The organism is Microbulbifer harenosus, assembly GCF_005771435.1.
Lineage (GTDB): Bacteria > Pseudomonadota > Gammaproteobacteria > Pseudomonadales > Cellvibrionaceae > Microbulbifer > Microbulbifer harenosus.
Genome location: NZ_VANI01000015.1, coordinates 115,344 through 173,014 on the forward strand (window position 1 = coordinate 115,344; position 57,671 = coordinate 173,014).

General features: G+C 58.3%; 47 protein-coding genes and 3 pseudogenes (2 of these 50 cut by a window edge). 27 read left to right on the forward strand and 23 right to left on the reverse strand.

Annotation, left to right across the window (positions count from 1 at the left end; translation table 11 throughout):
- Positions 1–92, reverse strand: the start of a protein-coding gene (locus tag FDY93_RS14500; RefSeq protein ID WP_138236473.1) for an acyl-CoA dehydrogenase family protein. 1,015 nt of this gene lie to the left of the window's left edge; the window shows 92 of its 1,107 coding nt (coding positions 1–92); it begins with the start codon at positions 90–92; the stop codon falls past the left edge of the window.
- A 15-nt stretch (positions 93–107) separates the two neighbouring features.
- A complete protein-coding gene (locus tag FDY93_RS14505; RefSeq protein ID WP_138236474.1) occupies positions 108–1,307 on the reverse strand; it encodes an acyl-CoA dehydrogenase family protein in 1,200 nt (399 codons plus the stop codon).
- Between the two features lie 681 nt (positions 1,308–1,988).
- On the opposite strand from FDY93_RS14505, the gene FDY93_RS14510 reads away from it, so the two are divergent.
- The gene (locus FDY93_RS14510; RefSeq protein ID WP_138236475.1) at positions 1,989–4,307 is read left to right on the forward strand and encodes a TonB-dependent receptor; all 2,319 of its coding nucleotides are present in this window, start codon (positions 1,989–1,991) and stop codon (positions 4,305–4,307) included.
- Between the two features lie 103 nt (positions 4,308–4,410).
- A complete protein-coding gene (locus FDY93_RS19790) occupies positions 4,411–5,388 on the forward strand; it encodes an NAD(P)H-quinone oxidoreductase (protein WP_138236476.1) in 978 nt (325 codons plus the stop codon).
- A 256-nt stretch (positions 5,389–5,644) separates the two neighbouring features.
- On the opposite strand, the pseudogene FDY93_RS14520 reads toward FDY93_RS19790, so the two are convergent.
- Together FDY93_RS14520 and xseA are read right to left on the reverse strand one after the other, a co-directional pair.
- Positions 5,645–7,615 (reverse strand): annotated as a pseudogene (locus FDY93_RS14520) (MltF family protein); the annotation flags it as partial.
- 86 nt (positions 7,616–7,701) lie between these two features.
- The gene (gene xseA / locus FDY93_RS14525; protein ID WP_138236478.1) at positions 7,702–9,045 is read right to left on the reverse strand and encodes an exodeoxyribonuclease VII large subunit; all 1,344 of its coding nucleotides are present in this window, start codon (positions 9,043–9,045) and stop codon (positions 7,702–7,704) included.
- 182 nt (positions 9,046–9,227) lie between these two features.
- On the opposite strand from xseA, the gene guaB reads away from it, so the two are divergent.
- Entirely contained in the window at positions 9,228–10,712 is a 1,485-nt protein-coding gene (gene guaB / locus FDY93_RS14530) for an IMP dehydrogenase (RefSeq protein WP_138236479.1), read from the forward strand.
- Between the two features lie 120 nt (positions 10,713–10,832).
- The gene (gene guaA / locus FDY93_RS14535) at positions 10,833–12,410 is read left to right on the forward strand and encodes a glutamine-hydrolyzing GMP synthase (protein ID WP_138236480.1); all 1,578 of its coding nucleotides are present in this window, start codon (positions 10,833–10,835) and stop codon (positions 12,408–12,410) included.
- 117 nt (positions 12,411–12,527) lie between these two features.
- Here the strand turns inward: guaA and FDY93_RS14540 are convergent, their stop codons facing one another.
- Complete coding sequence (locus FDY93_RS14540) at positions 12,528–13,499, reverse strand: alpha/beta fold hydrolase (protein ID WP_220446206.1); 972 nt, start codon at positions 13,497–13,499, stop codon at positions 12,528–12,530.
- Between the two features lie 397 nt (positions 13,500–13,896).
- On the opposite strand from FDY93_RS14540, the gene FDY93_RS14545 reads away from it, so the two are divergent.
- The 4 genes from FDY93_RS14545 (at position 13,897) to FDY93_RS14560 (ending at position 18,700) form a co-directional block, all read left to right on the forward strand.
- Entirely contained in the window at positions 13,897–14,874 is a 978-nt protein-coding gene (locus tag FDY93_RS14545; protein WP_138236482.1) for a DUF1852 domain-containing protein, read from the forward strand.
- A 29-nt stretch (positions 14,875–14,903) separates the two neighbouring features.
- A complete protein-coding gene (locus FDY93_RS14550; RefSeq protein ID WP_138236483.1) occupies positions 14,904–15,932 on the forward strand; it encodes a methionine synthase in 1,029 nt (342 codons plus the stop codon).
- 34 nt (positions 15,933–15,966) lie between these two features.
- Complete coding sequence (locus FDY93_RS14555) at positions 15,967–16,488, forward strand: flavin reductase family protein (protein ID WP_138236484.1); 522 nt, start codon at positions 15,967–15,969, stop codon at positions 16,486–16,488.
- Between the two features lie 442 nt (positions 16,489–16,930).
- On the forward strand, positions 16,931–18,700 hold the full coding sequence (locus FDY93_RS14560; RefSeq protein WP_138236485.1) for a carbohydrate-binding module family 20 domain-containing protein: 1,770 nt from the start codon (positions 16,931–16,933) through the stop codon (positions 18,698–18,700).
- Between the two features lie 98 nt (positions 18,701–18,798).
- Here the strand turns inward: FDY93_RS14560 and FDY93_RS19870 are convergent, their stop codons facing one another.
- Positions 18,799–18,924, reverse strand: coding sequence for a hypothetical protein (locus FDY93_RS19870; RefSeq protein WP_281282515.1), 126 nt, complete (start codon positions 18,922–18,924; stop codon positions 18,799–18,801).
- A gap of 64 nt (positions 18,925–18,988) precedes the next feature.
- Between FDY93_RS19870 and FDY93_RS14565 the strand changes: the two genes are divergently transcribed.
- Positions 18,989–19,621, forward strand: a complete 633-nt coding sequence (locus FDY93_RS14565; protein WP_138236486.1) for a hypothetical protein — start codon at positions 18,989–18,991, stop codon at positions 19,619–19,621.
- Positions 19,622–19,822: 201 nt separating this feature from the next.
- A complete protein-coding gene (locus FDY93_RS14570; RefSeq protein WP_171018995.1) occupies positions 19,823–20,449 on the forward strand; it encodes a TetR/AcrR family transcriptional regulator in 627 nt (208 codons plus the stop codon).
- Between the two features lie 37 nt (positions 20,450–20,486).
- Here the strand turns inward: FDY93_RS14570 and FDY93_RS19510 are convergent, their stop codons facing one another.
- Both FDY93_RS19510 and FDY93_RS14575 read right to left on the reverse strand, forming a co-directional pair.
- Positions 20,487–20,633, reverse strand: coding sequence for a hypothetical protein (locus FDY93_RS19510; protein ID WP_171018996.1), 147 nt, complete (start codon positions 20,631–20,633; stop codon positions 20,487–20,489).
- 80 nt (positions 20,634–20,713) lie between these two features.
- Entirely contained in the window at positions 20,714–22,204 is a 1,491-nt protein-coding gene (locus tag FDY93_RS14575) for a flavin-containing monooxygenase (RefSeq protein WP_220446207.1), read from the reverse strand.
- Between the two features lie 156 nt (positions 22,205–22,360).
- Between FDY93_RS14575 and FDY93_RS14580 the strand changes: the two genes are divergently transcribed.
- A complete protein-coding gene (locus tag FDY93_RS14580; protein ID WP_138236489.1) occupies positions 22,361–23,599 on the forward strand; it encodes a saccharopine dehydrogenase family protein in 1,239 nt (412 codons plus the stop codon).
- A 149-nt stretch (positions 23,600–23,748) separates the two neighbouring features.
- On the opposite strand, the gene FDY93_RS14585 is transcribed toward FDY93_RS14580, so the two are convergent.
- Positions 23,749–24,681, reverse strand: a complete 933-nt coding sequence (locus FDY93_RS14585) for an alpha/beta fold hydrolase (protein WP_138236490.1) — start codon at positions 24,679–24,681, stop codon at positions 23,749–23,751.
- Between the two features lie 114 nt (positions 24,682–24,795).
- On the opposite strand from FDY93_RS14585, the gene FDY93_RS14590 reads away from it, so the two are divergent.
- Genes FDY93_RS14590 through FDY93_RS14600 form a run of 3 tightly spaced genes read left to right on the forward strand, consistent with a single transcriptional unit; the run spans position 24,796 to position 27,168 of the window.
- Positions 24,796–25,668: a hypothetical protein gene (locus FDY93_RS14590; protein WP_138236491.1), complete on the forward strand. Its 873-nt coding sequence runs from the start codon at positions 24,796–24,798 to the stop codon at positions 25,666–25,668.
- A complete protein-coding gene (locus FDY93_RS14595) occupies positions 25,665–26,660 on the forward strand; it encodes an alpha/beta hydrolase family protein (RefSeq protein ID WP_138236492.1) in 996 nt (331 codons plus the stop codon). The genes FDY93_RS14590 and FDY93_RS14595 overlap by 4 nt, the downstream gene beginning before the upstream one ends.
- 58 nt (positions 26,661–26,718) lie before the next feature.
- On the forward strand, positions 26,719–27,168 hold the full coding sequence (locus FDY93_RS14600) for a hypothetical protein (RefSeq protein ID WP_138236493.1): 450 nt from the start codon (positions 26,719–26,721) through the stop codon (positions 27,166–27,168).
- A 531-nt stretch (positions 27,169–27,699) separates the two neighbouring features.
- On the opposite strand, the gene FDY93_RS14610 is transcribed toward FDY93_RS14600, so the two are convergent.
- Positions 27,700–29,397: a glycosyl hydrolase family 18 protein gene (locus FDY93_RS14610; RefSeq protein ID WP_138236569.1), complete on the reverse strand. Its 1,698-nt coding sequence runs from the start codon at positions 29,395–29,397 to the stop codon at positions 27,700–27,702.
- 491 nt (positions 29,398–29,888) lie between these two features.
- Between FDY93_RS14610 and earP the strand changes: the two genes are divergently transcribed.
- The 3 genes from earP to FDY93_RS14625 all read left to right on the forward strand — a co-directional run bounded on the left by earP (position 29,889) and on the right by FDY93_RS14625 (position 34,102).
- A complete protein-coding gene (gene earP, locus FDY93_RS14615; protein ID WP_138236494.1) occupies positions 29,889–31,031 on the forward strand; it encodes an elongation factor P maturation arginine rhamnosyltransferase EarP in 1,143 nt (380 codons plus the stop codon).
- Between the two features lie 34 nt (positions 31,032–31,065).
- The gene (locus FDY93_RS14620) at positions 31,066–31,641 is read left to right on the forward strand and encodes an elongation factor P (protein ID WP_138236495.1); all 576 of its coding nucleotides are present in this window, start codon (positions 31,066–31,068) and stop codon (positions 31,639–31,641) included.
- Positions 31,642–31,861: 220 nt separating this feature from the next.
- The gene (locus FDY93_RS14625) at positions 31,862–34,102 is read left to right on the forward strand and encodes an arginine/lysine/ornithine decarboxylase (protein ID WP_138236496.1); all 2,241 of its coding nucleotides are present in this window, start codon (positions 31,862–31,864) and stop codon (positions 34,100–34,102) included.
- 6 nt (positions 34,103–34,108) lie between these two features.
- On the opposite strand, the gene FDY93_RS14630 is transcribed toward FDY93_RS14625, so the two are convergent.
- A complete protein-coding gene (locus FDY93_RS14630; RefSeq protein WP_138236497.1) occupies positions 34,109–35,209 on the reverse strand; it encodes a tetratricopeptide repeat protein in 1,101 nt (366 codons plus the stop codon).
- Positions 35,202–36,725, reverse strand: coding sequence for an adenylate/guanylate cyclase domain-containing protein (locus tag FDY93_RS14635; RefSeq protein WP_138236498.1), 1,524 nt, complete (start codon positions 36,723–36,725; stop codon positions 35,202–35,204). Before FDY93_RS14635 ends, FDY93_RS14630 begins: the two co-directional genes overlap by 8 nt.
- 501 nt (positions 36,726–37,226) lie before the next feature.
- Between FDY93_RS14635 and FDY93_RS14640 the strand changes: the two genes are divergently transcribed.
- The 4 genes from FDY93_RS14640 to FDY93_RS14655 are packed head-to-tail and all read left to right on the forward strand — an operon-like array spanning position 37,227 to position 41,699.
- Positions 37,227–38,045 (forward strand): hypothetical protein, encoded by an 819-nt coding sequence (locus FDY93_RS14640; RefSeq protein WP_220446208.1) that lies wholly within the window; start codon positions 37,227–37,229, stop codon positions 38,043–38,045.
- Between the two features lie 59 nt (positions 38,046–38,104).
- Positions 38,105–39,154: a substrate-binding domain-containing protein gene (locus FDY93_RS14645; RefSeq protein WP_138236499.1), complete on the forward strand. Its 1,050-nt coding sequence runs from the start codon at positions 38,105–38,107 to the stop codon at positions 39,152–39,154.
- Positions 39,151–40,686, forward strand: coding sequence for an ABC transporter permease (locus FDY93_RS14650; RefSeq protein WP_246068593.1), 1,536 nt, complete (start codon positions 39,151–39,153; stop codon positions 40,684–40,686). The genes FDY93_RS14645 and FDY93_RS14650 overlap by 4 nt, the downstream gene beginning before the upstream one ends.
- Complete coding sequence (locus FDY93_RS14655) at positions 40,686–41,699, forward strand: ABC transporter ATP-binding protein (protein WP_138236500.1); 1,014 nt, start codon at positions 40,686–40,688, stop codon at positions 41,697–41,699. Before FDY93_RS14650 ends, FDY93_RS14655 begins: the two co-directional genes overlap by 1 nt.
- Before the next feature lie 551 nt (positions 41,700–42,250).
- Here FDY93_RS14655 and FDY93_RS14660 read toward each other — a convergent pair.
- From FDY93_RS14660 to FDY93_RS14695, 8 genes are all read right to left on the reverse strand, one after another.
- A complete protein-coding gene (locus tag FDY93_RS14660; protein WP_171018998.1) occupies positions 42,251–43,357 on the reverse strand; it encodes an OmpA family protein in 1,107 nt (368 codons plus the stop codon).
- 278 nt (positions 43,358–43,635) lie between these two features.
- Positions 43,636–44,406 carry a 23S rRNA (guanosine(2251)-2'-O)-methyltransferase RlmB gene (rlmB, locus tag FDY93_RS14665; protein ID WP_138236502.1) on the reverse strand — a complete coding sequence of 257 codons (771 nt, stop codon included), beginning with the start codon at positions 44,404–44,406 and terminating at the stop codon, positions 43,636–43,638.
- On the reverse strand, positions 44,403–45,317 hold the full coding sequence (locus tag FDY93_RS14670) for a Rossmann-like and DUF2520 domain-containing protein (protein WP_138236503.1): 915 nt from the start codon (positions 45,315–45,317) through the stop codon (positions 44,403–44,405). The genes rlmB and FDY93_RS14670 overlap by 4 nt, the downstream gene beginning before the upstream one ends.
- Positions 45,318–46,073 (reverse strand): pyridoxine 5'-phosphate synthase, encoded by a 756-nt coding sequence (locus FDY93_RS14675; RefSeq protein WP_138236504.1) that lies wholly within the window; start codon positions 46,071–46,073, stop codon positions 45,318–45,320.
- On the reverse strand, positions 46,070–46,693 hold the full coding sequence (locus FDY93_RS14680; protein WP_138236505.1) for a peptidylprolyl isomerase: 624 nt from the start codon (positions 46,691–46,693) through the stop codon (positions 46,070–46,072). Before FDY93_RS14680 ends, FDY93_RS14675 begins: the two co-directional genes overlap by 4 nt.
- A gap of 126 nt (positions 46,694–46,819) precedes the next feature.
- Entirely contained in the window at positions 46,820–47,503 is a 684-nt protein-coding gene (locus FDY93_RS14685) for a TIGR04211 family SH3 domain-containing protein (protein ID WP_138236506.1), read from the reverse strand.
- An 80-nt stretch (positions 47,504–47,583) separates the two neighbouring features.
- Positions 47,584–47,883, reverse strand: a complete 300-nt coding sequence (locus FDY93_RS14690) for a YciI family protein (protein ID WP_138236507.1) — start codon at positions 47,881–47,883, stop codon at positions 47,584–47,586.
- A 70-nt stretch (positions 47,884–47,953) separates the two neighbouring features.
- Complete coding sequence (locus FDY93_RS14695; RefSeq protein WP_421654917.1) at positions 47,954–48,721, reverse strand: VC0807 family protein; 768 nt, start codon at positions 48,719–48,721, stop codon at positions 47,954–47,956.
- A gap of 309 nt (positions 48,722–49,030) precedes the next feature.
- Here FDY93_RS14695 and FDY93_RS14700 point away from each other — a divergent pair, with 309 nt between their 5' ends.
- The 5 genes and pseudogenes from FDY93_RS14700 to rluB form a co-directional block, all read left to right on the forward strand.
- Positions 49,031–49,924 (forward strand): PHP domain-containing protein, encoded by an 894-nt coding sequence (locus FDY93_RS14700; RefSeq protein WP_138236508.1) that lies wholly within the window; start codon positions 49,031–49,033, stop codon positions 49,922–49,924.
- 158 nt (positions 49,925–50,082) lie between these two features.
- Positions 50,083–50,706, forward strand: coding sequence for an L-threonylcarbamoyladenylate synthase (locus tag FDY93_RS14705; RefSeq protein ID WP_138236509.1), 624 nt, complete (start codon positions 50,083–50,085; stop codon positions 50,704–50,706).
- Between the two features lie 216 nt (positions 50,707–50,922).
- Positions 50,923–51,732, forward strand: a pseudogene (locus FDY93_RS14710) (segregation and condensation protein A); the annotation flags it as partial.
- A 281-nt stretch (positions 51,733–52,013) separates the two neighbouring features.
- Complete coding sequence (gene scpB, locus FDY93_RS14715) at positions 52,014–52,973, forward strand: SMC-Scp complex subunit ScpB (protein WP_138236510.1); 960 nt, start codon at positions 52,014–52,016, stop codon at positions 52,971–52,973.
- A pseudogene (gene rluB, locus FDY93_RS14720) lies at positions 52,970–53,815 on the forward strand (23S rRNA pseudouridine(2605) synthase RluB); the annotation flags it as partial. The gene scpB and the pseudogene rluB, both read left to right, overlap by 4 nt.
- Before the next feature lie 487 nt (positions 53,816–54,302).
- Here rluB and FDY93_RS14725 read toward each other — a convergent pair.
- The 3 genes from FDY93_RS14725 to FDY93_RS14735 form a co-directional block, all read right to left on the reverse strand.
- Positions 54,303–55,058, reverse strand: a complete 756-nt coding sequence (locus FDY93_RS14725) for an SRPBCC family protein (protein WP_138236512.1) — start codon at positions 55,056–55,058, stop codon at positions 54,303–54,305.
- 117 nt (positions 55,059–55,175) lie between these two features.
- Complete coding sequence (locus tag FDY93_RS14730) at positions 55,176–56,546, reverse strand: ATP-binding protein (protein ID WP_138236513.1); 1,371 nt, start codon at positions 56,544–56,546, stop codon at positions 55,176–55,178.
- 10 nt (positions 56,547–56,556) lie between these two features.
- Complete coding sequence (locus FDY93_RS14735; protein WP_138236514.1) at positions 56,557–57,261, reverse strand: response regulator transcription factor; 705 nt, start codon at positions 57,259–57,261, stop codon at positions 56,557–56,559.
- Positions 57,262–57,506: 245 nt separating this feature from the next.
- Between FDY93_RS14735 and FDY93_RS14740 the strand changes: the two genes are divergently transcribed.
- A protein-coding gene (locus FDY93_RS14740) for a Spy/CpxP family protein refolding chaperone (protein WP_171018999.1) crosses the window boundary here: on the forward strand, positions 57,507–57,671 show its start. It continues 330 nt past the right edge of the window; the window shows 165 of its 495 coding nt (coding positions 1–165); the start codon lies at positions 57,507–57,509; the stop codon falls past the right edge of the window.

Consider the following 57,671-nt stretch of genomic DNA (forward strand, 5'->3'; position numbering starts at 1 on the left):
TTCTGGCGGATGTCAAACCCGTAGTCCTGGCGGATAAACCGGATTACGCTGTCGCGCAGCAGTTGTTGTTCTTCGCTGAATGAAAAGTCCATGTCCGCTTCCTCCGGTTACAGGCCCAGCACGGCCTTGCAGATGATGTTTTTCTGGATCTCGTTGCTGCCGCCGTAAATGGACGATTTGCGGTTGTTGAAATAGCGCAACCAACTGTTGATGGCGCTGTCGGATCCGACCTTGTCACCTTCAAAGTCGTCTTCCAGTTGCCACGGCACGTAGGGCAGGCCGCCGCAGGCGGCAATCTCGGCGTGCAGCTCGTCAATACTCTGGGCCAGTTCCGTACCTTTGATTTTGAGGATGGAGGATTCCGGGCCGGGCGCCTGGCCGGTGCGCACAGCGTCCAGGGTGCGCAGCTCGGTATACTCCAGCGCCAGCAACTCGATTTCGATTTCCGCGAACTTGTGCGCAAACACCGGATTCTGCATCAGGGTGCCGCTGCCATCCGGCGTGGCGCTGGCCAGTTCGCGTGCGCGCTGCAGCTGGCAGCGGGAGTGGGCGACACGGGCAATGTTGGTGCGCTCGTGGGTGAGCAATACCTTGGCGTAGGTCCAGCCGTGGCCTTCTTCGCCAATGCGGTTCTCCACCGGTACCCGCACATTGTCGAAGTGCACTTCATTCACTTCGCGATAGCCGTCCAGGGTCAGGATTGGCGACAGGCTGATACCGGGGCTGTGCATGTCGATCAACAGGAAGCTGATGGCCGTCTGGTTTTTTTCCTGCGGGCCACCGGTGCGCACCAGGCAGAAAATCCAGTCCGCATGCTGCGCGAGGGTGGTCCAGGTCTTGGTGCCGTTCACTACATAGTGATCGCCGTCGCGGTAGGCGCTGGTTTTCAGGGAGGCGAGATCTGAGCCCGCATTGGGTTCCGAATATCCCTGGCACCACCACACATTGCTGGCGAGGATGTCTGGCAGAAACCGATGCTGCTGTTCTTCGTTGCCATAGGTAAAGATGACCGGCGCCACCATCTTCATACCGAAGGGGATTACCTCCGGTGCGCCGGCCAGCGCGCACTCGGTTTCAAATATACTTTTGCGGGTGGCGTCCCAGCCGGTACCGCCATGCTCCACCGGCCAGTTCACTGCAGCCCATCCCTGTTTGTGCAGGATTTTTTGCCAGCGCACACAGTCGTCCTTGGTCAGGTGCATGCCCAGTAGTGTTTTCCTGCGGATATCTTCCGGCAGCTTCTCCCTCAGGAACTGTCTGACCTCGTCTCTGAAGTGCAGCTCTGCCTGCGTATACTCGCTGTTCACAATCCGATTACCTCCGGTTTCATACCGATTTGACAGTGACGTCAATTTAATGACTGATCGGGAAAAGAGTGCGCTGTGTGGCGCAGGCATACCACTACCGCGGGGGTAATGGTGTGCAGGAGGGCGGAGTAGGAGTATTTCCCCGAGGCCGTTGCTGCCGGTATCCTGCGGCGAATTTTTACCGGGCGGGTGCCGCATTACCGATGAGGTTATGGTACGGGCGCGGCAGGGAATCCACACTCGATACACGCTGCCGGTGCATTCGTGAAATGGATATCTGCTATTACTTCGCGCAATGTGGCGGGGTGCAGAGGCTGTTACCAATGGAATCAACGGATATCCAAATTGCTACAGCGGCTGGAGAGGGGAGAATTTAGGAAACAGATTCTCGCGGTCCCAAGAAGTGACGATAGAGTCATTTATTCTTGTGTATTTCCATGGCTGGGGTTCCATCGCTCCGGGAATAAATAGAATGAATTACTCAGAAAAATAAACTTTTGTAACGGAAAAACCTCTTGTAGTCTTTCCTCTGCCAGTGTGCCGTTTTACGGTGCGGGCGGAAAACAGCGCGGTTGCTGATCGGATCGTGATAAATGAGCGTCACGAAGTAAGCAGTACCGATCGCGGTGGTTCTGTTGCTGGAAAATACATAAAAATAACTCGGTGCAATGGAGAGAAAACATGGGAAGCCCATCTGACGCTTTCACCTCAAAATCCTTTCGTTTGACTTACGCCAGTGGTAGAGGCAGGAACCTGGTGCTGGCTTCCGCCTGCTCCGTGGCCGCCATGTCGCTGGCCTGTGGTGTGGGAACCGCCCACGCCATGGAAAATTCCATCGACACCCTGCTGGAAGAAGTGCAGGTTGTCGCGCGCAAACGCGGTGACGCGGAGCGCCTGCAGGACGTGCCGGTAGCGGCCACAGCCTATTCCGGTGACCAGCTGGAAGCGCTGCAGACCCGCGACCTGGAAAGCCTGGCATTCAAGATGCCCAATGTGCAGATGGACGATGCCGGTACCATCAAAAGCACCGCCAACTTCACCGTGCGCGGCCTTGGGGTAAACAGCTCCATCCCCTCCATCGACCCCACGGTCGGTGTGTTTGTGGATGGCATGTACATGGGGATCAACGCCGGTGTGATTCTGGATCTGTTCGATCTGGAGGGGATTGAGGTATTGCGCGGTCCGCAGGGGCTGCTGTTCGGTCGCAACGTGACCGGCGGCGCAGTGGTCGTGAAAACCGCCAAGCCCACCGAGGAGTTCACCAGCAAGGTGCGCTTCTCCACCACCGCCCAGCAGGAAACCAATCTTGCGGGCACCATTTCCGGCAAGATCAGCGACAGCGTTAACGGACGCCTGACTGCTTACTACAGCGATGACCAGGGTTGGTTCGAAAACAAGGCCACCGGCAACGACAACTTCGGTGCCTCAGAAACCTGGTTTGTACGCCCGAGCTTCACCGTCGACCTGAGCGAGACCGCAGACCTGATTGTGCGCCTGGAAAAAGGGCATGTGGATGCGGACGGTATTACCGGTATCAACCGCGGCGAAGGTGCCAAAGCGCTGGCCGCATCCGTCGGTATTACCGATTGGGACAACAGCGAAGACTCGTTCGAACTCGCCATCGACGAAGAGGGTTATGCGAAAACCGACTGGAGCCAGGCGATTGCCGAATATAACCAGGATGTGGCCTTCGGTAACGGTACCATCACCAATGTGCTGGCGTGGCGCGATTACGAAACCATTGGCGATGGCGACATCGACTCTACGCCGCTGCCGCTGTTCCACTCCAGCAGCCTGATCGAGCAGGACCAAATCAGTAATGAGCTGCGTTACGCCGGTCGCTTTGGCTCCACTTCCGTTACCTCTGGACTCTACTGGTTCAGCCAGGACCTGAAATATATGGAAGGCCGCCAGATCCTGGGGGTGCTAGCAGCTTTGGGCGCGCCCTACGACCAATTATTCCCGCAGCTGCACAACGGCGGCGGTTTGCAGGATCACGAAGCCAAGGGCGTATTTACCCAGGCGGATATCGACCTGAACGAATCCTGGGTGCTGACTTTTGGGGGGCGTTATTCGTGGGAAGAGAAAGAAGTACAGATCGCCTCCATCCAACAGAATAATGGCTGTGACCTATACGGCTGCGAAGTCTACGAGTTCAACGACAGTGAAAAGTGGAGCGCGTTTACACCGAAAGTTGGCCTGCAGTGGGTGATGAGCGATTCCGCCCAGAGCTACGCTGTGTGGACCAAGGGCTTCCGCAGTGGCGGTTACAACATGCGTAATACCGTCCCCGGTGAATCTCCGGGGCCGACCGACCAGGAGGAGCAGAACAGCTTCGAGCTGGGTGCCAAGGTGCAGTGGCTGGATGGCCGCATCAAAACCAATATGGCGCTGTTCCACAACACCATCGACGACATGCAGCGGGAAGTAAACCTGCCGAGCCAGTCCGCTGGTGTGGCGCAGCTGATCCGCAACACCGCTAATGCCACCATTCGCGGCGCCGAGTTTGAGCTGATGGCGGCGGCCACCGACAATCTGCTGCTGACCATGAATCTGGGTTACGTGGATGGCGAGTACGACGATATCTGGCTGGATATCAGCGGCGACGGTGTGGTGGATGGGGCGGATTATGCGCTGGAGATTCCGCGCCTGGCCCCCTGGACCTACGGGGTCGGAATGGTGCACGACCTGCAGCTGGGCAGCTGGGGTGCGCTCACCTCCCGTATCAACTACAACCACCGCGATGCCTCCGCCTATACCGACAACAACCTCGGCATGTTGAGCGAGGTGGAAATGGTGGACTTCAGCATCGGCATCGAACCGGACGGCGGCAACTATCGCATAGCGCTGTTTGGCAAGAACATGCTGGACGAAGTCAGCGAGGGCAACGATACCCAGCTGCCCGCAGCTCTCGGCCCCATTGTGATGGGCTCAGGCGCGAGCTTCACCCCGCTCAACCGCGGACGTATTGTGGGCATCGAGCTGAACTACGAAATCTAACCGGACACTTACCTCCTCCAGTCTTGATTGGCCCGGCTCTGCCGGGCCTTTTTTTTTGTTGTAGGATTTACGCATCGCACACAGGGAACAGAGGTTATAACCAATGCGCTATATCGACTTGCCTGAATGTGGTGGCCCGGAAATGATGCAACTTGCAGACGGCGAGATACCGGAGGCGGGTGCTGGCGAGGTACTGATCCGCGTGGCTGCCGCCGGTGTAAACCGCCCGGACCTGATCCAGCGCGCGGGCTTTTACCCGCCACCACCGGGGGCGTCACCGGTGCTCGGGCTCGAAGTGGCGGGTGAGGTAGCTGCTGTGGGCGACGGTGTGACCCGCTGGCATGTGGGTGATCGGGTATGTGCGCTCACCAATGGTGGCGGCTATGCGGAGTTTGCACTTGCTCCCGCCGCGCAGTGCCTGCCGATTCCCGATGGGCTGACCGCGGTGGAGGCCGCGGCCCTGCCAGAGACTTTTTTTACGGTGTGGAGCAATCTCATGCACCGCGCGCAGCTCAAGCCCGGAGAGGTGCTGCTGGTACACGGCGGCTCCTCCGGTATCGGTACCACCGCGATTCAGGTTGCGGCCAGCCTTGGGGTGCGGGTACTTGCCACCGCTGGCAGCGCGGACAAATGCGCGGCCTGTGAAAAGCTCGGTGCCGAGCGCGCAATCAATTATCGCGAGCAGGATTTTGTGGCGGAGGTCCTGGCGGCCACCAGTGGCCGGGGGGCAGACGTTATTCTCGATATGGTGGGCGGCGACTATGTGGATCGAAACATCCAATGCGCGGCCCGCGACGGGCGCATCGTCAATATCGCATTTCTCGCCGGTGCCAAAGTTGAGGTCAATATGCTGCCGGTGATGGTGAAGCGCCTGACCTTGACCGGCTCCACCCTGCGGCCGCAACCGCCAGAGGTAAAGGCGGCTATCGCGCGGGACCTGGAGGCGCGGGTGTGGCCGTTGATTGCGGCCGGCAAAATCCGTCCGCAGATTGCCGCAACATTCCCGCTTGCAGAGGTCGCGGCTGCGCATCGCCTGATGGCCTCAAGTAGCCATATTGGCAAGATAGTACTGACGGTCTGAATGGTGGAATCGGTGCGCTGTGGCGAGGTTGTGTGGTCTGCGGATGGTACAGCAGACGTATCAGCGCCACCTCGCCGGGCGTCAGGGCGGTATAGGCGCGGTAGAGCTTGCTGATATTGCGCACATACTGCACCGGCTCCGCGCCTCGCACAAAACCATACCGGGCGTTCTTGAAATAGCGCGGTTCCGACAACTTGAGCATGGCGACCTCAACGTTGTCGAACCAGACGTTAGGGTCCAGGTTCAGCGCTTTTGCTGTGCGCTGTGCGTCGTACAAGTGGCCGATGCCGGCGTTGTAGGCCGCAAGCGAAAACCACAGCCGGTTCTCCAGATTGACATTCCCCGGGAAGCGATTGCGAATCCAGTCCAGATATTTCACACCAGCTTTGATACCGCGTACCGGTTCGAACAGCGGCGGTGGATAGCCGACTTCTTCGGCGGTGCGGGGCATGACTTGTAGCAGACCCTGGGCACCAACGGGGGACTCTGCCTTAGGGTTAAAGCTGCTTTCCTGCCACATCTGGGCCACGATAAGGCGCCAGTCAAATTCATGTTCACTGGCAGACTGCTTCACCAGTTTGTCATACGGGGATAGGGCCTCCCCGGGGCGTAGTCTTGCCAGTATCTTTTCTGTGCCTTGTTTGTTCGGTTTGAAATAGAAGCCGACTTTCTTGGCGTACTCGCTGGATTTTTTATAGCGAGTCAGAAAGGCGTTCATTTTTTTCAGTAGCGATTCATTGCCCTTGATCACCATCCACCCCTGGGGAAGCGGGCCGCTGACCAGTGGCCCCGCCAGCAGTTCGTCGCGCAAGGAGGCGCTGACCTCCGCCGCACTGGCGTCGACAATCGTAGCATCGGCTTCTCCTTCGGCTACCATGTTGACGATGCGTTCGTAACTTACCTCGGGGGCAGCGATTTCAATCTTCACCTGAATACCGCTTTTCTGCAGGCTTTTGGCGATGTCTTCAAATATGGTAAAAGCGCGAAGTGTGAGCGTGCGCCCATTCAGATCCTGCAGGCTATGGATGGGTGGCTTGCTACTGCTACTCAGTATTTGTTCTGGCATTGCGATGTAGGGGATGCTGAAGTCCACTCCCTGTGATTTACGCTGATCGGTAATGGTGGTGGAGGCCCCGGCGAAATCGCCTCGCCCGGCCTTCAGCCAGTCGATCAGTGCTTCGTCGTGCGGCACTACGACCAGCTCCAGCTCCAGGTCGTGCTTGTCGGCAAATTTCTTTGCCAGATCGTAATCAAATCCCATTAGAACGCCTTTCCACATGAAATAACTGGTGGGGCCGTTGTAGGTGAGGAAGCGGATTACTCTGGATTTTTTAATAGTCGCCCAATCCGCTTTTCGCTCTTTGGGCACGGTTACCATTTTTCTGGTGAGAAAGTTGTTGATGCGCAACTTGAGCTCCGGTGAGTCCTTGCGCATCGCCCACACAATATCTTCTTCTTCACTGACGAAGGCGCCTGTTTTGAAATCATCGCGGTAGCTTTTCACCCCTTCGACGATATTGCTGTCGATTACCGTTACTAGATTATTACTCTGGTTCAGACTGTCGAGAATATTGTCGACGGTGTCGTCCGGCTGCAGTGCCCGCATCTCCATGCGTGCCGTGGGATTTTTTCTCTGCAGCTCTTCGGCTGTGGCTGCATAGGTACTACCTTCCATGACGGAAATAATGACGTCCCCAAGTTTGGAAGGGTTGCTGATGTCGGGGCCGTTTACTCCGCTTACCAGTTGCTGCCGGGATCTGGTAATGGTCTCTGACAACGCAAATTTCTGCTCGCGCTGTTTAGTGCGGGTGAGATTGCCGGTGAAGACATCGGCTCGCCCACTCTGAATCATCTGCAGGGCCTGTTCCGGCGAGGCCGCGGCCAGCCAGCGAGGGGTGAGCTTGAGTCTCTTGGCGAGATCTGTCGCCAGCTCGTAGTGCAGTTGGGTGACAATAGCGGCGCGGGGAAGCAGATCTCCTTCGTTCGCGGCGAGCGTGATAAAGCGGATAGTTCCCCGTTTTTTAATGGCCTTTAGATCGCCGGACTCGGTGTAGTTTTCGAAGCGGGTATCCTTTTCCACGTGGTATTCCCGCGGTGTCTTCAGGGCCCGTGCTCCGGTCTTCTCGTTATTTGGGTCTCTGTTTTCGCACCCGGCGGTGAACAGTAGGGTGATTGCGGCGACGATAATTGTGGACAGCAGAATCGAATGGGAGTGCTTTTCGACCATGGATTACTCCGCTCTCTCCGGCAGAAGCGACGGTGTAATCCTAAGGTGCCGGCGGAGCGGATGGTTGCTGGAAAAAAACGGTGGTTTTACTCAACCACCGCGGTAATTTCCCCTTCTGCGAGTTTGGCGTGGATTCTCTGCCCGGAGTAGGTGTCCTGGGCGCGTCGGAGGACCTGATTGTGGTCATCCCGGACAATGGCGTAACCGCGCTCCAGTATCGCCAGCGGGCTGACGCTGTGCAGCAACTGGCCGGTGTGCGCAATCTGCTCCTGTTTGTGTTGCAGCAGTGCCAGCGCGGATTTGCGCAGGCGCTGTGTATGCTGTTTCAGCTGGACCTGCGCACGCTCGATACGGTGGCGGGGGTGTACCTGGGCAAGCGCGCGTTCCAATTGTGCCAGGCGTTGTGCATTGCCGCTTGTGCGCAGCCGAATGGCCGCGCGCAAGCGCATTTCCAGGTGGTCCAGTTGCTGCGCACGGTTCTGCAGCTGCTCGCGCGGGTGGCGCAAGCGATTGCTCACCAGTTGCACCTGCTGGCGCAGATGGCGCAGCTGCAGTTCCATGGTGCGCGTCAGCCGCCAGCGGATCCCGTCGATCTCTTCGCTGAGCGCGGCGGCATTGGCACTGGCGATCTCAGCAGCAGCGGACGGGGTGGGTGCGCGCACGTCGGCCACGAGGTCGGCAATGGTGGTATCGGTCTCATGGCCCACCGCGGAGATGGTGGGGATGGGGCAGGCTGCCAGCGCGCGCGCGACAATCTCTTCATTGAAGGACCACAAATCTTCCAGCGAGCCACCACCGCGTCCCACAATCAACAGGTCGTGCCGCTGCAGACGGCCTGCGAGCTCAATAGCGCGTGCGATCTGCTGCGCGGAGCCCTGTCCCTGCACCTGCACCGGGATCAGTTCGATTTTTGCCGCCGGGTAGCGCCGCCCCAGCACCTGGATCATGTCCCGCACCGCGGCTCCGGTGGGGGAGGTGATGATGCCAATCGTGGCGGGCAGGTAGGGCAGGGGCTTTTTGCGTGCGAGGTCGAACAATCCCTCCGCCTGCAGCTTGGCCTTCAGCTCCTCCAGCTGGCGCATCAGGGCGCCGAATCCCGCCTCTTCGAGGTGCTCGATGATCAGCTGGAATTCCCCGCGGCCCTCATACAGGCTGACACGGGCGCGGGCGAGCACTTCGCGGCCATTAGCCGGCCGGAACCGGACCATCTGGTTGCGCCCCCGGAACATGGCGCAGCGCACCTGGGCGCGGGCATCCTTGAGGGTGAAATACCAGTGCCCGGAACTGGGCGCGGCGAAATTGGAGATCTCTCCGCTTACCCACAACAGCGGTACACTGCCCTCCAGCAGTTGCTTCACCTCCCGGTTGAGATCGCTGACCGTCAGGACGGGCCGCCCGTCGGTGGGCAGCGGGGATCGGGAAGTGGGCATAACTGGTGGGAAATCTGGCATTTCATTCTCATGGGGTGTGATCTGGGCGGCCAATATTGCAAGTAAGTCCTTTCGGGTAAAGAGTTTTGCCCATCCACGGCAAATAGTCTTTTGCTTCCGGGCGCAATGTGGCTATAATCGCGCCGATACCCATTCCCGCTCAGTTTGAGGTTTGAGTGTCCATGTCTGAATCTCTGCGCATCGCGCGCGAAGCCCTCACTTTCGACGACGTCCTGCTTGTGCCCGGTTACTCCGAGGTCACCGCCAAGGATGTTTCCCTGAAGACCAAGCTGTCTCGCAACATCACCCTGAATATTCCTCTGGTGTCCGCCGCCATGGATACCGTGACCGAATCCCGTCTGGCCATTGCGCTGGCCCAGGAAGGCGGTATCGGGATCATCCACAAGAGCATGTCCATCGAGGAACAGGCTCTGGAAGTGCGCGCGGTGAAAAAATTCGAGGCCGGGGTGGTGAAAGATCCCATCACCATCGAAGCCGACGCCACGGTCCGCGAGCTGATCGCGCTCACCACCCACCACAATATTTCCGGCGTACCGGTGATGAATAAGGGTGACCTGGTGGGTATCGTCACCAGCCGCGACGTGCGCTTTCAGACCAATCTGGACGTTTCCGTTGCCAGTATCATGACGCCGAAAGAGCGGCTCGTAACCTGCGATGAAGGTGCCGCTCCGTCTGAAGTGCGCGAGCTGCTGCACAAGCACCGCATCGAAAAGGTGCTGGTGGTGAACGACCAGTTCCACCTCAAGGGCCTGATTACCGTCAAGGATTACAACAAGGCCGAGAAGTATCCGAATTCCTGTAAAGACAGCGACGGCCGCCTGCGCGTGGGCGCCTCTGTCGGCACCAGCCCGGACACCGACGACCGCGTCGCGGCGCTGGTGGAGGCGGGCGTGGACGTGCTGGTGGTGGACACCGCCCACGGCCACAGCAAGAACGTGATTGACCGCGTGCGTCGCATCAAGGAAATGCATCCGCAGGTGGATGTGATCGGCGGCAACATCGCTACCGCGGAGGCGGCCATCGCCCTGGCGGAAGCCGGTGCGGATGCGGTCAAAGTGGGCATTGGCCCCGGCTCCATCTGTACCACCCGTATCGTTACCGGTATCGGCGTGCCCCAGGTCTCCGCCATTGCCGAAGTGGCTAAGGCGCTGGAAGGCACCGGCGTACCGCTGATTGCCGACGGCGGTATCCGCTTCTCCGGCGATATCTCCAAGGCAGTGGCCGCCGGCGCCTACGCCGTGATGATGGGTTCCATGTTTGCCGGTACCGAAGAGGCGCCGGGTGAGGTGGAGCTGTATCAGGGGCGTACCTACAAGTCCTACCGCGGCATGGGCTCCCTTGGTGCCATGTCCCGCACTCAGGGTTCTTCCGACCGCTATTTCCAGGACGCCAGCAAGGGCGCGGAAAAACTGGTACCGGAAGGCATCGAAGGTCGCGTGCCGTACAAAGGCCCGATTTCCGCCATCGTGCACCAGATGATGGGTGGCCTGCGCTCCGCCATGGGTTACACCGGCAGCGTGGATATGGAAACCATGCGCACCAAACCGCAGTTTGTGCGGGTAACCGCCGCGGGCATGGGCGAGTCCCATGTGCACGACGTGCAGATCACCAAGGAAGCGCCGAACTACCCCGTGGGTGGCCGCTGATAAGACGATTCCCAGCCGGGGCCCGGTCTCGGCCAAAAGACTAGAAGTGCACTTTCAAGTGAACCGCAAACGGACCTCTCATGGTCCGTTTGCCGTTTATAAAACCGTTACGAGTAAGCCATGAGCCAAGATATCCATTCCAGCCGAATCCTGATCCTCGACTTCGGTTCCCAGTACACCCAGCTGATCGCCCGTCGCGTGCGCGAACTGGGTGTGTTTTCCGAGATCCGTGCCTTCGACATGAGCGACGAGGAAATCCGTGAATACGCGCCCAAGGGCATCATCCTGGCCGGCGGCCCGGAATCCGTGCCGGAAGAGGGCTCCCCGCGCGCGCCGCAGGCCGTGTTCGAGCTGGGCGTACCGGTGCTGGGTATCTGTTACGGCATGCAAACCATGGCGCACCAGCTGGGCGGTGCGGTGGAAGGCAGCAACGTGCGCGAATTCGGTTACGCGCAGGTGACCGTGGAAGGGCAGTCCGCACTGTTGCACGACATAAAGGACCATCTGGACGACAGCGGCAAGGCGCTGCTGGACGTGTGGATGAGCCACGGCGACAAGGTGGTGAAAATGCCAGAGGGCTTCGCGCTGATGGCTTCCACCCCGTCCTGCCCGATCGCCGGTATGTACCACGCAGAAAAGAATTTCTTCGGTGTGCAGTTCCACCCGGAAGTGACCCACACATTACAGGGCACCCGCATTTACGAGCACTTCGTCATCGAACTGTGCGGCTGCGAAAAACTGTGGACCCCGGAGAACATCATCGAGGACTCCATCGCCAAGGTGCGCGCGCAGGTTGGCAGCTCGAAAGTACTGCTGGGCCTGTCTGGTGGTGTCGACAGCTCCGTAGTGGCGGCACTGCTGCACAAGGCCATCGGTGACCAGTTGACCTGTGTGTTCGTGGACAACGGCCTGCTGCGCAAAAACGAAGGCGACCAGGTGATGCAGATGTTCGCCGATAACATGGGCGTGCGCGTTATCCGCTCTGATGCGGAAGAGGCCTTCCTGTCCCGCCTCGCCGGCGTCGACGAGCCGGAAGCCAAGCGCAAGATCATCGGCAACACCTTTATCGAAATTTTCGACAAAGAAGCCTCCGCACTCCAGGACGTGAAATTCCTGGCTCAGGGCACCATCTACCCGGATGTGATCGAGTCCGCCGCCGCCAAAACCGGCAAGGCGCACGTGATCAAATCCCACCACAACGTAGGCGGCCTGCCGGAAGACATGGCGTTTGAACTGGTGGAGCCGCTGCGCGAACTGTTCAAGGACGAAGTGCGCAAGATCGGCCTTGAGCTGGGCCTGCCTTACGACATGGTCTACCGTCACCCCTTCCCGGGCCCGGGCCTCGGTGTGCGCATCCTCGGTGAAGTGAAAAAAGAGTACGCGGACATCCTGCGCGAAGCGGACGCGATCTTTATCGAGGAATTGCACAATGCGGACTGGTACCACAAAACCAGCCAGGCCTTCGTGGTGTTCCTGCCGGTCAAGTCCGTGGGCGTGGTGGGCGACGGCCGCCGGTACGAGTACGTGGTGGCACTGCGCGCGGTGGAGACTGTGGACTTTATGACCGCACGCTGGGCGCACCTGCCGTATGAGCTGATCGAGAAAGTGTCCAACCGCATCATCAACGAGATCGAGCACATTTCGCGGGTCACCTACGACGTTTCCAGCAAGCCGCCGGCGACGATTGAGTGGGAGTAATTGGCACTGGTTGGCATCGCAGCTGAGGCTTCTGCCTGAGCTGCTGCACAGCGACAGCAATTTACTTGGGGGCGGCAAATCCCTAGCAGCTCAGGCTCAATCCCAACAACAGTACTGTTATGCGCCGGCACCGGGAACTTGAAGGAACTCCAGCACCGCTTTCATAAATTCCGCCGGCCTCTCGATGTTGGAGAGGTGCACGGCGGGAAGCACCAATATCTGCGCGTTCGGAATCGCGGTTGCCATCGCTTCACTGTAGCTGGCCGCGGTAACGGTATCGTGCTCACCCGCAATAATCAGTGTTGGCCGATCGATTAGGGTGATAGTCCGCCGCATGTCCGTATCGCGGACAACCGCAAAGTTGCCCGCAAGCCCCTCCGGGTTCATTGCCAGCAATGTCGAACGGAATTCCTCAACCACAGGCGTGCCATTCTCAAGCATTTGTGCCGGAAACCAGTTGTGCAGAAACATATTTGCGGTCTCTTGCATGTCCTCGGCCTGCAATATCGAACTGATGGCCTCGTCCCACTGTTCCGCCGGCCCTAAATAGGGGGCTGTATTACTGAGAATCAAACGATCAATGCGTTCGGGTGCATGGATACCCAGCCACTGCCCAATAAAGCCTCCGAGCGAAAGGCCGAGGAAGTGAGCGCGTTCCACCTCAAGTTTATTCAGTAGTTCTATTACGTCCCTCCCGAGTCGGCCTATCGAATAGGCCCCCGCCGGAACATCCGACGCGCCGTGTCCGCGCGTGTCGTATCGCAGTACCCGAAAATGCTTGGTCAGCTCCGGAATCTGGCGGTCCCACATCCGCATCGTTGTGCCGATGGAGTTCGATAGCACGAGCACAGGCTTGTCATCGGGGCCATCCAGACGGTAGGCGATGCGCGTGTTATCCCCGGTGGTAATGAATGATAGGCCCGAGTCACCCGACGCCACCGACTTGCTGGCGACAGGATCGGATTGTGTGTCTGCGTGGGCAAACATGGGAAGAAAAGACGACAACAGCGCCAAGCCGGTCAGTACCTGCAGTGCTTTACCGCCGTCGTCCGCGAAGGGGGATTTGAGGCAGCGGCGCAGGTGTTGCACCGTTACTTCCCGCGAGTTCCTCTCCTGAAACTTGCCTGACGGCCGCCGGTGCACTGTGGCGTGGCGCAATCAGCGGCTCTTTGGCAACCGTTAACCAAAGCAACCCTTCATCTTCTTACTCCAGCCAACCTATTGCGGTTTGCCGTTAAGCAGCGAAACAGGGGCAACTCATCCGCATTGCAGTGTTCTGTAAAGGTGCAGACTAGATCATGAATATAACTAATGATTGGGTGAGATATATTCAATTTTATTCAACTACGACCCGGCATAGAATGCGCGCATCCCTTAGCGGTGACCGATAGAAAGGCCGCCAGGAGAAAGCCAGAAACGTTGTAAAACTCTGAAAGACAAGAAATGAATTCAGGTTTTATCGCAGGAACCAGGATACCGGATCGCAATGAGTAAAGAGTTTACATTCACCATCAAGAGCATTTGTTTCGACGAAAACTACCATCCATCGGACAACTCGCGCATCACCACCAACTTCGCCAATCTGGCTAGAGGGGAGCGCCGTCAAGACAACCTGCGCAACGCCTTGAGGATGATCGATAATCGTTTCAATACCCTGGCGCATTGGGACAACCCCAAGGCAGATCGCTATTCCGTTGAACTCGAAATCATATCTGTTGATATTGATGTTGAAGGTAATGGTGAGACCTTCCCCACGATTGAAATACTGAAAACGAATATTGTTGACCACAAGAGTAATAAGCGCATTGAAGGCATTGTGGGGAACAATTTTTCCTCATATGTGCGGGATTATGATTTCAGCGTATTACTGCTGGAGCACAACAAGAATCAGTCCCAGTTCAGCCTCCCGCAGGGCTACGGCGATCTTCACGGAAAAATATTTAAGTCTTTTCTGAACTCAAAGGCTTATCAGGATAATTTCAGCAAGCCACCTGTTATTTGTCTGAGTGTCTCAAGTAGCAAGACGTATCATCGGACCGAAAATCAGCATCCGGTGTTGGGTGTTGAGTACCAGCAAGATGAATATTCTGTGACTGATGAATATTTCGCTAAAATGGGCCTGCAGGTTCGCTATTTCATGCCTCCCAATAGCGCTGCACCTTTGGCATTTTATTTCCAAGGTGATTTGCTTGGCGATTACACGAATATTGAACTTATCAGTACCATTAGCACGATGGAAACCTTTCAAAAGATCTACCGACCTGAAATTTACAATGCAAATTCTGCAGCGGGGAAGCTCTATCAGCCGAGTTTGAAGAATCAGGATTATTCGCTGACGCAGGTTGATTACGATCGAGAAGAACGAAGCCAGTTGGCAATCAAGCAAGGGAAGTTTACGGAAGAGCAGTTCATCAAGCCATATAAAGACATTCTCGAACAATGGGCTGCGAATTACGCCGCTTGATATAGGCAATATAGATAAGATTATTTGTTATGAAGAAATTGTTTCCGACTTCAAGCGCTGGCAGCTTGCCTAAACCGTCCTGGCTTGCAGAGCCCGAGAAGCTCTGGTCGCCCTGGAAGTTGCAGGATGATCAGTTGGTTGAGGGCAAGCAGGATGCTTTGCGTTTGGCATTGCAAGAGCAACAGCAAGCCGGCATCGATATCGTCAGTGACGGCGAGCAAACACGCCAACATTTTGTTACTACGTTTATTGAGCACCTCAACGGCGTTGATTTCGAGAAGCGTGAGACAGTCAGAATTCGTGACCGTTACGATGCGAGTGTGCCCACGGTCGTTGGCGCAGTGTCTCGCCAAAAGCCGGTTTTTGTTGACGATGCCAGGTTTTTGCGTCAGCAAACCACGCAACCTATCAAGTGGGCCCTGCCAGGCCCCATGACAATGATCGATACGCTCTATGACGGTCACTATAAGAGCCGTGAAAAGCTCGCCTGGGAGTTTGCCAAGATTCTCAACCAGGAGGCCAGAGAACTGGAGGCCGCAGGTGTTGATATTATCCAGTTTGATGAGCCTGCGTTTAATGTGTTCTTTGATGAGGTAAATGACTGGGGTGTCGCCACCTTGGAGAAAGCCATTGAAGGGTTGAAGTGTGAAACCGCCGTACATATTTGCTATGGCTATGGCATCAAAGCCAATACAGATTGGAAAAAAACTCTGGGTTCAGAGTGGCGGCAATATGAAGAGGCGTTTCCAAAGCTGCAGAAATCCAATATCGATCTGATCTCACTGGAATGTCACAACTCTCGTGTTCCGATGGATCTGCTTGAACTCATTCGAGGTAAAAAGGTAATGGTTGGGGCCATTGATGTGGCAACCAATACCATTGAAACTCCTGAGGAGGTAGCCAATACGCTACGAAAAGCACTTCAGTTTGTAGATGCTGATAAGCTCTATCCTTGTACCAACTGCGGTATGGCGCCTTTATCTCGTCAGGTCGCAAGAGGCAAGCTGAATGCTCTAAGTGCAGGTGCAGAAATCGTCCGGGAAGAACTCTCGCTCTAGAATTTGAAACTGCATCTAATATTCAGGACCTACCATGTCACTTCCTAATACTGCTATCGAGACGTCCATCGAGCCAGTGCGCTTTCGTGAAGCGCTCGGGAACTATGCATCCGGTATCACGGTGATTACATCACATATTGGCGACGAGCCGATTGGCTTCACTTGCCAGTCGTTCTATAGCGTGTCGATGAGCCCGCCTCTGGTATCATTCAGCGTTATGTCCAGTTCGTACAGCTATCCGAAAATTCGCCGGGCAGGGCGGTTCGCGGTCAATATCCTGTCAGGAGAGCAGGTGGGGATTTCCAACCAGTTCGCACGGCAGGGCGCGGACAAGTGGCGGGGAGTTGAATGGCGGAAGTCGCTGCTGGGTAATCCGATTATTGACGGCAGCCTGCACTGGCTTGACTGCGAAATTCATGCCGAACACGCGGCCGGTGATCATATGATCGTGATCGGTGAAGTGAAAGCCTTAGACCTGCAAAAAACTGCTGCGGCGCAGCCACTGCTGTATTTTAAAGGGCAATATTGCAGTCTCACCGCACCTGGCGTGGTTTGAGGGTCGGCGGGAATCATGCTCTCCACGATGGCAGCCGAGACTGCCACCCGTGAGAATAGTGTCGGTTGTTATCGCCGCTACCGTCCAGAGTCCCTTTCCTTGCCAGATCGTTGAGCAAGGCTAACCCGCGTTGGCTGTAGCCACGAAGGTAGGTCCAATGACTTAGCGCCCAGGTGGCGTAGATTTTCCTCTGCCGTTCGTACCATCACGGATTTTTCATTTAGGGATTTGAGGTTTGGCATCTAAGTAAACTACGCCTCACTCTTTCACCTCTCCCCCCCTCGGAGCAGGGGGGATTCCCTTCTGCTTCCCTCTATGTAGCTTGCCCAACTGTCCCCAACGGGATATTTCCTGAGAAGTTTGTTGTTCAGGCTCGGGCCCAAAAGTTAACTGATAATAACTGGGCCTTTCACTTAAAAATCCGAATAACAAGGTGATTAGAATGAAACCCATAAAAGCGATGGTGGGATCACTGTTACTTGCGTCTTCTTGTGCCGCAGTCAGTGCCAATACACCAAGGACAGCGTTCGTTCATTTGTTCGAATGGCAGTGGGAAGATATTGCATCAGAATGCGAAAATGTGCTCGGGCCAAAAGGATTTAGCGCGGTCCAGGTTTCGCCTCCTCAGAAGTCTATCAGTGGAACCCAGTGGTGGACTCGTTACCAACCAGTGAGTTACCAGATTGAAGGCAGATCTGGAAACCGTTCGCAGTTTTCTGACATGGTAAGTCGCTGCAAGGCCGTAGGCGTCGATATCTATGTGGATGCAATTATTAACCATATGGCAGCGTGGGATAGAAATTTCCCTGAAGTTCCTTATAGTTATGAGCATTTCAACAGCTGTACTTCAGATATTGATTACGGTAATGCCTGGTCTATTCAACACTGCGACTTGGTTGGGTTGAATGACCTGAAAACCGGATCCGCCTACGTACAGCAAAAGATCGCCGACTACTTGAATGACCTCACCAGTCTCGGTGTCGCCGGCTTCCGGATTGACGCAGCAAAACATATTCCTGCGGAAGATATTAATGGAATAAAAAGCCGGCTGACAGGAAACCCGTATATTTTCCAAGAGGTAATCGGCGCTGGTGGAGAACCCGTTCAACCCGGTGATTACAGCTGGATCGGTGATGTCACTGAATTTAATTTTACCAATACAATGGGGCACTATTTTAAACTTCGTGGACCGTTGCGGGAAATTAGTAACATCGGTACATGGTCAGGTTGGCTGCCGAGCGAGGACGCTGTCGTCTTTGTTGCCAATCACGACAACCAGCGCCAAAAAACCGCAGACATTATTACCCACAAAGATGGTAACTACGCAAATAATCTGGCACACGTATTTATGCTGGGTTGGCCTTATGGCTATCCCAAAGTAATGTCAAGCTATGATTGGCACGATCATGATCAGGGGCCGCCCTCATCCGGCGCAAGCAGTTGCAGCAATGGCTGGTTATGCGAACACCGCAACCGTGAAATTGCAAACATGGTGGGATTCCGCAACCATACTGCCGCGCACTGGGGCGTCACTGACTATTGGGATAACGGCAGCAATCAGATGGCGTGGGGGCGTGGCGGACTGGGCTTTGTCGTGCTCAACATGGAGGGTTACGACCTCCGCCGTAGTTTCCAGACGGGAATGCCTGAGGGGCAGTACTGCGACATTATTCAGGGTGATTTCAACAGGATCACCGGTGAATGTAGTGGGTCAACCGTTACTGTGGATAGTAACGGTAATGCCAACTTCAGTGTCTATTACCGCAATGCTTCCGCCATTCATGTGGGAGCGCGCGTTGGCGAACCCTGCATCGACGATTGCAACACCTCAAGCAGTAGCTCATCGGGTGGTGGTTCCAGTAGCAGTTCTTCCGGTAGTAGTTCCAGTAGTGGTTCCGGTGGTAGTTCCGGCGGGAGTCGCATCGATACTCACTTTACCTGCTACAACGGTTACTCCTACTGGGGGCAGAGCGTATACGTGGTCGGAAACGTAGACGAGCTTGGCAGTTGGGACCCCGCCAGGGCACAAAAGCTCAATCCAGATGGCTATCCTACCTGGAATGGGCTGATCAATTTACCATCCAATCAGCCTATTGAGTGGAAATGCCTGAAACGGGAGGAGCAAAATCCCAATGGCGGTATCGAATGGCAAAATGGTTCCAATAACTTCTTCAGATCGGGAGATAACACTTCTCCACGGTCAGGTTTTTGATATCCGCTGACTTTGGAATTTGGGGCTGCGAATTTCACTCTAGTAGAACTAAACTAGAGAGTAATTGGAGTTTGCAGTTCCCCTCTCACTTTACTCTCTCAAAACACCTGCAGCGGCCCGGAATCAGTGCCGACGTAGGGCTCACGGTCGCGATTTTCCCCGCTCTGGAAATGGGTATCCTCGGTGGGAACACGGGAGAGCGGCATACAATACTGAAAATTCATTAGGGATAACCCGCCATTTTTGGTATTTTTTCGCTTTCGCACAAACGCATAAGAAGGGATTTCCATGAAAGGCTTGCAGAAGGCGACCTTGTGGCTGGTATTCGGTTTGATGTTGGGCTGCGTGGTAAGTGGATGTGGTCACGGCGACCGAAATTCAGAAGATATTGTCGATGAAGAAACGGTCGAACAGGATTTTTCCGATGACGAAGAGTTCGTGGATGAAGAGGTTCCAGAGCCGCACCTTGGTGACAACGCCTGTGATCTTGTGAGTCTGGCCGAGGTTTCGACGGTTTTTGGCGGTGAGCCCGCGCGCATCACAGATCGCGTTGACGTCGGTCAAGCAGGGTGGCAGCTGTCTGACGCCACAAGTTGTATCTGGCGGGAATCGCCCGGCGGTGTCATGTCTATCTCGCTACCCGTGTACTATGAATATCCCCGCCCACTTTTTGAGGGTGTGTTTGCCGAGGCCCTGAAAAACGCCGAGGCCATCCCGGGAATTGGAGAAGAGGCTCACCTGACTGTAGATAGCGATTCGCAGATCAACCTGTTTATTTACGATGAGCCAATGTTGCTCATTGTCAAATACGGCGATGACACGAACCTGCCCGCAGCGCGTGTTCGCGATGAATTGATCGCACTTGGCGCAGCGGCTTTCCAGCGCGCAGCGCTGTCTGCCCAGCCTGTGACTTCGCCCTGAGGCATTATTTGTGTGCCTGATTTCCCATGGGCGGCGATCTGCTCCGCGGGCCATAAGATCTGTTGAGCACTGTCCGGTACCGTAGCGCCGCTCAGGCACGAGAGAGAGTAAAAGCTTGATAAGTGGCTTTGGGGACTTGTGCTACAATCGCGCCGGTGAAAACCACGGTATGCATTGCAGCGCATCCTAGGGAGATTTACGGTGGGCAAAACCTCGCGACAAGCAGAGACAATCGATTATTACCAGCCGGAGAAGGGGCGAGCGCTGAATACCTTCAACAGGATTCTGGAAATTTCCCTGGACGTCATCACAAGGGAAGGGGTTGAGGCGCTGAATACCAATCGTATCGCACTCGACTGCGGTATTAATATCTCGACCCTTTACCACTATTTTCCCAATAAGGATTCGATACTTCACGCCCTGTATACACGGTGGTTCGAGCAATTGAGCACCGTGGCGGAAAAGCACCGTGAAGACCGTCATAAAGCGCATAAACTCAGGGCGGCCTATAAGCACTATGTGCTGGATTTGTTGCGTATCGACGGCTTTCCACCCCGGGCCGCGGTGGAATTGGAACGCGCGATAAAAACGCGGAAAAATCTCCTGGCACTGGACAATGACATCGTCGAACGTTCAATCACTGCCTATGCCGAGGATATCCTTGCACATCGGCCCGAGACGGAAGAATCCCGTTTGCCGATACCATCCGCCTTTATGCTGGTCAGTATTTGGGGTGCGATCAGCATCGCGGCGGATATGGACGAATCCGAATACCCGGCCATTGCCGAGCATTGTGCGGAAATGATGGTCGCCCTAATTCGGCATTGACCTCACCCAACTATCTATCTGGTCGATAACGCGCTCGTCATTTTCCTTCCGCTGGGTAGGTCAACTCTCCGCTGAGTTCGGTACCGTCCCAAGGGTTGATGAACTTCACTTGGACGATATTGTATAACCTTTCACTGGGCTTCTGCGGGCGCTGACCCAGTTTGAACAGCAGTTCATCGAACATGGAGCTGCAGGATGCCAGTAATCCGGCGAATGGCAAAATAATCCATCTGTATCGACTTTTCCTCACGGTCGCTTCCTCAGTTACTCAAGATTTTTCCAGTCGCTGTTTGATGGTCGTTGCCCCACGCTCAATTCGTTGCCGATCACCGGGGATAGTTCGAGGCTGAGCCAGTCCAGGAAGTAGTTTTGATAGATCTTCCACGGGTGCTTGTTGCCCTGCCTCGGCAGCAGGTGCTTGCCCCGCAAAATATATCCTGCGGACAGCGGCATAATATCCTGCTCGGCGACGGTTGAATCTGGCTGGTTGGGTTTTGCGTAGTGGTAACCCTTTTTGTCCAGGTGCTTGATCAATCGGCAGGCGTAGCGCGCGGTGAGATCGGTTTTCAGGGTCCAACTGGCGTTGCTGTAGCCCATGAATAGGAAAAAGTTGGGAATGCCGGAGAGCATCATGCCCTTGTAACTCGTACAGTCCGATGCCGGGATGTCCCGGCTGTCCACCTGCAGAGTCACGCCACCCAGCGCCTTCAGTTTGAGCCCGGTGGCGACGACGATGATATCGGCTTCAAGGTTTTCACCGGATGTCAGCAGAATGCCATCGGGTGTGAAGCGCTCGATGTGGCCGGTCACAACGGAGGCCTTTTTCTCCTTGATTGCCAGGAAAAAGTCGCTCTCCGGCACCACGCAGACCCGCTGGTCCCAGGGGTTATAGTGGGGCCTGAAATGCTGGTCGACATCGCAGTGCCCTGCGAGGGCTTCGCGCACGCCATTGATCAGTATTGTCGCGGACTGCTCGGGAAAGGCTTTGGCCAGTTGGTAGAGGACGATCGACAATGAGATATGCTTCCACCGCAGTATGCGATACACCAGCGATTCAGGCAGAAACTTTGATAGCGGGTCTACCCACGGATCCTTTGAGGTGGTGCTTGCCACGTAACCCGGTGATCGCTGCAACATGACCACTTCCTTTGCTTCCTTGGCCAATGCTGGCACCAGAGTAATGGCGGTGGCTCCCGAACCAATTACCACGATGCGTTTGTCGCGCCAGTCTAGTGCGGGATCCCAGTCCTGCGTGTGAACGACCGGGCCGGAAAATTTCGCCTCGTTAGTGAAGTCCGGTTTATAGCCACTCTCATAGTCGTAATAGCCCGAACATGAGAAGAGAAAACGCGCTTCATATATCGTGGACATGTTCTCGCCTGTATCGACATTCACTTGCCACAGGCACTTCTCACTGTGCCAGTTCGCAGCCAGCACTTTGTGCCGATATCGAATGTGCTGTTCCACTCCCACCTCCCTGGCGGTATCGCGAATATAGCGCTTGATATCCTTGCCCTCGGCGATTGCCTTGGGTTCGGGCCAGGGTCTGAACGAATACCCGAGTGTGTACATGTCGGAGTCCGAGCGGATTCCGGGGTAGCGAAAAAGGTCCCATGTGCCGCCTAGATCGGAGCGCATTTCCAAGATGGCGAAAGACAGGCTTGGACATCGGCGCCGCAGGTGACAGGCGGCGCCGATGCCAGAGATTCCGGCGCCGACAATAAGTACGTCGAAATACAGGGGTGACTGCGTCATCTTGATCATTCCTCTTTGGTGAGCGCCACGAGAACGCTGGTCTGAATGCCGTGCGCTAGGATAATCTCCGCTTTGAATTATCATCAAGTAAAAGCTTGATAATAATATTTTCCATCCCTAACATGCAGTTCACTCCAGCGTGAGGAAGGGTAATCTATGAAAATTCTGGCTTTGGGCGGTTGCGGTGATATGGGCAAGGTGGCGGTGCGTGAAATCGTCGGCGAGTCGAAGGTATCTGAGGTGGTGATAGCGGATATCGACTTCGTCAAAGCGAAGCTATTCGCGAAATCCCTGGGGCCGAAGGCCAGGGCTATTGAGGTTGATGTGCGCAGCGATCAGTCACTGGCTGCGGCATTGCGAGCTTGCGATATCGTGGTGTCAACAGTTGGGCCCTACTATCTGTTCGGTCCCCGTGTGCTGTCCGCGGCGATTGAGGCCGGTGTTCACTATATCGATATCTGTGACGACCCGGAGCCAACGCTGGAGATGTTGTCGCTGGACGATCAGGCGAAGGCAGCGGGGATCACCGCGATTATCGGCGCAGGGGCGAGTCCGGGGACTTCCAATCTGCTGGCGGCGAAAGCGATGCAGCTACTGCCACAGGCAACAGAGATTTATACCTTCTGGGGAAGTGGTGGCCCCCTGAGCGACGATGAAGGGACCGAGCTCGGAAGCAGTGCCTCCGGGCCGGCGGCGGCCACGCTACACTGGGTCCAGCAGGTATCAGGACAGGTCAAGGTATACAGGAGTGGTGGTATCTGCGAGGTTGAGCCTTTGCAAGCGGTTAAGCTGGAATTTCCGGGCAGAGGCGCTGATCGCTGCCATATCCTGGGCCACCCGGAACCCATCACTCTCCCGCGGACTTACCCCGGTATCAAACAATCCTATAACCTGATGAATATGCCGGGCTACGTCATTTACGCTCTGGAAAAGGCGGCGGCAAGGGTGGTGGAGGGCGATCAGCAGTCGATCTACGATGCCAGTGTCGAGTTGACACGCATGCTATCCGATAACGGGCAGGGGTTGGGGGATATTGCCCAGTATTTCGCGCACGGCGCGAAGGACGTACTTCGCAGTTTCTTGCCGTCACTCGGCGCGGTAGCCAGGGGGGCGGGGCGGTATGGGAAGACGAGTCTGGTAGGGGTGCATCTGCGGGGCAAGCCCAAGGCGGACGACATGGCGCATTCGACCTGCGTACCCACGGCGATCATTGTCGGGATGCTGTTGGACGGCCAGATTCAACGGCGTGGTGTTATGGCTCCTGAAGCCTGCGTCGATCCTGACGATTTCTTTCTGCGCCTGGCCGATCACATCCATATGGAGCAGGGATTTGATAAAAACAATTACGTCGAGTGCCTGTTGAGCCACACACGGCAGGCCTATCGTCCCCTGTAGGTGTGGAGTACTCCAGTGCAACGGCGCCTGCAGCCCTGGATAAGCAGGGGGTTGCGCTATTAGCTCACGCCTCTGTGTCTTGTTACCGCGTTCGCCATGCTGTTGGAATTGCTGGAACAGTTGCTCCACGCTGTTATTTTTTGACTCGCTCACTCTTGTTCGAAGAAGGCGTGAATGTGGGCCACAAGGTTCTGGTGCAGTGCTGAGGGGAGGTCGTGCCCCATGCCCTCAACCAGTAAATATCGGGCATTGGGAATTGTGTTGGCCACGTCCCAGCCACAGGCCGGCGGAATTAGCCGGTCCTCGTCACCGTGTATCACCAGGCAGGGCAGTTGCAGGCCGGCGAGTATCTCAGTCCGTGAGCCGTCCGCGAGGATGGCGCAAAACTGGCGTTCGACACCGTGAAGGTTTGGGTGATCGCGCTCGACACTGGTAACAACAAAGTCGCGAAGCTCATCGGGATCAGGCGGGTAGCGCTTACTCGCAATCAGCTTCCAGAAAGCAAGATCGTGAGTGATCCTCGCTTGTTTTCCCGGCGATGTGGGTGCGGAAAGCAACAGCTTGCGTACCGCTTTCTCCGGCCCGGGCAGGCCTTTGCGACCGGAGCTGGACATAATGCAAACCAGCTTAAATATTCGCTCCGGCGCCAGGTCTGCCAAGTGCTGGGCGATCATGCCCCCCATGGAGGCCCCCATCAGAAAACAGCGATCAATACCGAGAGTGTCCAGCAGGTCGATGCAATCCCTCGCCATGTCGCGCAGCGTGTAGGGCGCGCGGCACGGTAAGCCGATTTTACTGGCAAGCAGTATCCACAGCAGATTGGGCGGGCCTAGGGCGTCGAAACGGCTCGCCTGGCCAATGTCACGGTTGTCAAAGCGAATGACACGGTAACCCTGGTCCGAGAGGGACGCACAGAAGTCATCGTGCCAGGCGATACGCTGAGCGCCGAGACCGTGCACCAGAAGCACCGCTGGGTCGGCATCATGACCAAACTGGTCATAGCGCGTGCGTATTGATTGAAGGTCAATAACTGCGCTGCGGTAAAGCTTGTTTGGTTGGGTAGATTCCGTCTGATTGTTCATGACATATCCCGGCGATAATTAAATCAAGTATATACTTGATTTAAAGGCCTGTTCAATTGTAGATTGACCGCACTGAGTCGCACACCGGTGAAACATCAACAAGGAACGCGAGGAATGTGGAATATTAAGAACAGTAACTGCTCGATTGGCGGTACGGCGCCTTTCCTGGTCGTCTTACTTTTGATTGCACCGCTGGCGATGTTGCCCGCGAAAACGTTGGCTGAAGGATGGCGCTATGAGTACGACTTCTATCTTGATGGCGATATCGTCGGCACTGTGTCCCGGCAGGTCGATAAGTTAGGCAGCAGTACTGAGGTACAGGAAACGGTTGTATACACTGAGCCTGCTATTGATAAAGCTGTCGAAGTGAGCATCTCACGCAGCGAACGCTACGACCCTTTGGGCCGACTACAGTTGGCGGATACAAAACAGCAACGGGGAAAGGCTGCCTATTGGTCGCGTATCGAATCGGTCGGTGGTGAACTCTGGGCCATCCGTTCGCCGGTGGAAAGCCTGTCCGAAAAGGAAGATGCACAGTTTGTTGGATTTGCCTTCGCAGCTGTTGCGGATGCCGTTCCGCTGGTGGGGCAGGTGGTGTCTTACTCCAGTATTTTGCTGGGCGATAGTGAAAACGCCGAGGGCAATATTCGCCTCCCAGACAGCGGCTATGATTCGACTCTGCATTTTTTGCCTGAGTTCTGGCAACTGGCCAGCGAATCGTTGCCGGAACAAGTCAATATCCTCGATATTTCCGGGCACCGGGTCTGGCGTGCGAATGTGGTCGCCGTTGAGAATCTTGGTCGTGCGGGCAGCTGCTACCGCATGGATTCCGATGAACTGGATAGTCTGGAATTCTGCCTGGACACGGGAGAAAACGGGTGGCCGCATTATTCGATGCTGCGCCAGTCCACCGTCAGCGGTAGTTTCGAATTGCGCTTGCGATCGCTTGCGGTCGACAGCGGTGCGGTTTCGGGGAGTGAAGGATGAAGGCGCGCGTTGCTGCCATAGTACTATTCTTGCTGCTTTGTGGTTGCGGTCTGGGTGCGGAAGACATTGCGTTTCACAGCGGCGGGAACCGGCTCGCAGGAATTTTTCTCCCTCCTGACACAAACACCCAACCCTGCGGCGTGATTGTGACCGTGCACGGTGACGGCCCGCTCGATAGGGAGGCCTTTGGCTACTATCCGCTGATCTGGGAATTGTTGCGGGCCCGGGGTTACGCCGTGCTCTCCTGGGATAAACCGGGAATAGGCGGTTCCACCGGCAACTGGCTGCATCAGAGCATGGAGGATCGCCAGCGGGAGGTGTCGGCGGCCATCGAGTATATCGAGCAGCGTTTCGCGCCGAATCAGCTGTCAATTGGCCTGTTGGGGTTCAGCCAAGCCGGCTGGGTTGTGCCCGCGGTGGCGAACCAAAACCCCAGTGTGGATTTTGTTATCGGTGTGGGCTTTGCTATCAATTGGATAGAGCAGGGCTGGTATCTGACACTGTCTCGCCTGCAAGGGGAGGGCGCCAGTGAATCCGAAATCGATGAAGCCAGAACACAATATATTGACGATATGGCTTTTTTGGCGACCATGCCGACCTACGAGGCTTATCTGGCCTCACTGGACGCGGGTGAGAAACCGATGTCCCTGGATCGCTACGGCTTTGCGCTGAAAAACGTTCAGGCCGACGCGATGGATGACTACCGGCAATTGCACAAGCCCCTGTTGATGTTACTGGGTGAGGACGACCTGAATGTAGATGTTGTCGACACCCGGGACAGGCTGGCGGCACTTTCGGCAACCCATCCCAACTTCCGCACGGTAGTTTTGCCCGCAGCGACGCACTCGCTGCTCAAGAGTCGCCAATTCAACACACAGAGTCCCGGTTTGCTATTTCTTGCCAAGCTCCACCTGTTTGGCGATAGCGCCGTGTCACCGCAGCTGGAGCCGGTTCTCGATGAGTGGTTGTCCGATAGGGTTTGTTCAGGCTGAATTGGTTACAGTTGCACTGTTCGACTCAGCGTGAGTCCGTCATTTCTAGGAGAAACCGGTGAAAATTCCACAATTGGCAACTCCTTTTCTTTTTATTTTCCTCGTGTTGTCGTCGGCGCTACCGGCTGGTGAGGAGAAGATGACCTGGCGACTGGTCCTATCGCAGACTTCTGGAGGATGTAGCCTGACACTGTTTGCGGATGGTTCCGGCAAACTTTCCTACGGCGCCGCGCCTTACATGGTTCGCGTTGCCACGCGGACCTTTGATTATGAACAGATTAATCGTTCTGCCCGGTTGCGTGCCCTGCCCAGACGAGCCGATGCTCGCAGTGATATAGAGCCCGCCAGCGTTGTTTTCTATGAGTCCAGTGTGGTGCGGTATCTCAACGATACGCAATGGGTTCGCGGTTTGCTGGAGCAGGGCTGGAAGTCACGCTTGCCGCCCCGCGCAGGCTTGGGTGAGGAAGACGAGTATGCCTCGATAGGGCGGACCTGTGGCTTCCGTTGAGCCGCTGGACTGTTTTGGAGCCATATCCGTGCCGAGTGGCACCTGTTCTTAATCCGGCAGTCTGAAAACTGTATAGATCGCCGAGTATCTGAAAGGACAGCTGGTTGTTATCCACAACGCCAGTTATGACTGGCCAATCTTGCTGGATCATGTGGGTAGATACCACTTAGTGGCTCCCGAAATTCAAGGTGTGTTTTGTAGCCAGAAAGCTGCTATTCCCTGGGCACAGGCGATGAGATTACCCTGCAGTGATAGAGGACCGTCGTTGGATACATTGACGAAAGCACTCGGCGTCGAAAATCTCAGGGCTGAGGGCAATAGGCTTCATGGATCGGAAAAAGACAGTCGACAAACCGCCGGAGTGGTGGAGGCGTTGAGGCGGTTGTGGGGTAGGACGGCATGAACGACAGCCCTGTATAGTTGTTGGTTCAAGTTTTTGGCAATTTGTGGGTGATGGCTTTCTCACGATATTTGCCGCAACAATCTGCTCTGCGGACCACAAGGCCGCGCAGAGCAGTACTTCAGTTCAACTTACTGATTGCTGTGCATGGCTTCAATCAGTTCGCCATTGCCGGTATCACCACTCAGTTCCCAGAAGAAAGACCCGCCGAGGTCCTGATCTGCGATGTACTGCATCTTGCCGGCGATGGTAGAGGGGGTGTCGTAGCTCCACCAGTTGTTGCCGCAGAAGGCATAGGCGGTGCCGGCGACGAGTCCGGTTGACGGGCAGGTATTCTTCAAAACCTTGTAGTCCTCGATGCCGGGCTCGTAGGTGCCGGCGGCGGCACCGGTTGCGGAGCCACCCGGGGCAGACTGACTGACGCCGGTCCAGCCGCGGCCATAGAAGCCAATGCCCAGGTTGAGTTTACTGGCCGGTACACCCTTATTCTTCAGTGCCTGAATGGCTCTGTCGGAATAGAAACCGGCATTCGGAATTCCCGGGTAGTCGTACAGGGCCGAATGCGGCGCGGTAGGGCCATCCGCGTCGAATGCGCCGAAGAAGTCGTAGGTCATGACGTTATAGAAATCGACGTACTGCGAGGCGCCGGCGTAATCCGCCGCATCGATCTTGCCGCCGGCCGTCCCGTCGGCGGTAATGGCCGCAGTCACCAGTTCATCGCCGAAGCGCGCGCGCATGGCCGCCATGACGTTGGTCAGTGATGAATAGCCACTGCTGTCGCAGCTGAGACCGCAGGCGTTGGGGTATTCCCAGTCGAGGTCGATACCGTCAAACACGCCGTCCCAGCGCGGGTCGTGCAGCAGGTTGTAACAGGAATCCGCGAATGCCTGCGGGTTCTGCGACGCCTGGCCGAAGCCGCCGGACCAGGTCCAGCCACCAAAGGACCACAGCACTTTGATGTGCGGGTACATCTGCTTCAGTTTGCGCAACTGGTTGAAACTGCCGCGCAGTGCGCCGGCATCCCAGGTATCCGCCTGGCCATCCACACTCTCTGCCGCACTGTAGAAACGGTCGTAATCGGCATAGGAATCGCCGATGGTGCACTGGCCGTTCTGCACATTGCCGAAGGCGTAATAGATGTGGGTCAGTTTCTCTGCAGACCCACTGGTGACAATGTTTTTCACATGGTAGTTGCGCTGGTAAACGCCCCACTGAACAAAGTAGCCACCCAGTCGGCTCCCGCCACTGGAGGAGGCGCCACTGGATGAGCTGCTGGACGAGGAGCCGCCGGACGAACCGGATGAGCTGGAACTCGAAGAGCTGGAGGAGCCGCCCGAGCAGTTTCCGTCGTTGCGCCAGACGCCGTATTCGCCGCTCTCGCTCGGATTGTCTCCCTGGGTCCACCACTTGGCGGTGTATTTTGCGCTCGAGTGCTGCACGGCGTTGCCACCGACATAAACTGTTGCCGCATCCCACACCGGTAGACCAGCGCAGCTGGTGGACGATCCGCTGGAGCTTCCGCCGGAAGAGGAGCTGCTGGATGATGAGGAAGAAGATGAAGACGAACTGGACGACGAGCTGCCGGTACAGGCACCCAGATCGGACCAAGCCTCAGTCCATGCCCAGCCTTCACCGGGCGCGTAGGGCCCCCCGACGGTACACCAGCCACCAACCTTGCAGCTGTAGGCCACAGAGTTGTTCTGTACTGTGTCGCCCGTGCTGTAGGTGCTGCCATCCACGTATACCTGCAGGCCGCCACAGTCGTACGCATACACCTGTGCGGCCAACAGGCTGAGCAGCGTTGCCGCCGCCAGCCGTAAACAAGTCATTATTTTCATTGTGATCACCGTTTATTGGTTTGAATTTTCTGGAGTGAAACCGAAAAGGCCAATGGCGGATCAATGCGCAAACCCCACGAATCTCCGCCGCGACCTCACTGCTGCCTTTGTCCCTACTGCTACAGCGAGATTGTTCACACGAATGTGCAAGTCGTTGCACTGGCCGCCCGGCGGGGTACTGCGGTGATCTCCCCCTATGCCGAGCCAGCGAGAAACAGCGCTGTCATTTAAAATGATAGCGTTGTCATTCGTGTGCAGTTGAAGATACGCCCAATTGTTATCTGATACCAGCGGCAAACTGGGCATATATGCTTAGATTTTCTCAAATGTTGGTGGAAATTCGCGACACTCAATGTTTCCGTAAATTTTTATGCTGAACTCGGCCGGGTGACTCGGCTCGACAATAAGTTGCGAACGGTAAAATCTGGACTGCCCTGCGGCGGCAGCCTATGGTGCTGGCCTTTGGCATCGGGTAGTTATCCATGAGCAACCGTTGGGACATTTTTTGTCGCGTAGTGGACAACTATGGTGACATCGGCGTGACCTGGCGCCTGGCCAGGCAACTGGCCGCCGAGTACGGACTGGTCGTACGCCTGTGGGTGGATGAACCGGCCGCCTTCCTACGCCTGTGCCCTGCTGCTGAAGCGCCGTTGTCCGGGCAGTGCATTGAGGGCGTGGAAGTGCGGCATTGGCCGGTGGTGTTCCCGCCGGTGGAGGTGGCGGACGTGGTTATCGAGGCTTTCGCCTGTCACCTGCCGATGCGCTATGTGGAAGCCATGGCCGCGCGACAACACAAGCCCTTGTGGCTAAACCTGGAGTACCTCAGCGCTGAGGCGTGGGTCACTGGCTGTCATGGACTCCCTTCGCCGCAGGCCGGCGGTTTGCCGAAGTTCTTTTTTTTCCCGGGGTTTGTCGATGGCACCGGCGGTTTGTTGCGCGAGCGCAATCTGCTGGCGCAGCGGCGCGCGTTTCAGACGGCGCCTGAGGCGCGCGGTGAGTTCCTTGCGCACCTCGGGGTCAGACCGGCGGGCAACACCCGGCTGATATCTCTATTTGCCTACGAGAATGCGTCGCTGGCAGGTTGGCTGACGGCGCTGGCGGCGGATCGGCAGCCGACACTGTTGCTGGTGCCGCGGGGGCGTATCGAAGGCGAGTTGCAGCGCTGGTTTGGGGCGCAACCGTCGCCGGGACATTGCTGGCGGCGAGGCAACCTGCAGGTGCAATTACTGCCATTTCTCCGTCACCAGGACTACGACCGGCTGCTGTGGAGTTGCGACGTCAACGCGGTGCGCGGCGAGGACTCGTTTGTGCGGGCACAGTGGGCTGGTCGGCCGCTGCTCTGGCACATCTACCCGCAGGAGGAGGGGGCTCACTGGACCAAACTGGATGCTTTCCTCGACCTGTACTGTAGCGGGCTGTCGCCACAAGCCGGTGCGGCGCAGAAGTCGCTGTGGCATGCCTGGAACGGCCGGGGAAACATGCACGCCGCCTGGGTTGCGGCACAGCCACAAATGGCGGCACTTTCTTCCCGTGCCGAGGGCTGGTGCCGGGAGCAGGCCAAGCGTCCGGATCTTGCGTTGGCACTAGTGCGTTTTCACCGAAATTGGCTATTATGCGCCGCCTGAAAAAGGTATCCCCATCCCTATCCGGATACTCCAAATGAAAACCGCACAAGAAATGAAGGCCAACAGCGTGGCCTTGATCGACGGCCACCCCTGGCTGGTTCAGAAAGCTGAGTTCACCAAGTCCGGCCGCAACAGTGCCATCGTCAAGATGAAACTGAAGAACCTGGTCAACGGTTCCAAAACCGAGACCGTGTACAAGGCCGACGACAAGATGGAACCGGTCATCCTCGATCGCAAGGAAGTGACCCTGTCTTACATCAATGGCGAGGACTACGTCTTCATGGACCCGGAGTTCAACTCATATGAGCTGCGCGCCGAAGACCTGGAAAGCGTCCTGCCGTTTATCGAAGAGGGCATGACCGACATCTGCGAAGCTGTATTCTTCGATGGCAAAGTAATCTCCGTCGATCTGCCGACCACCATCGTTCGCCAGATCACCTACACCGAAAACTCCGCCCGTGGCGACACTTCCGGCAAGGTGATGAAACCCGCCAAGCTGCGCAACGGCACCGAAGTCAAGGTGGCGGATTTTTGCGAAATCGACGACTGGATCGAAATCGATACCCGTGACGGTTCCTACAAAAACCGCACCCAGGCGCCCACGGCCTAACGTCCGTTGCCCTGCAGTCTGGAGCCCGGCCAAGCGCCGGGCTTTTTTGTGGCCCGCCCCCGCGGAACCCGCCAAGGTGCGAGGGATCAACCCCCGCTACAATGTGGGCGGGTTCGCCGAATGCCGCTGGACAGCATCTGTTCGCGGGAATACATTGCCGCGGAAAATACGCGGCCACAAACCACCAACAAGTTCCTTACAACCCATCCGGAGAGAGAGCATGCGCTTCCAGTTCCCCATCATCGTGATCGACGAGGATTTCCGTTCGGAAAACTCCTCCGGGTTCGGTATCCGGTCGCTGGTGACCGCGATCGAGGCCGAGGGGATGGAAGTACTGGGGGTGACCAGTTACGGGGATCTGACCTCCTTCGTGCAGCAGCAGAGCCGCGCCTCCTGCTACATCCTCTCCATCGACGACGACGAGTTTAGTGAAGCCAACCAGGACGAGACTCTGGCACGGCTGCGCGCGTTTGTGGCGGAGCTGCGCTTCCGCAACTCGGATATCCCGATCTTCCTCTATGGCGAGACGCGCACCTCGCACCACCTGCCGAACGACATCCTGCGGGAGATGCACGGCTTCATTCATATGTTTGAGGACACGCCCGAGTTCATCGCGCGCTACGTGGTGCGCGAGGCCCGCGCCTATCTGGAAAACCTGGCGCCGCCGTTCTTCCGCGCGCTGGTGCACTACGCCTCCGACGGCTCCTACTCCTGGCACTGCCCCGGCCACTCCGGCGGCGTCGCATTCCTGAAGAGCCCGGTGGGGCACATGTTCCACCAGTTCTTTGGCGAGAATATGCTGCGCGCCGACGTGTGCAACGCGGTGGATGAGCTGGGCCAGTTGCTGGATCACACCGGCCCCATTGCTGCCAGTGAGCGCAACGCCGCGCGCATCAGCCACGCAGATCACCTGTTCTTCGTCACCAACGGTACCTCCACATCCAACAAGATTGTGTGGAACTCCACTGTGGCACCGGGTGACATCGTGGTGGTGGACCGCAACTGTCACAAGTCGATCCTGCACTCCATCATCATGACCGGCGCCATCCCGATCTTCCTGATGCCGACGCGCAACAACTTCGGCATCATCGGCCCGATTCCGCGCAGCGAGTTCGACTGGGAGAGCATCCAGAAGAAGATTGCGCAGAACCCGTTCATTACCGACAACGGCGCCAAGCCACGGGTGCTGACCATTACCCAGAGCACCTACGACGGAGTCCTGTACAACGTCGAGGAGATCAAGGAGGCACTGGACGGCAAGATCGATACCCTGCATTTCGACGAGGCCTGGCTGCCACACGCCGCCTTCCACGATTTCTATGGCGACTACCACGCCATCGGCGAAGGCCGTGTGCGCTGCAAGGAGTCGCTGGTGTTCTCCACCCAGAGCACCCACAAACTGCTGGCGGGCATCTCCCAGGCGTCGCAGATCCTGGTGCAGGATTCCGACAGCCGCAAACTGGACCGCGACCTGTTCAACGAGGCCTACCTGATGCACACCTCCACCTCGCCCCAGTACGCGATCATCGCGTCCTGCGATGTGGCGGCGGCAATGATGGAGCCGCCCGGCGGCACCGCGCTGGTAGAGGAGTCCATCACCGAGGCGATGGAATTCCGCCGCGCCATGCGCAAAGTGGACGAGGAGTGGGGCAGCGACTGGTGGTTCAAGGTGTGGGGTCCGGACCAGATTGCCGAAGAGGGCATGGGCGAACGCGAGGACTGGATGCTGCGCGCCGGTGACAACTGGCACGGCTTCGGCGATCTGGCCGAGGGCTTCAACATGCTCGACCCGATCAAGGCGACTATTGTTACCCCGGGCCTGGATCTGGACGGCAATTTCGACGACTGGGGCATCCCCGCGGCCATCCTCACCAAGTACCTGTCCGAGCACGGCATCATCGTCGAGAAGTGCGGCCTTTACTCCTTCTTTATCATGTTCACCATCGGCATCACTAAGGGCCGCTGGAATACCCTGGTGACCGAACTGCAGCAATTCAAGGACTGCTACGACAGCAACAGCCCGCTGTGGCGCTGCATGCCGGAATTCCTGGCGAAGAACAAACACTACGAGGGCTGGGGCCTGCGCGATCTGTGCAACGCGATTCACAATGTGTACGCGCAGCACGACGTGGCCCGCCTCACCACGGAAATGTATCTGAGCAACATGGTGCCGGCGATGCGCCCCGGGGATGCCTGGGCGAAGATGGCGCACCGCGAAGTGGAGCGGGTGGATATCGAGGAGCTGGAAGGCCGCATCACGGCGATGCTGGTGACCCCGTATCCGCCCGGTATCCCTCTGCTGATCCCGGGCGAGCGCTTCAACCGCACCATCGTCAATTACCTGCGCTTTGCGCGCACCTTCAACGAGCAGTTCCCCGGCTTTGAAACCGACTGCCACGGTCTGGTGAAGGAAGTGAAAGACGGAAAAGCGCGCTACTGCGTGGATTGCGTCAAGGACTGAAGGCCGTCAGGGTGAAGTGCCTGCGGGCGCCGACAGGGCCCGCAGGTTTTCCAGTACTTTCTCCGCGCGGGCAATATTGCCCAGCAATTCGACGTTGTCCGGGTCCAGCGCATTGGCCTCGCGCCACACCTGCAGGGCCCGCTCGATCTCGCCCTGGCTGTACAGGTGATTGCCGCGGGTGAGGGCGGTGTCGACGCGGGTATTCAGCTGCATCCGGAAGCGCGATTGCAGCGGCAGCAGTTGCGGGTGCTGCGGCGAGTGTTGCTGCAGCCAGTTCAGTTGTTGGCGGGCACTGGGCAGGTCGCCGCTCTCCAGCGCACGTTGCAGTTCCGCGACATGGTTCTCGTCCGGTTTTTGCTGTGGGGCTTTGGCGGGGCGCGGGCTGGCCCGGCGCAAGTGACGATTGGCGGCAGCCAGATCCTGTTCGAGGCTTTGGCGCAGTACGTCATCCTGTTGCAGGTCGTCGCCGTACAATCCGCGAGCGATCGTCAGGGCTTTTCGCGCCAGTGCAATATCTTCCGGTTTTTCTCTCAACAGTGCCTTTTGTGCAGACTCCTGCAGTGCTCCGGCCGACGCGCGCCGTTGGCGATCGTAATTCTTCAGTTCCAGCCATGTCAGGGCACCGGGCTCTTTGAGCTGCTGCAGGCGCCGGTAGGCCTCGGCATCTTTCAGCAGCTGCTCGCCGCGGTGAATCTCAAGCTCCATACGCACGCGCGCTTCGTGTAATTGCCGCCGCGCCGCCAACTGCTGCTGAGCACTCTCTATTGCCGCGCTGTGGGGCAGCACGCGTGCGGCGCTCTGCAAAACCTGTTTGGCCGCGCGCCAGTCGTCCTTCTTTTCCAACCGGTTTGCGGTGCGAATGGTGTCGCGCTCGAACTGTTGCAGATTGCGTCGCACCCTCTGGATATGTTGTCGCTGGGCCGGGGTTGCGTCGTCCAGTTTCTGCAGTTCCCCCAGCTCGGTTACCTGCTGGCGGATTTCCTGCAGCGTTCCGGGTGGAAAACCTTCCAGTGACTGGGGAGCCTGCACCAGGCTGCAGGCCGGCAGCAGCGGCAACAAAAGCAGCCACGGAAGAGCGCGCAGAAATGTTAACCGGCGATCACGCATGATCGGCCGCTCGCAGATTTTGCTGCACGGTTTTGCTGTTCAGAACCATGCGCAGATTGGTTGCGAGCTGCGGCCGCGCGTCGCCGTGGATATCCTGCACCGAGTAGATCTGCACTGGTGCGGATTTGCCGCGGATCGGCAGCGTTTGCCCGGCCTGCGCGACGATGCGCGGCTGCAACAGCGTAAACAGCTGCTTGCGGATGATGATCTGGTCCGGCTCCGCCTCGCAGCACAGACGGGACGCGAGATTGACTGCGTCGCCCACCACCGTGTACTCCATGCGTTCGTCTGAGCCGAGGTTGCCGGCGAGCATCGCGCCGCAGTTGATACCGATGCGGAAATGGACTTCGGGCCGGCCGTCGGCCCGGCGCTGTTCATTCAGCTGCGCTGCCAGTTGCTGGATCAATACCGCACAGCTGACCGCATTGAACGCGTGGTCGGTATCATCCTCGAGTACGCCGAACACCAGCATCGCGCAGTCGCCGATAAATTTATCGACGACGCCGCCATACAGGGTGCAGGCGTGCGAAATATAGGAAAAGTACTCGTTCAGCAGCTCCGAGACCTGCTGCGGCTCCAGCTTTTCCGACATGGCGGTAAAACCGGTGATGTCGGCGAACAGTACTGTCGCCTCGATCGGTCGATCCACCAGCCGGACCTCGTCCAGATTGGCCAGCACCTTGTCGGCCACACTTTTCGACACATAGCGGGAAAAGACCTGCTCGACCTGGGACTTTTTCAGCAGTCCGGCGGCCATATTGTTGAATCCTTCGAACAGAAAACCGATCTCGTCGTTGCGCCGCTGGTCGATGCGGATCGCCAGGTCACCGCGGCCAATGGCCTGGGTGGCCTCCATCAGGTGGTGGATGGGCAGCGACAGGCGCCGACTCAGCCAGTAGGCCAGCAGGGAGGCCAGTACTGTCATGGCCAGGGTGGCGTAGATGATTGCTTTCCGGGCGCGGAGGGCGGCCTGATCCATCTGAGACGCCGACAAGGTCACTACTACCGAACCGACACGGACCCCCTGATATGTGGCTGGGGCCTCGAAACTGATCAGCCTCTCGGCGGCGCCGTCCGGCGCGGATCTGAACCATGGACGGGAAATAACGCTATTGGCATCGGAAGAGGGCGCAGCCAGAGTCGGCTGCAGTCCGGTTGCCGACAGCAATTCACCATCGTGAGCGTAAATTCCCGCGCCGAGGATTTTCTCGTCCTGGCCGAGATTAGTGGTCAACATGCGCAGGTTAAGGCCGTTCTCCGACAGGATCGGCTCGCTGGCCAGCTTTGCTAACTGCAGTGCCATGGTGCTGCCGAAATCGTGCAGTTGTGTCCGGATCAGACGGTTTTGGTTTTCGCTGATAAACAGCCCCAGGCTCGCCATTCCCAGTACCAGCAGCAGGGTCATGATCAGTGCCAGTTTGAACGCGATTGGGATATGGCGGGGCAACCAGCGGGCGAGACGCACCTGAAGACCGTCAGCGATGCGCTGCAGGGCGGTTTTGGTCTTGGTGGTCAACGGGCGTACTCCAGTGGGCAGTGGACGGCAACGTGAACAGGGTCGAGCGGGAAGGGACTATACCAGTTATTGGGTCAGTTATTGACCGTCACCCGAACAGTTCTCATATGTGCCGCGCGCCGCATCATCACGACAAGGTGGAAGGCCTGTAATTCGGCACCCTAGCGGCGCCTGCGTTGATTTCCGGGTCAGTAACACGCACCAGCTTCTCTTATAACGTGCAGATGATGAAAAAAACTGTGAAACGTATTTCCGCGGAAAGCCAGTGGGTGAGTCCGGATTGCAGACGCGAGACCCGCCAGCGGGCAACTTGGATGCTGCGGGGGCGATGGGACCAGGGTGAAATGCTGCGCCTGGGCTGTTAGTATCGCGTCGCAATTGCAAGTGTCGGTAGTCAGCTAATGATGAGAGTCCGCAGTTAGATCCTTGCAAGCTGCCCTTTCCTCAATCTTTGATAATGAGTATCATTTGCGGAGATTGACGCAATTAGAGTGGAAGCATATGCAAGTTGAATCTTTTGTACGGAAGCATCGCGGCCTGGGTTTCGCTTTTGGCCTTTTTGCCCTGCTGACAGCCAGTCAGGTTTCCGCCAACGGCGCCATTGGCGACCATGTGAATGACCTTAAGGCTCATATCAGCTCCTATAGCGAGGAAGTGAACTGGCTGGTGAGCAAGTTCGACGAGGTGGTCGATACCTACGAGAAGAAAGGGCAGAAGGGTACCGATACCAAGGTCATGGTGGAGTACTGGGAAGAGGTAGACTTCCATTCCGCGATCGAAACCAATTATGTCCCGGTCTATGCCAATATCTGGCAGGGCATTTTCGGGGTGAAGCAGGCGATTGAAGCCGGTGCCCCTGTAGCCAAGGTGCGTGAAGAGCAGGCCAAACTGAACCAGGCACTGTGGCAGGGACTGGGTGCGGTGAAGCTTGCCGCCCAGTTCCAGGAGAAAGGTCTGCTGGCCAAGGTGCAAACCACCGAAGCCGAGCCCACCACCATGCCGGAGACCCTCGACGACATCAAGCATCGCCTGGATCGCGTGGTGGCCAAGTATGCGGAAAAGTTGCCGGAAGCGGCGACTTCCATCGTGCACGACACCTATCTGCACCGCTTTGAAGGTGTCGAGGGCGCGCTGATCGAGCAGGACGCGGCATTGGTCGAGGATCTGGAAAAAGACTTCAACGTGACCCTGCCTCAGGCACTGGATGGCAAAACCAGCGTTGATGACGTGCGCAAGGTGGTAGAAGCCATGCAGGTGAAACTGGACAAGGCTAAGAGCCTGCTGCAGGAAGCAGAAAAGAAACGTAAAGACGTCTTTTAAGGTCCCGCCGGCATCGGTATGTTGCCGGCTCCGCTCTTTATTTTCAGTAAGGAATCATCGTGCAGCGCAGAGCTTTTTTGCATAGCCTGGCTGCGGTTGGCGCGCTGGGTTGTCTGCCGGCAGCCCGCGCACTGGCTGCGAGCCCCATGGCCAATTCCGGGGAAGGTGCCGTCTCCGTCGATCAATTGCCAAAGCTGGAAGGTGACCTCACCCTGTATCTCGGGCGCGGGGAGGGTGGGCTTTACGAGAATGTTCTCGAAGCCATCAAGAAGCGCAATCCCAAGCTGAATCTGCAGATCCGTCGCGGTGTTACCGCCGCGCTGGCGAATACGATTGTGGCCGAAGCCAAGGCCGGAGTGCGCCGTGCTGACGTGTTCTGGGCGGTAGATTCCGGCGCTATTGGCCTGGTCGCGGATGCCGGCCTGGCGCGCTCCCTACCTTCAGATCTGATCGCGCAACTGAAACCCGGCTTCCGCTATCCGCAGTGGGCACCGGTTACCGGCCGCATCCGCACCGTGCCCTACAATACCGAGCGTCTGACCGCGGAGCAGATCCCCGACAGCATTATGGCGCTGGCGGACAGCAACCTGAGTATCGGTTGGGCACCGGCTTATGCCGCGTTTCAGTCTTTCGTTACTGCCATGCGCCTGCTGGAAGGCGACAAGGCAACGGGCGAGTGGCTGCGGGCGGTTAATCAACGCGCCAAAAACTACGCCGGTGAGCTGGGCGTGGTGATGGGCGTTGAGCGGGGTGAAGTGGACGTCGGCCTCGCCAACCACTACTACACCTTGCGTCTGAAAAGCGGAAAACCCGACGCTAACGTGGATCTCGCGTTCACCAGAAACGATGCCGGATGCCTGGTGAATGCAGGCGGAATCCTGGCGCTCAGTGAGGGCGATCTGCCGATCAACTTCATCCGCTACCTGCTGTCCCGCGAAGTGCAGTCTTACCTCGCCTCCGAGGCCTATGAAATTCCGCTGGTCAGCGGCGTAAAGCCGCCGGAAGGTCTGGTGCCCCTGAGCAGTATTTCCCCGCCCAAAGTGGATCTCACCCAGCTGGCTGACCTGCGTCCGACGCTCAACCTCATGCGCAGTGTTGGCGTTCTATGACGCTAGGGTCTCTGCTGCGCTGGCCGGTGTCCTATCCGCTGGCACTGATCGTTGCGCTCATGGCGCTGGTGCCGGTGGGGGTGCTGTTCGGGCTCGCCTCCGATGATGTGCAACTGTTCGATGCCCACAACCTGAAGGTTCTGACCAACACCCTGCTGTTGATGGTGTTCACGGTACTGGGGGCAATCCTGATCGGGGTGCCACTGGCGCTGCTGACCGCCTATGCGCAGATGCCGGGCCGCCGGCTGTGGCTGATTTTGCTCGCCGCGCCCCTGGCGATTCCCAGCTACATCGGTGCCTTCACGCTCTATGCGGCATTTGGCCGCGGCGGTGAGATTGAAAACCTGCTGGGCCTACCGGTACCCGCAATGGATGGGCTGATGGGCGCCACTATCGTCATGATCCTGTATTCCTATCCGTTTGTGATGCTCACCACCCGGGCATCCCTGCTCAGCCTGGATGCCAGCCTGGTGAACGCCGCTCGCACTTTGGGAATGAGCCTTGGGGCGAGTCTGTGGCGGGTGGTTCTGCCCCGCGTCGTTACCGGTATCGCCGCCGGCGGCTTGCTGGTGGCCCTGTATACGCTGTCGGATTTTGGTACTCCGGCGATCATGCGTCTGGATACGTTCACCCGAGTGATCTTCGTTGAATACAACGCGTTTGGTCTCAGCCAGGCGGCAATGCTGTCACTGCAACTGCTGGTGATTGTCGGTCTGGTGCTGTTTTTGGAATCCCGCGTGCGCGGCAGCCGCGAACGGCCGGGGCGCCACCTCACCCTTTGGCCCGGGCGCGGCCAGCAGTTTGCCATTGTGCTTTCGGTGGTGCCGATCCTGGTGCTCGCGATTGCGCTGCCGCTGGCGGTGTTCGGGATCTGGCTGGTACGCGAGGGTAGCGAAGGATTTGAATTCAGTTACGCATGGAACTCAGCACACGCTTCTTTTTTGGCGGCGATATTTGCGGTAATTCTTGCCATTCCGGTGGCCCATGCGGCTATTGCGGGCCGCGCCGGGCGCCTGATGGAGCGTATGACCTATTTCGGTTTTGGCGTGCCGGGTATTGTGATGGGTACGGCGCTGGTGTACGTCGGTCTGCAGTTGCCGTTCCTGTACCAGACGTTGGGACTGTTGGTGCTCGCCTACGTGCTGCGTTTTCTGCCGCTGGCGGTGGGTTCAGTGCGCTCCACAGCCGAGGGGCTGGACCCGAGCCTGGTAAAGGCCGCGCGTGTGCTGGGCGCCAGCCCCCGCGAGGCCTTCCAGCGGGTGACTCTGCCGCTTACGGTGCGCGGAATGGTCGCCGGCGCGGCGCTGGTGTTCCTGGAGGCCATGCGTGAACTGCCTGCAACGCTGATGCTCGGTCCCACGGGATTCGAAACTCTGGCCACTTACTTGTGGCGGGTATATGAAGCGGGGTATTTTGGCCGCGCTGCGATTCCCGGCTTACTGCTGGTTCTGATGTCCGCCCTGGGGCTTGCGCTGATGTTGTCCGGTGAGCGCCGGGCTGAAATTGATGTTACTGAGACTCCCCAATCCTGATGCTGAAGGTTAGTAATCTGTCGGTACATTACGGCGCGACTGCCGTCGTAAAAAATCTCAATCTGGCCTTGGCGGAAGACGAAGTGCTGATGCTGGTTGGCCCCACAGGCTGTGGCAAGACCACGATCCTGCAGGCGCTGGCTGGGCTGATTCCCATTTCCAGTGGAGAGATCGAGCTGGGTGCGTGGCGCGCGAGCGCCACCCGGATCGTGCCTCCGGAAAAACGCAATGTGGGCATGGTGTTTCAGGATTTCGCGCTCTTCCCGCATCTCACGGTTGAGCAGAATGTCTGCTTCCGCCTCACCGATACGACACTTGCGGATCACTGGCTGAATCTGCTGGGGCTCGACAGCTTCCGTCATGCCAAACCCGCGCGGCTGTCCGGCGGGCAGAAACAGCGGGTGGCGCTCGCACGCACCCTGGCCCACCAGCCGGCATTCGTGCTGCTGGATGAGCCGCTGTCAAACCTGGACGCAGCGCTCAAAGACAACCTGCGCTGGGAGATCCGCGAGGCACTGAAGGCAGCCGGCGTGCCCGCCATCTGGGTGACTCACGATCAGGAAGAGGCGCTGTCGGTCGGGGATCGCGTTGGTATTCTCAAAGGGGGAGTGCTGGAGCAGCTGGACACGCCGGAGATTTGCTTTGCGGAGCCCGCGAGCCGTTTTGTGGCCGGATTTCTCGGGGAGGCGAGTTTCCTGCCTGGTGAACTGCGCGCGCACCAGGTATCCACCGCTCTCGGTCCGGCGCCGGGGATCCCCATCGATACCAGCGAGGGCCCTGTGGACCTGCTGTTGCGTCCAGACGACCTCTCGCTGGTGCCATCGTCGATCGGTAACGGTGTCATTGACTGGGTCCGCTATGAGGGCTGCTCCCGACTTTATGCGGTGACCGTGGAAGGCGGCGCCCAGCTGCGGGTGAGAACCAGTCACGAAGTACACGGCAAGCCCGGTGACCGCGTACAGATGGCGATTACCACGACACACCCGCTGGCGGCTTTTTCCCGCACAGGCTGAACCTTCCCCTGATCCATTCGCGGTGAGTAATCCGGCGCGAAGCGCCTGTGGCGGGCCGCGGATTTTGCTGGCCAATTGGTCAGCCAATGCGCCGCGCTGGGGCGCGCCCGCTATAACCCGCTCTCATACTGTGCAACTCTCCCTTCACCGCCACTTCTCCTGCTTCTAGCGCCAAATTCAGTAGCCAGGAAGGGCTACACCAAAAAGCTTTCCACAGCGGGTGAAGAACGAATGTGGTGTTTCAGTTACATCGGAAATTTGTCAAGATTGATTTGAAGTTAATTGCAACCATCTGATTTACAAGGAAAAAATCATTTTGGTTAAAATTTCTTCACATTGTTGTCACGACGAAGTAATGGGGCCTGGCGGCGTTTTCCCGTTGGTTGCTCACAGACATATCCACAGATTCTGTGGATTGTGAATAAAAAAAGCCGGCGAATGCCGGCTTTTCTGCTATCCGGGGATTTGCGTCCCCGGAAGTGATTTGGTCATACCTCCCGAGCGCGGCGTTTCTCCCATCGCTACAGCCTCGCTCGGACGATTGACCCGACTCAGCGGAAGGTGAGTTCCACCCGGCGATTTTGCGCCCGGCCTGCCTCTGTCGCATTGGATGCGATTGGTTTGGTTTCGCCGTAGCCACGGGCGGTGATGCGCGCGGCGTCGATTCCACTTGCGATCAGGTAGCGACGAACGGACTCTGCTCGCTGGCCCGAGAGGCGCAGGTTGTAACCGTCATTGCCCTGGCTGTCCGTGTGGCCCGCCACTTCCACTTGGGTGTTGGCCTGGTCGCGCAGCGATTGAACCACCTTGTTCAGTGAGGCCTCCGCTCTCGGGGTCAGCTTGGCGGAGTTGAACTCGAACTGGATGTTTTCCAGGGTGATGGTCTGGTCTTTGATTACACAGCCATATTCGTCGACCTTGGCACCTGGCAGGGTGTTGGGGCAGCGGTCGTTCTGGTCCAGCACACCGTCGCCATCACTGTCGATATTGACGATTTCAGGTTTCGGCTCCGGTGGCGGTGCCATGACGACGGGGGCAGGCGCCGGCGGCTGGCTAAGCGGAATGCTGACGCCGACGCCGAACTGCCAATCGTCGAAATCCTCTGCAAAAAAGTCACGCATATAACGGACCTCGGCGCGGACTTTCAACCCATTCTGGCTGATGGCACCACTGGTGATACCGGCGCCGAGATTAACGAACGCATTGGTTTCCTGCACACCGTAATCGAACTTGGTGTTGTTGTGGGAAACCCCCAGGCCACCGAGCAGAAATGGGCCGTAGCCATTGCGCCCGCTGAAGCTGTAGACGACATCCATACCAAGGCCGGCCAGGTCATCTTCACTGCTGGGAACAAGCTTGCCGGTATACACATAGGGGCTGGGCACAACCGGCGGAGACTGGAATCTGTTTGATCTCCTGTCGAGCTGGGTGCCGAAAAGCTGTACCTCGGTAAACCAGTTGCCGCTGGTCTGCCATCCATAAACCGCGCGCAGCCCAGCGGACTGGCGGTCGGTATTGCGATCGGAGTCTACGCGTGTGACGAACGGCATAATGTCGACATAGCGGTCTTCCTGTGCCATCACCTGGGTGCTGGCGATCATGGAGGTCGCCAGTACGATCCCCAGTTTATTTGCGATGGACATGGATTTAGAAGGCATAAATATCATCCTTGGATTTATGGTTTATTTGCTCAGCGCGCCGCCGCCTGTTCAGTTGGCTGGAAAATACCGGCGTCAAATCTCTGGTTGGTACATGTGTACACCTTTGTGACCGGATAGCGGAATCCGTCGTTATACCCGTTACTTTTTAGTTGATCCCGGCGACTTTTCCAGTCGGGCCGCGATAAAAAGGCGAATTAATGGCGCGAAATTTCTTTTTCGCGGCTGCTGTTCTGAGGAACACAAGCGAATGGCGGGAATTTTCTCGCGAGCTGGGCTCAGTGCTGGTGACGAAAGCTGATCAGCGCCGCAGTGATGGCAACATTCAGGCTTTCGACGCCATTTTGCATGGGGATGCGCAAGCGCTGGGTGCAGGCCTTTTCCACCGCAGGGCTGACACCGTGGGTCTCGTTGCCGAGCACAAAGATTGTTGGTTCCCGGTCGTCGACGGTGCGGAGAGTGTCGCTGGCATGGGAGGAGAGGGCGTAGACGCGTGTGCCCCGTTCGGAGAATTTCTGCAGAACCGGCGCGAGCTGGTCGCAGCGCAGAATCCGGGTTTTGAACAGGGTGCCGACACTGGCCTTGATCACCAGAGGATCAATCTGTGCACAGCCCTTGCGTGGCAGGATTATGCCGTCAATACCACCGGCACAGGCGGAGCGGATAATCATGCCCAGGTTCTGAGGGTTGGTGATGCCGTCCAGTGCCAGTAACTCGAAATGCCGTTGGCGGTTTTCCTTCAGGAAAGTTTCCGCGTCTCCGTAGTGGGGCAGCGCCAGGTCCAGCGCTACACCCTGATCCTGTTTCGCATTTTTGGAAATACGCGAGAGCGCTTTCCTGTCGCAGTGTGCGACTTCAATTCGCCGTTCGGCTGCCAGCTGCTCGATGCGACTGATCAGCTGGTCTTTGCGGTTGCTGTCCGCCAGGTGCAGCTTGTGCACCGGTAGATTGTTGTCTTCCAGCGCCTCAAGTACGGGTTTGCGCCCGTAAATAGTGAGCAGGCTGTCGAAAAATGCGCGTTTTTTCAGATATTCGGGGGAGTCGGTCACGGTGCTGTGTCGTTGCGGTGGGCAGAGAATAGTGCAGCCAGTTGGCGGCGCGCAGTTTCGCTCAGTCCCGCGCGTTTTGCCAGTGGCAGCGCGGCCTTGCCGAGGGTGCGGTACACCTCTGACGGTGCGGAGTGCTCCGGTTCGCGCTGTGCCAGCGCTTCCAGGGCCTGGAGCTGGCGGGCCACGGTCCCAACGTCGCCGCGCACCAGTGGCCCTGTGAGGGCGCGTTCTGTGCCGAGGGCAAAATTATTGCGCGCGGTCTGCAGCACAATGGGCGCCAGCAGTTGTTTGGCCGTTTCGCTGTCGATACCGGCAGCGGCGAATGTCTGCAAGCTGATATCCATCAGTACCGTGAGGTAATTGCACGCCATTACCGAGCCGGTGTGATACAGCACTTTCTGCTCCGGGGTAAGGGAAAGGCAGTGGCAATCCAGAGCGTGAAACGCATGCTGCAGCCGTGTTACGCCGGCTTCGTCGCCCTCCAGTGCTACGGTGGCACCGGGCAGCTCGTCCAGCGAGCGCTGTGGGTCGGCGAAGCTGTGGACGGGGTGGGCGCTGACGAGGAGCGCGGGAGTGCATGCGGCGAGCGCATTGGCGGGGAGGGCGCCGCTGCAGTGGAATACCAGCGCCTGTCCGTTCGCAGGCAGATGTGGCGCAAGAATTTCCGCGGTGGCCGCGATCTGGTCGTCGGGGACGGCGATCAGCCACACATCAGCCGGCGGCATGGCATGGAGCTTGTCCACGGCGTTGCCGGCACCGATGAATCCCCGGGCACTGGCGCTGCTTTCGATGCTGCGATTGCAGATTCCGCCGATGGCAAACACCCCGCGCCGGTACCACAGGCGCGCGAGGGTGCGTCCCAGGCGGCCGGCGCCAATGATATTCAGCGTGGGGAGTTCTGGGGTTTGCAATTATTTGCCTGCCAGACAGTTAACGTAGGCCGCCACTGCGTTGGCCATCCCCATGCTGATGGCGTCGACCGTCAACGCGTGGCCGATGGAGACTTCCTGCAGGCCGGGCAGGGTGCGGTAGCGGGGCAGGTTGATCAGATTGAGATCGTGCCCGGCATTGACGCCCAGGCCCATGTGCAACGCGTGTTCCGCGGCGGCGCAGTGGGCGGCGAAAATCTTTTCCAGAGCTGGGCTCTGATTGCTGACCGCTTCGGCGTAGGGGCCGGTGTAGAGTTCAATGCGATCCGCGCCCACGTCTTTGGCGAGACTGATCTGGGCTTTGTCCGGGTCCATAAACAGGCTGACGCGTATACCCGCGTCGCGCAGTTCGCGAATGATGGGTTCGAGGCGCGCGCCGTCCTTGTTCAGATCGAAGCCATGGTCCGACGTGAGTTGGTCATCGCTGTCGGGAACCAGCGTGCACTGCTGCGGGCGGGTCTCCAGTACCAGTGGCAGCAGACCCGGGTAGCTACCCACGGCGCCGGCAAAGGGGTTGCCTTCCACATTGAACTCCATCTGGCGGCTGGCGCAGAGGGCGGATAGATTGCGCACGTCCTGGGGGCGGATGTGTCGCTGGTCCGGGCGCGGGTGCACGGTGATGCCGTGGGCGCCGGCATCCAGGCAGGTGCGCCCATGGGCGACCACGTCCGGGTAGTTGCCTTCGCGGGAATTGCGGATCAGGGCGATCTTGTTGAGATTGACGCTGAGTGCAATCACTGGCTGTTGCCTCCGGTGCTGTCGGTGGTGGGGTTGGCGTCGCTGGCGCTGTCTGCGCGTCTGGCTTTCAGTATACGCACTGGGGTGTTGGGGGCATCGGGAAAGCTCGCGTACTGGCCGCGGGGCTCAGCGGCAATCTGCTGCACCACCGCCATGCCCAGCAATACCTTGCCGAATACGGTGTAGCCGGCCTTGTTGGCACTGCCATCGAGGCGGCTGTTGTCCACCAGGTTGATAAAGAACTGGGAGGTGGCGCTATCGGGATCGTTGGTGCGTGCCATCGCGATGGTACCGCGCGCATTGGAGAGGCCATTGGCCGACTCATTGGCGATGGCGTCGCGGGTCGGCTTTTCCTGGAAGTCGAAGGTGTAACCACCGCCTTGGGCCATAAAGCCGGGAATGACGCGATGGAAAATGGTGCCATTGTAAAAGCCGCTGTCTATATAGGCGAGGAAGTTCTCTACGGTTTTTGGCGCCTTGTCGGCATACAACACCAGTTCCACATCGCCGAGGTCGGTTTCCAACACGACCCGTGGGTTTTCACTGAGGGCGGAGGCGAAGCATGACAGGCAGGCCAGCAGTGTGGAGGCGAGTGATTTGAGCAGCGACAGGCGTGTCATATCGGTTATCCCTGTTTGAATAGTTTTTCGAAACGCAAAACAAAAAAGGCCCGGTCGCTGACCGGGCCTTGTGAGCCGGTTTCTGGATTCTAACCGCAGCTCATGACGACGGAAACAAGGATGAAATCAGTTGGCCCACTCCGAGTGCCGTTTACGCGGACGGAAATGTGGGGCGATCATCGCGAGGAAGGCGCCGAGAAACACCGAAAGGGCGCCGTACATATACCACTTGCGGGTCTCACTGCTGGCGAGACGCTGGATTTCCGCTTTGTCCATGGTTTGTTGCTGCTTCAGCAGCTCGTGCTGGTTGAGCAGTTTCTGGTGGCGCTGGTTGAGCGCCACTGCATCAGACGACAGGGACTTCAGCTCTTTCAGTTCGCGTTCCAGGGCGTCGGCACGCTCCAATGCGGCGTGCAGCTCGGAACTCAGCTTGCTGTTGGATGCTTCCAGGCGGCGCACTTCACCGCCGAGATCACCCTGCATGCTCTCGACATGGCTCAGGCGCGCTTCCGCCTGGGCCAGCTTGATTTTTGCTACCGGCTCGTCTTCCAGGTACTGGCGGCGAACCCACCCCTCTTCACCGCCGGGCGTGCGCACCTTGGCCCAGCCGGTATCGGGGGCGTCCTCCAGCAGGGTCAGTTTGGTACCGCTCGGCAGGCCGCGGTGCAGGATGCGGAACTCGTTGCCCTGACCGGAGCGCATGGGCACGTGCAGCTCGTCGGTGATGTAGCGGTCGGAGCTGATGGCCTGGGTGTGGCTGGCGCCGAGTGCGATCAGGGTGGCGGCGAAGATGTTGCGGAGTCTGTTCATGGTCTGGGATAAGTCGGGTCAGATAATTGTTATCGTGGCGGTAATTTTTCGGCAATTCATCGGTACCAAATGCCGGGGATTCAGGGCAATACCAGTTTGTAGGGTTTGACGGTTACCGACGCGTAGACGCCGGCGGCTACATAGGGGTCGGCGTCTGCCCAGGCTCTGGCATCTTCCAGTGAAGGAAAATCGGCCACCACCAGGCTGCCGGTAAAGCCCGCTTCGCCGGGGTCTTCACTGTCTATAGCCGGGTGTGGTCCGGCGATCAGCAGGCGGCCCTGTTCCTTTAGGTCATTGAGGCGCGCGATATGTTGCGGGCGCGCGGACTGGCGCAGGGGCAGGCTGTCGTCAACATCCTGGCTGATAATGGCATACCACATAGGCGGATTCTGTTTCCTGTGTTCGGTTTTTGCGGATTCAAAGTTTTCTGATGCAACGGTCGGGGTGTGATTACTGTTGTACCAGTATCTCTTCCAGTGTCAGCCCGGTCAGTTTGCCGATTCGGCGAAACAGGAATACCAATACCAGCATCAGGATTGCCGTGGCGGGCAGGGCGATTACCGGGAAACTGAGCGCGGTCATTTTTCCCAGTTCTTCGTTGAATGCCTCGGTGCCGGGGGGGCTTTTCAACAGCACTTCCGCAAGAATGTAATTCAGCGCAGACGACAGGAAAAAAGATCCAGCAATCATCCACGAGGCCTGTTGCAGAGTGCGGTCAAATGCGGACTCGGTGCCGCGGGCTGTCAGGCGGCGGGCCACCTTACCGGTATCGAGTATGCGATCGTTGTAGATCAGGGTGCGCACCAGTGGCCAGCGGGTGTAGAGACTTGCAATGGTGGCGATGCCCAGAAGACCGGGAATGGCGGCTTCCTTGATGGCGATGTATCTGGCTTCGAACTCAAGCAGGCTCATGCCGCCGGTCAGCAGGATACTGATGATGCCGAGTGCGGAAAAGAAGTTCACCTTGCCGGAGCGCTGCAGGTCGCGCAGGCCATAAAGCAGCGGAAATGCCAGTGCCACCACGATGGCCCACTTGGTGCCAAGCCAGCTGTCTCCGGACAGCTTGGACAGGATGACGGTGGGAATAACGATATTGAGCAGCAGATTGGCCAGCAGGCTTTCTTTCTGCGGCTTTGTCTCGGCGATCTGTTTGTCGGAGCCCGCGGCCGTCGGAGCCTGCTCCGGTTGGCGGGTAGGGTTTTGATTGGTATCAGTCATCGTCTGTTCCGGTGATAATGCCCGCTGGCTGACGGTACAGCTGTCAGTGGCGATGGTGATTCCCCCGCTTGCGGGGCGTTATCCCTGAAACCGGTGAGCCGGTCCGCTGGGCAACCGGCTTCCTGAAGTCGCAATTACGAACCTAAGACAGCGGTAGTTAACGGCGGTTCCTTCAAAATAGCCACCCGGTGTCGGGTTGGCAAAACAGGCCGAAAAACAGAGGGATTGTTCCATTAATCGGGCACTTTCCAGAACACAGTTTTTGACTTCGCGGGCAACCCACTATGAATCCTGAATATGGACCCTGACATGCCGCTATCACAACACCTGCTGACCGCTGAGGCTGTAGCTGGTCAGGTCGACCTGCACTGCCACAGTAGCGCGTCCGACGGTATTTTAAGCCCTGAAGCGCTGGTGTCGAGGGCGAAATTGGCCGGTGTGACGCTGTTGGCACTCACGGATCACGACACCGTAGCGGGCTTCGCCGCGGCTCAGGTCGCCGCCGGCCAGGAAAACATTGTCCTGCTGCCCGGCATTGAACTGACGGCGCGCTGGGGGCGGCAGGTGGTGCATATCGTTGGTCTCAATATCGACCCGGCGTCCGCGGCCATGGGCGTGGCCATTGATACGCGCGACCAGCTGCGCGACCAGCGCGCGCGGGAGATTGCCGCGAGGTTGGAGAAGCGGGGATTTGTCGGTGCCCTGGAGGGGGCCAGGCGGCTCGCAGGAGCGGGGGTCATCGGCCGTCCCCATTTCGCCCGCTGGTTGGTGGAAGCTGGGCATCTGCCGGATGAAGGCAAGGCATTCAAGCGATACCTGGGCAGCGGTAAAGCTGGCGATGTCGCTGTGGCGTGGCCGGACATGGCGGACACCATAGGCAGTATTCACGCCGCCGGTGGTGCCGCGGTACTGGCTCATCCCCTTAAATACGGACTTACCCGCATGCGTCTGCAGTCACTGCTGGGTGAATTCCACGGTGCCGGTGGCGACGCGGTGGAGGTGGTGTGCGGGCAGCAGAACCCTGTGCAGACCCGGGAAATCCTCGCGCTGCTGGAGCGGGTCGGCGCTGTGCGGGAAAAGGGCAAGCCGCTGCTGGCCTCCCTCGGCAGCGACTTTCACCAACCGGATCAGCCGTGGCGCGAGCTGGGCAGTGTGCGCCTGCCGGAGGGCGTCGAGCCTGTTTGGGCTCTTTGGCGCACTTAACTCTTTGGGGCACTTAATAAGCACCGCTCGCGAATACATAGAGCCGCTGGGCCGACGACGGCCTGGCGGTAGCTCCGTGGGCGGCTGCTTGCCCGAGGTCTTTGTGGCAAACTGGCGCCACTTCAGATTAATGAAAATTACCGTCTCAGGGGGTATGAATGGCGCAGTTCTTCCAGATTCATCCGGATAATCCACAAGCGCGTCTGATCAGTCAGGCAGCGGAGATCGTCTCGTCCGGCGGCGTGATCGTTTTTCCCACAGACTCTGCCTATGCCATTGGCTGTCGCTTGGGGGAAAAAGTGGCGGTGGAGCGCATCCGCGCCCTGCGCCAACTGGACAAGGACCACAATTTCACCTTGATGTGCCGGGATCTGTCAGAACTGGCGAGTTACGCCAAGGTAGACAACCAGATGTTTCGCCTGCTGAAGAATCACACCCCGGGGCCATACACCTTTATCATGCCCGCTACTTCCGAGGTCCCGCGGCGCCTGGCGCACGCGAAGCGCAAAACCATCGGCCTGCGGGTGCCGGACAACGCCATTGTGCAGGCGCTGATCAGTACTCTCGGCGAGCCGTTGATGAGCTGCAGCCTGATCATGCCTGGCGACGATCAACCCCTCACCGACCCGTACGACATCCGCGACACCCTTGAGCACCAGGTGGAGCTGGTGATCGACGGCGGTTTCTGCGGTCTCGAGGCTACCACAGTGGTCGACCTGACCGGCGACGAGCCGGTGCTGGTGCGCCAGGGCTGTGGTGCGATTGATGAAATTCTCGGCTGACGCTGATGTATAATCGCCCGTTTGGTTTTGGCTTAGGACGGCAGTGTGTCCAGTGACGACGTAGAAGAAGCGACCGGTGTCGCATCCGGCGAGGCTGAGGTGGCGGAATCCACGGCGGCCGGGACCGACCTGGACCCCGCGCCCGTGGCGGAAGTGACCTATTCGGTAGAGGTGCTCGAGGACGAGCCCGCAGCCGGAGACGCCGATGCGCAGGCCGTGGATGCCGAGCCCGCTGCTGGCCCCCGTCAGGGGGAGATGCCCTTCGCGATGGTTGCCGGCAAGGCGTTCACCGACTTGCCCAGCGACCTGTATATCCCGCCGGACGCCCTCGAAGTCATTCTCGAAGCCTTCGAGGGGCCGCTGGACCTGCTGCTGTACCTGATCCGCCGCCAGAACCTCGACATCCTCGAGATCAACGTTGCGGATATCACCCGCCAGTACATGTCCTACGTGGAAATGATGACCGCGATGCGCTTTGAACTCGCGGCGGAGTATCTGGTGATGGCCGCGATGCTGGCGGAGATCAAGTCGCGTATGCTGCTGCCGCGCCCGCCGGAAGCGGAGGAAGAGGAGGGCGAGGACCCCCGCGCCGCACTGATCCGCCGCCTGCAGGAATACGAGCGCTTCAAAACCGCGGCGGAGGATATGGACGAGCTGCCGCGCATGGGTCGCGACATCCACCAGGCCAGCGCTGCGGGGCCCGACCGCAAACTCACCCGCCCGGAGCCGGAAGTGGACCTGAAGGAGGTTCTGCTGGCTCTGTCTGAGGTGCTGCGTCGCGCCGACATGTTCGAAAGCCACCAGGTGGAGCGGGAAAAGCTCTCCACCCGCGAGCGTATGACCCAGGTGCTGGACAAGATCCGCCACCGCCAGTTCGTGCCTTTCGTCGCCCTGTTTCGCGCCGAAGAAGGTCGCCTGGGGGTCGTGGTCACCTTCCTCGCGGTGATGGAGCTGGTCAAGGAATCTCTGGTGGAGCTGGTGCAGAACGAGGCTTTTGGCGCGATTCACGTACGCTCCCGCGGCGAGGTGCAGCGGTCTCCTGACGAAGGCGATTTTGACCGTGACTTTGACGACGACGATGCTGGCGATCTCCTCGCGGCGGATGACGAATTCTCCGGCGACGACCATGGTGTGTCGCCGGCATTGAGCGATCCCCAGGACGATGCCCCCGAGGTGGCGCAAGTGGGCAACCTGGACCATGACGGCGAAACCGTTGATCAGGAAAAAGCCGGACAAGAAACAGAACAAGAGACAGGCGCGGCGACAACGCCGTCACTGTTCAGCTGAAAGCGAGTGAACACCAGACCATGAGCATTACCCCGGAATTACTCAGCCGGATCCTGGAAGGCGCGCTGTTGGCGGCGGCCCAGCCCATGTCGGAAGACCGCCTGCTCGCTCTGTTCGAGGAGGGTGAGCAACCCGAGCGCGGACAGCTGCGCGAAGCGCTTGAGCAGATCGCCCAGCGCTGCGAAGGCCGCGGTTTTGAGCTGCGCCAAGTGGCCAGCGGTTGGCGCTTCCAGGTGCCGGAAGATCTGGCTCCCTGGGTTAACAAGTTGTGGGAGGAAAAGCCGCAGCGGTATTCCCGCGCCACTCTGGAAACCCTGGCCATCATTGCCTATCGCCAGCCGATCACTCGCGGCGATATTGAGGAAATCCGCGGCGTCGCGGTCAGCTCCCAGATTGTGCGCAGCCTTGCGGATCGCGGCTGGATCAAGGTAGTGGGGCAGCGGGACGTGCCTGGCAAGCCGTCGCTTTACGCCACCACCCGCGAGTTCCTCGACTACTTCAACCTGAAGAGCCTGGACGATCTGCCAACCCTGGCGGAGATCCGTGATATCGACAGTCTGAATGCGGTGCTGGATCTGGGTGTTGACGCAACCGGTACTGATGACGACGAGCCGGCAGCGGACGCCGCTGGCGAAGACGCCCAGGCAGGCGCCGATACTCGCTCTTCTGAATCCGAAGACGAGCAGCTGGAAGAAGGCCTGCAAGAAGCTGGATCCGATCAACAGACATTGGAGACGGCGCCGGAAGAAACAGAACTGGCCGATGAAACAGGTGCAGCGGTGGAACTAGCGTCGGAAAGCTACGCTGAAGAAGCGCTGACTCCGGAAACTGAGGCAGGTAATGACGACGCCGAGCCGCAGAGCAATGCGGATGAGGCTGACCACGAGACCGGTGCTGACGAACCGGTAACTCCCGACCATCCAACCGCTGAAGCGCTGGATGAAGATGACAACAAATCCCCGGAAAATCTCAATTCATGAGTGAAGACGCAGCGCCAGCGGGCGAAAAACTGCAAAAAGTACTGGCCCGAGCGGGCCTCGGTTCGCGCCGAGAAATGGAGCGGGCCATCGAAGCGGGCCGTGTCACCGTTAATGGTGAAGTGGCGGGGCTGGGCGAGCGGGTAACTGACGACGACCGCGTCGAATTCGACGGCAAGCGTGTCGCAGGCGGCGATGAAAACCGCTTGCGGGTCATTCTTTACAACAAGCCCATCGGCGAAATCTGTTCCCGCCACGACCCGGAAGGTCGCCCAACGGTGTATGACCGCCTGCCGCGCCTGGGTAGTGGTCGCTGGATTTCCGTCGGCCGTCTGGATTTTAATACCAGCGGCCTGCTGCTGTTTACCAACAGCGGCGAGCTGGCCAACAAACTGATGCACCCCTCTTCGGTGATCGACCGCGAATACCTGGTGCGTATTCAGGGCCAGGTGGACGATGAGATGAAGAAACGCCTGGTAAAAGGCGTGCAGCTGGAGGACGGCGAGGCGCGTTTCACCGATATCGTCGAGAGCGGTGGCGAGGGCAGTAACCGCTGGTTCTACTGTGTGGTGATGGAAGGCCGCAATCGCGAAGTGCGCCGCCTTTGGGAGTCCCAGGGCGTGCGTGTGAGCCGCCTGAAACGCGTGCGCTATGGCAGCGTGTTCATCCCCTCCCACGTGCGCGTGGGGCAGTGGATCGAGATGGAACCGAAGGAAATCGACGATCTGTGCATCACCGCCGGATTGCCGAAACTGGGCCAGCGCCCGTTGACCCAGGCAGAGAAAGAAAACCTTCAGCGCCAGCGGCGCAAGCTGCGCAAAGCGCCGACGTCCGCACCGGTTCGTGCGCCGCTGAAGCCGACTGCGGGCAGCTCCGTGCCTGGCAAAACCGCGACACCCGCAAAGGGCGCGGCGGTGAAAAAATCTCCAGGGAGAAGCGGGCCGAACAAGGGGGGTGCCTCCGGCAAGAGCGGCGGTGTTAGAAACACGAACGGGCGCTCACGTCCTGGTCCCGGATCGCGCAAGTAAGCGCCGAACAATTTTGTCCGCACAAAAAGAAAAGGCAGCTTAGGCTTGATGCTGTTCACTTAGCAAAATATCGGGCGAAGGTGGCGATGCCGGGTGCGCTCTTGTGAGACCTTCTGCGAGAGGGACCTCGCAGAAGAGCCCCCATGGATGGGTCTACGGCGTGTCTCACAAGAGCGCACCCGGTAGCGGCACCGCCACAGAGCTGCTTAAGTGAACACCATTACAGCTTTGGCTGCCTTTTCTTATCCGGTCCCGGTGTGTCAGCTCAGGGCTGTATTTTCCCGCTCAGGGCTGTTTGTCTCGCTCAGGGCTGTTCCCGCTCAAACTCTTCCAGCGCGTCTCCGTCGGTATCCGGCTCCCCGGTCTCATCTTCGTCGATGATCTCGTTTTCCATACCGGGATCAATCGCCTCCGGTTCGACAGTGCCGGGGCCGGCGGGAACTGCGTCGTCAGCACCGCTGGGGGAGCCCGGGGAGCCCGCCGATTCCACCACCGTTTTCAGTTTTTGCAGCCCCTCTTCGTAGGACTTGCCCACCATTTTTGACACCATCAGCCCCATCCAGCGGGCGATGGGGCTGCCACCCATTTCCGCCGAGAAGGACCAGGTTACGTTGGTGCCGCTGCCCTGGGACTGCAACTGGAACTCGGATTTCGCCTTGCCCTGGGTGCCGAAATCCAGGTCCATGGCAACGTGGGAGTAGGGTTCACTGGCGGTGATAGTCTGCGAGCCAGTGCCCACACTGGGATTGTCGCTCTGCCACTTCATCACCGCACCAGTGCCCTCCGGAAAGCCCTCGTAGCTGTATTCGGTATCGGGATCAATCTGGTACCAGGGCGACCACTGGTTGAAATTGCGGAAGTTGTTCAGGTAGGGAAAAACCACTTCCGGCGGCTCGGTGATGTACACGCTGCGCTCGGTGGTGGCGACCCGCGGAAAGAGAAAGCCCGCAAGCACCAGCAGGGCGAGAAAAACCAGAATGTACAGTATCCAGCGCATAGTGGATGTTCCCCAGAGGTTGACCCCATGGTTGTCGGTCTGCTTGCCAGCGAACTGAGGCATGCAGCCTGGCCGGACCCGCGCAGGCGGATCTGGCCCCGGGTGTTACTTCTCACTCGAGTTTACCGTTGGGAAATTGGCTTCGCCAGTACGGTGATTTATGGAACAAGCGCCCCTGGGTTAGAAACTGGTTTCCAGCAGTGGCAATGTGACACACACCGCGAGGCCGGCATTTGGTGCATTGAATGCTTGAATGCTGCCGTTGTGCTGTGCCACCGTGCGCTGGGCGATGGCCAGGCCGAGACCAAAACCCCCGCTTTCGCGGCTGCGCGCTTCATCAGTACGGTAAAAGGGGCGGAAAATTGCTTCCAGCTCGGCCTCGGGAACACCGTCTCCGCTGTCGGTGACCTGAATCTGGCAGCGTTCCCCCTGGTGGCGTATAACGACATCGATATGGCCACCCACCGGGCTGTATTTGATCGCGTTGCGCAGGATGTTCTCCAGTGCCGCGGTGAGCGAGCTGCCGCGGGTCGCCACAAGCAGTTCACGATCATCGGTGCGCACTGCGAAGTGCGCCTGTTTGGCGGCGGCTTCTTCCTTTAGGTCATCGGTGAGCGCGGTGAGCAGGCTATTGATCTCTACCACATCGTCAAGGGCGCGCTCGTCGCCACCGCTGACCGGCAGCGACAGAATATCGCCGATGATATCTTCCAGGTAATCCGCTGCTTTGCCGATCTTATCCAGCTCCGGGTCAAGCGCCTGCACATTTTTCTGCCGGGCGATGCCCAGGGCCACTTGCAATCGCGCAAGGGGTGAGCGCAACTCGTGAGATACGTCTTTGATCAGGCGTCGCTGTTCCGCCATGGATTCCTGCAATTGCGCGGTCATGGAGTCGAAGTCGGCGGCCAGTTCCCCCAGCTCCCGGCTGTGGCCCCGCAGTATCGGGCTTACCCGGTAGCTGAGATCCCCGGCCGCCACCCGACGGGTGGCAGTACGCAGATTGTCGAGCGGTTTGCTCAGGTATCGCGCGAGCAGATAGCAGGCGAGGCCCGAGGCCAGCGTCGCCAGCACCAGAATCGGCCAGAAGTTGCGCAGGATGAACCGCAGCAGCAGTTCCTCCTTACTCTTGCCGGCGATAAATACAACACGCAGGCTTTCGCCGTCCCGCTGGGGTACGAAAAAACCAATGCTGGGCTTTTTGTCTACCAGCGCGTGGGACTCCCGATTGCGAAAGCTGAGTGATTCGAGCATCGGAGTCATGGACGGGGGAACCGGGCGGTTGAGGATTTCCTCTCCGCGGCGGTCGACGGCAAAAATCCGCCTCTGGGTTTTGGCGGGCTGGTCCTCGAGCCAGTGGCGGAAATGGTCGGGGTCGTGACGGCGGGCCATGCGCAGATTGTGGGTGACTTCCCGAAACAGCTCCGGGCCCTCCCAGCGGTCCTTCTGCCGTGGATCGCCAAACTCCCGGAAGTGGGTGATATATACCGCCACGAGCACCATGATCACTGCAGTGAGCCAGGCGCCGATGAACACTCTGCCGAACAGACTCATGGGTTTTCTCTCATCCCTGGGGGCTGGTGAGCATGTAGCCCGCGCCGCGGATATTGATGATTAGCTCGCGGCCCGCACCCTGTTCCGCCAGCTTCTTGCGGATATTACTGACGTGCACGTCGATGGAGCGGTCGTAAGGCATGAGTTTCCTTCCCAGGGCTTGTTCCGTAAGTACTTCTTTGCTGACCACCTCACCGGTGTGCTCCACCAGGACCTTGAGCACCGAAAACTCGGCGCCGGTCAGATTGACAGGCTGCTCCAGCCACAGGCACAGATGCTCTCTCGGCAGCAGGTGCAGAGCACCACTGCTGAGCTTGTCGTCGGAACTGCTCGTTTCAGAACGGCCGCGACGCAAAATCGCCCGCAGCCTCGCCGCCAGCTCCCGCGGGTTGCAGGGCTTGGGTAGATAGTCGTCGGCTCCCATTTCCAGGCCCACGATGCGGTCCACGGTGTCGCCCTTGGCGGTCAGCATGACCACCGGCAGCGAGTGCCCCGGACTGGCGGCGTCTTCCCGCAGTTTTCGCAGTACGTCAAAGCCGTTGTGGATTGGCAGCATCACATCCAGCACCAGTGCGTCAAAAGAGCGGCTGCGGGCCAGTTCGAGGCCGCGCCCTCCATCGTTGGCGACAGTTACCTCAAATCCCTCGCCGCGCAGGAACTCCTCCAGCAGTTCGGTGAGCTCGGTGTCGTCGTCGACCAGCAGGATGTGGCTCATAGGGCCTCCGTCATACATTCATGGCTGTTTCGATGTGAGGGGATTATATGCGCATGGCGATGCTGCACAGGGGAACGGTTTTGCCTGTTTTACCGTTCTTAACATTTGTTTACCGCGCTTAGCCCCTGTTTACAGAGCGCCGGCCTACTATGCACCTACCGAATCGGGAAACACAGAAAGCAATTTGCAGTTTGAACCTATCGCCTGGCGATAACGCCACGAAGCATCACTAGAGGATGAAAGTTATGAACAAATGGAAAGCACTTGCAGGCAGCCTGATTATTGGTGGCGCACTCACCACCTCCGGGCTGGTTATGGCCTTCCCCGATGGGGATCACGGTCCACGCGGTCACCACAAGGGCGGCTTCCACCGGGAGCACATGTTTGACCGACTCGCGGATGAGCTGGAC

Excerpts from the sequence above, each read along its gene's own strand:
- FDY93_RS14510 (WP_138236475.1), top strand. The coding sequence starts at position 1,989 with ATGGGAAGCCCATCTGACGCTTTCACCTCAAAATCCTTTCGTTTGACT.
- FDY93_RS19790 (WP_138236476.1), top strand. The coding sequence starts at position 4,411 with ATGCGCTATATCGACTTGCCTGAATGTGGTGGCCCGGAAATGATGCAA.
- xseA (WP_138236478.1), bottom strand. The coding sequence starts at position 9,045 with ATGCCCACTTCCCGATCCCCGCTGCCCACCGACGGGCGGCCCGTCCTG.
- guaB (WP_138236479.1), top strand. The coding sequence starts at position 9,228 with ATGTCTGAATCTCTGCGCATCGCGCGCGAAGCCCTCACTTTCGACGAC.
- guaA (WP_138236480.1), top strand. The coding sequence starts at position 10,833 with ATGAGCCAAGATATCCATTCCAGCCGAATCCTGATCCTCGACTTCGGT.
- FDY93_RS14545 (WP_138236482.1), top strand. The coding sequence starts at position 13,897 with ATGAGTAAAGAGTTTACATTCACCATCAAGAGCATTTGTTTCGACGAA.
- FDY93_RS14550 (WP_138236483.1), top strand. The coding sequence starts at position 14,904 with ATGAAGAAATTGTTTCCGACTTCAAGCGCTGGCAGCTTGCCTAAACCG.
- FDY93_RS14555 (WP_138236484.1), top strand. The coding sequence starts at position 15,967 with ATGTCACTTCCTAATACTGCTATCGAGACGTCCATCGAGCCAGTGCGC.
- FDY93_RS14560 (WP_138236485.1), top strand. The coding sequence starts at position 16,931 with ATGAAACCCATAAAAGCGATGGTGGGATCACTGTTACTTGCGTCTTCT.
- FDY93_RS19870 (WP_281282515.1), bottom strand. The coding sequence starts at position 18,924 with ATGAATTTTCAGTATTGTATGCCGCTCTCCCGTGTTCCCACCGAGGAT.
- FDY93_RS14565 (WP_138236486.1), top strand. The coding sequence starts at position 18,989 with ATGAAAGGCTTGCAGAAGGCGACCTTGTGGCTGGTATTCGGTTTGATG.
- FDY93_RS19510 (WP_171018996.1), bottom strand. The coding sequence starts at position 20,633 with ATGTTCGATGAACTGCTGTTCAAACTGGGTCAGCGCCCGCAGAAGCCC.
- FDY93_RS14575 (WP_220446207.1), bottom strand. The coding sequence starts at position 22,204 with ATGACGCAGTCACCCCTGTATTTCGACGTACTTATTGTCGGCGCCGGA.
- FDY93_RS14580 (WP_138236489.1), top strand. The coding sequence starts at position 22,361 with ATGAAAATTCTGGCTTTGGGCGGTTGCGGTGATATGGGCAAGGTGGCG.
- FDY93_RS14585 (WP_138236490.1), bottom strand. The coding sequence starts at position 24,681 with ATGAACAATCAGACGGAATCTACCCAACCAAACAAGCTTTACCGCAGC.
- FDY93_RS14590 (WP_138236491.1), top strand. The coding sequence starts at position 24,796 with ATGTGGAATATTAAGAACAGTAACTGCTCGATTGGCGGTACGGCGCCT.
- FDY93_RS14595 (WP_138236492.1), top strand. The coding sequence starts at position 25,665 with ATGAAGGCGCGCGTTGCTGCCATAGTACTATTCTTGCTGCTTTGTGGT.
- FDY93_RS14610 (WP_138236569.1), bottom strand. The coding sequence starts at position 29,397 with ATGACTTGTTTACGGCTGGCGGCGGCAACGCTGCTCAGCCTGTTGGCC.
- earP (WP_138236494.1), top strand. The coding sequence starts at position 29,889 with ATGAGCAACCGTTGGGACATTTTTTGTCGCGTAGTGGACAACTATGGT.
- FDY93_RS14620 (WP_138236495.1), top strand. The coding sequence starts at position 31,066 with ATGAAAACCGCACAAGAAATGAAGGCCAACAGCGTGGCCTTGATCGAC.
- FDY93_RS14625 (WP_138236496.1), top strand. The coding sequence starts at position 31,862 with ATGCGCTTCCAGTTCCCCATCATCGTGATCGACGAGGATTTCCGTTCG.
- FDY93_RS14630 (WP_138236497.1), bottom strand. The coding sequence starts at position 35,209 with ATGCGTGATCGCCGGTTAACATTTCTGCGCGCTCTTCCGTGGCTGCTT.
- FDY93_RS14640 (WP_220446208.1), top strand. The coding sequence starts at position 37,227 with ATGCAAGTTGAATCTTTTGTACGGAAGCATCGCGGCCTGGGTTTCGCT.
- FDY93_RS14650 (WP_246068593.1), top strand. The coding sequence starts at position 39,151 with ATGACGCTAGGGTCTCTGCTGCGCTGGCCGGTGTCCTATCCGCTGGCA.
- FDY93_RS14655 (WP_138236500.1), top strand. The coding sequence starts at position 40,686 with ATGCTGAAGGTTAGTAATCTGTCGGTACATTACGGCGCGACTGCCGTC.
- FDY93_RS14660 (WP_171018998.1), bottom strand. The coding sequence starts at position 43,357 with ATGCCTTCTAAATCCATGTCCATCGCAAATAAACTGGGGATCGTACTG.
- FDY93_RS14680 (WP_138236505.1), bottom strand. The coding sequence starts at position 46,693 with ATGACACGCCTGTCGCTGCTCAAATCACTCGCCTCCACACTGCTGGCC.
- FDY93_RS14685 (WP_138236506.1), bottom strand. The coding sequence starts at position 47,503 with ATGAACAGACTCCGCAACATCTTCGCCGCCACCCTGATCGCACTCGGC.
- FDY93_RS14690 (WP_138236507.1), bottom strand. The coding sequence starts at position 47,883 with ATGTGGTATGCCATTATCAGCCAGGATGTTGACGACAGCCTGCCCCTG.
- FDY93_RS14695 (WP_421654917.1), bottom strand. The coding sequence starts at position 48,721 with ATGACTGATACCAATCAAAACCCTACCCGCCAACCGGAGCAGGCTCCG.
- FDY93_RS14700 (WP_138236508.1), top strand. The coding sequence starts at position 49,031 with ATGCCGCTATCACAACACCTGCTGACCGCTGAGGCTGTAGCTGGTCAG.
- FDY93_RS14705 (WP_138236509.1), top strand. The coding sequence starts at position 50,083 with ATGGCGCAGTTCTTCCAGATTCATCCGGATAATCCACAAGCGCGTCTG.
- scpB (WP_138236510.1), top strand. The coding sequence starts at position 52,014 with ATGAGCATTACCCCGGAATTACTCAGCCGGATCCTGGAAGGCGCGCTG.
- FDY93_RS14725 (WP_138236512.1), bottom strand. The coding sequence starts at position 55,058 with ATGCCTCAGTTCGCTGGCAAGCAGACCGACAACCATGGGGTCAACCTC.
- FDY93_RS14730 (WP_138236513.1), bottom strand. The coding sequence starts at position 56,546 with ATGAGTCTGTTCGGCAGAGTGTTCATCGGCGCCTGGCTCACTGCAGTG.
- FDY93_RS14735 (WP_138236514.1), bottom strand. The coding sequence starts at position 57,261 with ATGAGCCACATCCTGCTGGTCGACGACGACACCGAGCTCACCGAACTG.